The organism is Lactobacillus helveticus, assembly GCF_046109915.1.
GTDB classification, from domain to species: Bacteria; Bacillota; Bacilli; order Lactobacillales; family Lactobacillaceae; genus Lactobacillus; species Lactobacillus helveticus.
This window is the reverse complement of record NZ_CP151471.1, coordinates 2017412-2075082: the sequence shown is the minus strand read 5'-3', so window position 1 is coordinate 2075082 and position 57671 is coordinate 2017412. Positions and strand designations below refer to the sequence as shown.

Annotated in this window: 52 protein-coding genes, 1 other RNA gene, 7 pseudogenes and 1 other annotated feature (2 of these 61 running past the window's edge); of the genes and pseudogenes, 14 read left to right on the top strand and 46 right to left on the bottom strand. The window is 36.1% G+C overall.

Annotated features, from left to right (window positions below; genetic code table 11):
- On the bottom strand, positions 1-439 hold the 5' portion of the coding sequence (locus AADV52_RS10575) for a site-specific integrase (RefSeq protein ID WP_080588384.1). It extends 170 nt beyond the left edge of the window; only the first 439 of its 609 coding nucleotides appear in the window; its start codon is at positions 437-439; the stop codon falls past the left edge of the window.
- A 78-nt stretch (positions 440-517) separates the two neighbouring features.
- Between AADV52_RS10575 and AADV52_RS10570 the strand changes: the two are divergent.
- Positions 518-1569, top strand: a pseudogene (locus tag AADV52_RS10570) (IS30 family transposase).
- Here AADV52_RS10570 and AADV52_RS10565 read toward each other — a convergent pair.
- The 11 genes from AADV52_RS10565 to AADV52_RS10515 all read right to left on the bottom strand — a co-directional run bounded on the left by AADV52_RS10565 (position 1566) and on the right by AADV52_RS10515 (position 14125).
- Positions 1566-1904, bottom strand: a complete 339-nt coding sequence (locus AADV52_RS10565) for a hypothetical protein (protein ID WP_014918310.1) — start codon at positions 1902-1904, stop codon at positions 1566-1568. The pseudogene AADV52_RS10570 and the gene AADV52_RS10565 sit on opposite strands and share 4 nt — an antisense overlap.
- 69 nt (positions 1905-1973) lie before the next feature.
- Positions 1974-2831 (bottom strand): IS982-like element ISLhe7 family transposase, encoded by an 858-nt coding sequence (locus tag AADV52_RS10560; RefSeq protein WP_107775415.1) that lies wholly within the window; start codon positions 2829-2831, stop codon positions 1974-1976.
- Positions 2832-3147: 316 nt separating this feature from the next.
- Entirely contained in the window at positions 3148-8151 is a 5004-nt protein-coding gene (locus tag AADV52_RS10555) for a S8 family serine peptidase (protein ID WP_014918309.1), read from the bottom strand.
- A gap of 220 nt (positions 8152-8371) precedes the next feature.
- The gene (locus AADV52_RS10550) at positions 8372-10126 is read right to left on the bottom strand and encodes a glycoside hydrolase family 3 protein (protein WP_014918308.1); all 1755 of its coding nucleotides are present in this window, start codon (positions 10124-10126) and stop codon (positions 8372-8374) included.
- A gap of 208 nt (positions 10127-10334) precedes the next feature.
- Positions 10335-11123, bottom strand: coding sequence for an Abi family protein (locus AADV52_RS10545; protein ID WP_227028478.1), 789 nt, complete (start codon positions 11121-11123; stop codon positions 10335-10337).
- Between the two features lie 413 nt (positions 11124-11536).
- Positions 11537-11686 (bottom strand): hypothetical protein, encoded by a 150-nt coding sequence (locus tag AADV52_RS10540; protein WP_157951893.1) that lies wholly within the window; start codon positions 11684-11686, stop codon positions 11537-11539.
- Between the two features lie 119 nt (positions 11687-11805).
- Positions 11806-11949, bottom strand: a complete 144-nt coding sequence (locus AADV52_RS10535) for a hypothetical protein (RefSeq protein ID WP_014918303.1) — start codon at positions 11947-11949, stop codon at positions 11806-11808.
- 25 nt (positions 11950-11974) lie between these two features.
- Positions 11975-12475, bottom strand: coding sequence for an Abi family protein (locus AADV52_RS10530; RefSeq protein WP_051001674.1), 501 nt, complete (start codon positions 12473-12475; stop codon positions 11975-11977).
- Positions 12448-12954: an Abi family protein gene (locus AADV52_RS10525; protein WP_157951896.1), complete on the bottom strand. Its 507-nt coding sequence runs from the start codon at positions 12952-12954 to the stop codon at positions 12448-12450. Before AADV52_RS10525 ends, AADV52_RS10530 begins: the two co-directional genes overlap by 28 nt.
- Before the next feature lie 284 nt (positions 12955-13238).
- A complete protein-coding gene (locus AADV52_RS10520; RefSeq protein WP_051001673.1) occupies positions 13239-13541 on the bottom strand; it encodes a hypothetical protein in 303 nt (100 codons plus the stop codon).
- Positions 13542-13579: 38 nt separating this feature from the next.
- Positions 13580-14125, bottom strand: coding sequence for a LysR family transcriptional regulator (locus AADV52_RS10515; RefSeq protein WP_051001672.1), 546 nt, complete (start codon positions 14123-14125; stop codon positions 13580-13582).
- A 123-nt stretch (positions 14126-14248) separates the two neighbouring features.
- On the opposite strand from AADV52_RS10515, the gene AADV52_RS10510 reads away from it, so the two are divergent.
- The gene (locus AADV52_RS10510; protein ID WP_014918300.1) at positions 14249-15784 is read left to right on the top strand and encodes an FAD-dependent oxidoreductase; all 1536 of its coding nucleotides are present in this window, start codon (positions 14249-14251) and stop codon (positions 15782-15784) included.
- 104 nt (positions 15785-15888) lie between these two features.
- Positions 15889-16687, top strand: a pseudogene (locus tag AADV52_RS10505) (IS982 family transposase).
- 418 nt (positions 16688-17105) lie between these two features.
- Here AADV52_RS10505 and AADV52_RS10500 read toward each other — a convergent pair.
- Positions 17106-17540, bottom strand: a complete 435-nt coding sequence (locus AADV52_RS10500; protein WP_014918298.1) for a hypothetical protein — start codon at positions 17538-17540, stop codon at positions 17106-17108.
- A 754-nt stretch (positions 17541-18294) separates the two neighbouring features.
- Positions 18295-18825 (bottom strand): hypothetical protein, encoded by a 531-nt coding sequence (locus AADV52_RS10495; protein ID WP_041808644.1) that lies wholly within the window; start codon positions 18823-18825, stop codon positions 18295-18297.
- A 297-nt stretch (positions 18826-19122) separates the two neighbouring features.
- Between AADV52_RS10495 and AADV52_RS10490 the strand changes: the two genes are divergently transcribed.
- Complete coding sequence (locus AADV52_RS10490) at positions 19123-19215, top strand: putative holin-like toxin (RefSeq protein ID WP_023061469.1); 93 nt, start codon at positions 19123-19125, stop codon at positions 19213-19215.
- A 227-nt stretch (positions 19216-19442) separates the two neighbouring features.
- On the opposite strand, the gene AADV52_RS10485 is transcribed toward AADV52_RS10490, so the two are convergent.
- On the bottom strand, positions 19443-20849 hold the full coding sequence (locus AADV52_RS10485) for an ISLre2 family transposase (RefSeq protein ID WP_126096224.1): 1407 nt from the start codon (positions 20847-20849) through the stop codon (positions 19443-19445).
- Between the two features lie 383 nt (positions 20850-21232).
- Between AADV52_RS10485 and AADV52_RS10480 the strand changes: the two genes are divergently transcribed.
- Positions 21233-22411, top strand: coding sequence for an IS256 family transposase (locus AADV52_RS10480; protein WP_040457022.1), 1179 nt, complete (start codon positions 21233-21235; stop codon positions 22409-22411).
- 46 nt (positions 22412-22457) lie between these two features.
- Here the strand turns inward: AADV52_RS10480 and AADV52_RS10475 are convergent, their stop codons facing one another.
- Both AADV52_RS10475 and AADV52_RS10470 read right to left on the bottom strand, forming a co-directional pair.
- The gene (locus AADV52_RS10475; protein WP_014918293.1) at positions 22458-22637 is read right to left on the bottom strand and encodes a hypothetical protein; all 180 of its coding nucleotides are present in this window, start codon (positions 22635-22637) and stop codon (positions 22458-22460) included.
- Between the two features lie 143 nt (positions 22638-22780).
- Positions 22781-24730, bottom strand: coding sequence for a sucrose-specific PTS transporter subunit IIBC (locus AADV52_RS10470; protein ID WP_014918292.1), 1950 nt, complete (start codon positions 24728-24730; stop codon positions 22781-22783).
- 221 nt (positions 24731-24951) lie between these two features.
- Between AADV52_RS10470 and AADV52_RS10465 the strand changes: the two genes are divergently transcribed.
- Positions 24952-26409 (top strand): sucrose-6-phosphate hydrolase, encoded by a 1458-nt coding sequence (locus AADV52_RS10465; RefSeq protein ID WP_014918291.1) that lies wholly within the window; start codon positions 24952-24954, stop codon positions 26407-26409.
- A gap of 12 nt (positions 26410-26421) precedes the next feature.
- Positions 26422-27408, top strand: coding sequence for a LacI family DNA-binding transcriptional regulator (locus AADV52_RS10460; protein ID WP_014563070.1), 987 nt, complete (start codon positions 26422-26424; stop codon positions 27406-27408).
- 34 nt (positions 27409-27442) lie between these two features.
- Here the strand turns inward: AADV52_RS10460 and AADV52_RS10455 are convergent, their stop codons facing one another.
- The 3 genes from AADV52_RS10455 to AADV52_RS10445 all read right to left on the bottom strand — a co-directional run bounded on the left by AADV52_RS10455 (position 27443) and on the right by AADV52_RS10445 (position 29431).
- Positions 27443-28189, bottom strand: a complete 747-nt coding sequence (locus tag AADV52_RS10455; protein WP_014918290.1) for a LiaF transmembrane domain-containing protein — start codon at positions 28187-28189, stop codon at positions 27443-27445.
- Positions 28189-28644 (bottom strand): LytTR family DNA-binding domain-containing protein, encoded by a 456-nt coding sequence (locus AADV52_RS10450; RefSeq protein ID WP_014918289.1) that lies wholly within the window; start codon positions 28642-28644, stop codon positions 28189-28191. Before AADV52_RS10450 ends, AADV52_RS10455 begins: the two co-directional genes overlap by 1 nt.
- A 139-nt stretch (positions 28645-28783) precedes the next feature.
- Positions 28784-29431: a redox-sensing transcriptional repressor Rex gene (locus AADV52_RS10445; RefSeq protein ID WP_003625963.1), complete on the bottom strand. Its 648-nt coding sequence runs from the start codon at positions 29429-29431 to the stop codon at positions 28784-28786.
- A 173-nt stretch (positions 29432-29604) separates the two neighbouring features.
- Here AADV52_RS10445 and AADV52_RS10440 point away from each other — a divergent pair, with 173 nt between their 5' ends.
- Positions 29605-31518 carry an ABC-F family ATP-binding cassette domain-containing protein gene (locus tag AADV52_RS10440; RefSeq protein ID WP_014918288.1) on the top strand — a complete coding sequence of 638 codons (1914 nt, stop codon included), beginning with the start codon at positions 29605-29607 and terminating at the stop codon, positions 31516-31518.
- A gap of 259 nt (positions 31519-31777) precedes the next feature.
- Positions 31778-32980, top strand: coding sequence for an IS110 family transposase (locus AADV52_RS10435; protein WP_107775409.1), 1203 nt, complete (start codon positions 31778-31780; stop codon positions 32978-32980).
- A gap of 139 nt (positions 32981-33119) precedes the next feature.
- On the opposite strand, the gene AADV52_RS10430 is transcribed toward AADV52_RS10435, so the two are convergent.
- Positions 33120-34397 (bottom strand): ISL3 family transposase, encoded by a 1278-nt coding sequence (locus tag AADV52_RS10430; RefSeq protein WP_126096225.1) that lies wholly within the window; start codon positions 34395-34397, stop codon positions 33120-33122.
- A gap of 314 nt (positions 34398-34711) precedes the next feature.
- Between AADV52_RS10430 and AADV52_RS10425 the strand changes: the two are divergent.
- From AADV52_RS10425 to AADV52_RS10405, 5 genes and pseudogenes are all read left to right on the top strand, one after another.
- A pseudogene (locus AADV52_RS10425) lies at positions 34712-35247 on the top strand (thiamine pyrophosphate-binding protein); the annotation flags it as partial.
- A pseudogene (locus AADV52_RS10420) lies at positions 35230-36418 on the top strand (CoA transferase). The pseudogenes AADV52_RS10425 and AADV52_RS10420, both read left to right, overlap by 18 nt.
- Before the next feature lie 73 nt (positions 36419-36491).
- Positions 36492-37679: pseudogene (locus AADV52_RS10415) on the top strand (CoA transferase).
- Between the two features lie 146 nt (positions 37680-37825).
- A complete protein-coding gene (locus AADV52_RS10410; protein ID WP_126096222.1) occupies positions 37826-39232 on the top strand; it encodes an ISLre2 family transposase in 1407 nt (468 codons plus the stop codon).
- A gap of 296 nt (positions 39233-39528) precedes the next feature.
- Positions 39529-40032 (top strand): type III toxin-antitoxin system ToxN/AbiQ family toxin, encoded by a 504-nt coding sequence (locus tag AADV52_RS10405; RefSeq protein ID WP_014918282.1) that lies wholly within the window; start codon positions 39529-39531, stop codon positions 40030-40032.
- Between the two features lie 62 nt (positions 40033-40094).
- Here AADV52_RS10405 and AADV52_RS10400 read toward each other — a convergent pair whose 3' ends face one another.
- The 25 genes and pseudogenes from AADV52_RS10400 to phoU form a co-directional block, all read right to left on the bottom strand.
- A complete protein-coding gene (locus AADV52_RS10400; protein WP_014918281.1) occupies positions 40095-40805 on the bottom strand; it encodes a GntR family transcriptional regulator in 711 nt (236 codons plus the stop codon).
- Positions 40798-41769 carry a Gfo/Idh/MocA family protein gene (locus AADV52_RS10395; protein WP_014918280.1) on the bottom strand — a complete coding sequence of 324 codons (972 nt, stop codon included), beginning with the start codon at positions 41767-41769 and terminating at the stop codon, positions 40798-40800. Before AADV52_RS10395 ends, AADV52_RS10400 begins: the two co-directional genes overlap by 8 nt.
- Positions 41770-41778: 9 nt before the next feature.
- Positions 41779-42492 carry a deoxyribose-phosphate aldolase gene (gene deoC, locus AADV52_RS10390; RefSeq protein WP_014918279.1) on the bottom strand — a complete coding sequence of 238 codons (714 nt, stop codon included), beginning with the start codon at positions 42490-42492 and terminating at the stop codon, positions 41779-41781.
- A gap of 141 nt (positions 42493-42633) precedes the next feature.
- On the bottom strand, positions 42634-43683 hold the full coding sequence (gene tsaD, locus AADV52_RS10385; protein WP_014918278.1) for a tRNA (adenosine(37)-N6)-threonylcarbamoyltransferase complex transferase subunit TsaD: 1050 nt from the start codon (positions 43681-43683) through the stop codon (positions 42634-42636).
- Entirely contained in the window at positions 43680-44252 is a 573-nt protein-coding gene (gene rimI, locus AADV52_RS10380) for a ribosomal protein S18-alanine N-acetyltransferase (protein ID WP_014918277.1), read from the bottom strand. Before rimI ends, tsaD begins: the two co-directional genes overlap by 4 nt.
- Positions 44236-44970, bottom strand: coding sequence for a tRNA (adenosine(37)-N6)-threonylcarbamoyltransferase complex dimerization subunit type 1 TsaB (gene tsaB, locus AADV52_RS10375; protein WP_014918276.1), 735 nt, complete (start codon positions 44968-44970; stop codon positions 44236-44238). The genes rimI and tsaB overlap by 17 nt, the downstream gene beginning before the upstream one ends.
- Before the next feature lie 26 nt (positions 44971-44996).
- Complete coding sequence (locus AADV52_RS10370) at positions 44997-45515, bottom strand: folate family ECF transporter S component (protein ID WP_014918275.1); 519 nt, start codon at positions 45513-45515, stop codon at positions 44997-44999.
- Positions 45516-45572: 57 nt separating this feature from the next.
- Positions 45573-46307, bottom strand: coding sequence for an acyl-[acyl-carrier-protein] thioesterase (locus AADV52_RS10365; protein WP_014918274.1), 735 nt, complete (start codon positions 46305-46307; stop codon positions 45573-45575).
- Positions 46308-46309: 2 nt separating this feature from the next.
- Positions 46310-47164 (bottom strand): 16S rRNA (cytidine(1402)-2'-O)-methyltransferase, encoded by an 855-nt coding sequence (gene rsmI / locus AADV52_RS10360; protein ID WP_014918273.1) that lies wholly within the window; start codon positions 47162-47164, stop codon positions 46310-46312.
- A gap of 1 nt (position 47165) precedes the next feature.
- Positions 47166-47516, bottom strand: a complete 351-nt coding sequence (gene yabA, locus AADV52_RS10355) for a DNA replication initiation control protein YabA (RefSeq protein WP_014918272.1) — start codon at positions 47514-47516, stop codon at positions 47166-47168.
- A gap of 10 nt (positions 47517-47526) precedes the next feature.
- Complete coding sequence (locus AADV52_RS10350) at positions 47527-48384, bottom strand: DNA polymerase III subunit delta (RefSeq protein ID WP_014918271.1); 858 nt, start codon at positions 48382-48384, stop codon at positions 47527-47529.
- A complete protein-coding gene (locus AADV52_RS10345) occupies positions 48385-48705 on the bottom strand; it encodes a cyclic-di-AMP receptor (RefSeq protein ID WP_014918270.1) in 321 nt (106 codons plus the stop codon).
- Between the two features lie 11 nt (positions 48706-48716).
- Positions 48717-49355, bottom strand: coding sequence for a dTMP kinase (gene tmk / locus AADV52_RS10340; RefSeq protein WP_107775330.1), 639 nt, complete (start codon positions 49353-49355; stop codon positions 48717-48719).
- A gap of 103 nt (positions 49356-49458) precedes the next feature.
- A complete protein-coding gene (locus AADV52_RS10335) occupies positions 49459-49698 on the bottom strand; it encodes a YaaL family protein (protein ID WP_014918269.1) in 240 nt (79 codons plus the stop codon).
- Positions 49698-50297, bottom strand: a complete 600-nt coding sequence (recR, locus tag AADV52_RS10330; protein WP_014918268.1) for a recombination mediator RecR — start codon at positions 50295-50297, stop codon at positions 49698-49700. The genes AADV52_RS10335 and recR overlap by 1 nt, the downstream gene beginning before the upstream one ends.
- Positions 50298-50633 carry a YbaB/EbfC family nucleoid-associated protein gene (locus tag AADV52_RS10325; protein ID WP_014918267.1) on the bottom strand — a complete coding sequence of 112 codons (336 nt, stop codon included), beginning with the start codon at positions 50631-50633 and terminating at the stop codon, positions 50298-50300.
- 13 nt (positions 50634-50646) lie between these two features.
- On the bottom strand, positions 50647-52434 hold the full coding sequence (gene dnaX, locus AADV52_RS10320) for a DNA polymerase III subunit gamma/tau (protein ID WP_014918266.1): 1788 nt from the start codon (positions 52432-52434) through the stop codon (positions 50647-50649).
- 56 nt (positions 52435-52490) lie between these two features.
- Positions 52491-52584, bottom strand: an RNA gene (ffs, locus tag AADV52_RS10315) — signal recognition particle sRNA small type.
- A 45-nt stretch (positions 52585-52629) separates the two neighbouring features.
- The gene (gene tadA, locus AADV52_RS10310) at positions 52630-53136 is read right to left on the bottom strand and encodes a tRNA adenosine(34) deaminase TadA (protein ID WP_014918265.1); all 507 of its coding nucleotides are present in this window, start codon (positions 53134-53136) and stop codon (positions 52630-52632) included.
- Positions 53126-53755: a class I SAM-dependent methyltransferase gene (locus AADV52_RS10305; protein WP_014918264.1), complete on the bottom strand. Its 630-nt coding sequence runs from the start codon at positions 53753-53755 to the stop codon at positions 53126-53128. The genes tadA and AADV52_RS10305 overlap by 11 nt, the downstream gene beginning before the upstream one ends.
- A 40-nt stretch (positions 53756-53795) precedes the next feature.
- Positions 53796-54603 (bottom strand): annotated as a pseudogene (locus tag AADV52_RS10300) (ion transporter).
- Between the two features lie 75 nt (positions 54604-54678).
- Positions 54679-55041 carry a 50S ribosomal protein L7/L12 gene (gene rplL / locus AADV52_RS10295; protein ID WP_014918263.1) on the bottom strand — a complete coding sequence of 121 codons (363 nt, stop codon included), beginning with the start codon at positions 55039-55041 and terminating at the stop codon, positions 54679-54681.
- 50 nt (positions 55042-55091) lie between these two features.
- Positions 55092-55604 (bottom strand): 50S ribosomal protein L10, encoded by a 513-nt coding sequence (rplJ, locus tag AADV52_RS10290; protein WP_014918262.1) that lies wholly within the window; start codon positions 55602-55604, stop codon positions 55092-55094.
- Between the two features lie 42 nt (positions 55605-55646).
- Positions 55647-55768: a sequence feature (ribosomal protein L10 leader region), on the bottom strand.
- 96 nt (positions 55769-55864) lie between these two features.
- Positions 55865-57040: pseudogene (locus AADV52_RS10285) on the bottom strand (AEC family transporter).
- A gap of 158 nt (positions 57041-57198) precedes the next feature.
- On the bottom strand, positions 57199-57671 hold the 3' portion of the coding sequence (gene phoU, locus AADV52_RS10280; protein ID WP_003625900.1) for a phosphate signaling complex protein PhoU. It continues 205 nt past the right edge of the window; 473 of the gene's 678 nt are visible here — the last part of the coding sequence; its start codon lies beyond the right edge, outside the window; its stop codon occupies positions 57199-57201.

Genomic DNA, 57671 nt, shown 5'->3' with positions numbered 1-57671 from the left:
AACCGTGTATTTTGATACGTCTTAGCCCGTTCTTATCGCAGATTCTTTTATTCCACACCGCTACAAGATTTGGACGCACAACCTCATTATCGAAGTTTTGAAATACTACTTGCTCTTTATCAAAAGGATTAAAGCCTAGCCGTAGCAAGTCCTGTCTTTGCTGAAAACGCCACTCTTTTAATAATTGCATCGTTCTAGCATCCATAGAAATTGCTCTGTTTCTTTTGGTTTTCGTGGTATTGTTGACCACTACTCTATGCTTGTTACCAATAGAAACCGTTTTGTTAATGCTAATAGTATTACTAGTAAAGTCAATATCTGACCATTTAAGCGCTAATGCTTCACCTTTGCGCATTCCACTATAGGCAAGCAAGCGAAAGAATGTATATATCTTAATATTCTCATTTTTAGACGCTGATTGTAAAATTAAATTGAACACTTGATAAAAAATAAAAAGTCCATTCGGACCTGTTTGATAGAATGTAGTTACCACACAACATTTAGAAACGAGGTCAAAATGGACTCTTTACATTCTACCATGAATCAGCACATTAAAGGCAAGCATTTATCATTCGAGGAAAGAGTTATTATTCAATTGCGTTTGAAAGATGGCTATTCTTTGCGTGCCATCGCCCGTGAATTAAACTGTTCTCCTTCTACTATCAGCTATGAGGTTAAGCGCGGTACTGTAGAACTGTATCATGGCAAAGTCAAAAGATATAAGGCTACTCAAGGGCATGATGCATATCAAGCTCATCGTAAAAATTGTGGGCGCAAATCAGACTTTCTCAGGAAAACTCAATTCATGCGCTATGTCCACACAAGCATTTCTTTAAAGACGGCTGGTCGCTTGATGTGTGCAGTAATCGTGCCACTGCTGTTGGCGCATTTAGCAGCAGAGATGTTGTCTGTACTAAGACTCTTTACAATTATGTCGACCAAGGTCTATTAGATATACATAATTACGACTTGCCAGAGAAGCTTAAACGCAATACCAAGCTTCATCGTATTCGCAAAAATAAGAAAAAACTTGGCAGAAGCATTGAAGAACGTCCTAAAGAGATCAATAAACGTAATGAATTCGGTCATTGGGAATGCGATTTAGTTCTCGGACATAAGAGCAAAGATGATGAGGTGCTGCTAGCCTTATCTGAGCGTATGAGTCGTGAGTTTTTAATTCTTCGTATTCCTGACAAGACTTCTGTCAGTGTCATGCAGGCCTTTAAAGAACTCCAAAGGCAATACAGCGAACATTGGAATGATATTTTTAAAACCATTACCACTGATAATGGCTCAGAGTTTGCAGATCTTTCCAACCTAGAAAAAGCATCCAATACACTGGTTTACTATGCCCATCCTTACACTTCTTGTGATAAGGGAACAGTTGAAAGACACAATGGTCTTATTCGCAGATTCATTCCTAAAGGAGAAGCAATAGCTAACTATTCTTTACAAGACATCATTAATATTGAAACCTGGTGCAATTCTTTGCCAAGAAAGATACTGGCCTATCATACACCAGATGAAATCTTTGAAAGAGAATTAGATCTAATCTATCAAGCAGCTTAACTAAAAGTGTTCAATTTATTATTGCAATTTGCGACAAAATCTTTTAATTGTTCTCTAGGATTTGCTGTAAACTCATTAAAATCCATTTGGGCATTTTTTAGATATTGATCAATTATCTTTTCATTGTTTTTCTTAATTTCAGCAATAACTTTGCTATTTTTAGAAATATCTTGGTTTACATATTTTTCCCAGTGATTGGGATCAATAAATTTGGGACTTAAATTTTGATATTTAGCATTTGTACGAGGACGTTTAGTTTTAATGGGAAAGGCTTGATTAGTTTTAAAGGCTATTGTTTCAATAGTACGCATCATATGATCACGAGATAAATTCATAAGTATTATCGATAAAATTGCCGCTTTATCTTGTGCATCTATACTTTTATCATTAAAATACGCGTGGTGCTAGTTAAATCGTTCTAGACAATATGCCATATTATAAGCTAACACTGCAACCTCTAGGCGTTCTTGAAAACCCGCTAGACTTCTAGCGCGATTATTTTCGGCATTGTAATAACTAAGCAAAGCAAAGTCACTCTCAATTGTCCGTCTGACCGCCATTAGTTGATGATTGTTATGTTTTTTAGCACCTTGCATATTTTTACGATACGGTGTCCAAAGCACATAGCCCATGTGTTTTAGTTTAGCGGCTAAATCCTTACCTAAATAACCTTCATCGCCTAAAAGATAATGATTAGTAGGATGGGTATTATTCATCAATTCTACTGTTTCTTTAGCATCATGCACCGATGCTTTAGTGACTGCGTAATCAAGCAGATAGCCATCATCGCTCACTATTGCGTGAACCTTGAACCCATAATAGTAGACTTTTTTAGTCGCCTTATAACCAATATCGGCAATATCATGAAAGATTTTGACGCGATAATTACGAACAGGTTGGCAGACCGAAACTGGGAAACTATCAATAATCAGAATTTTACCTGAAAGATCCACTTCTTGGTTCAAAGTATGACGAATCAGATAGATTAAAAGCAAAAGTTGACGAGCTCGGCGATTAAATCGGGAATGGGATAATCCTACAAAGAACCTGCAAAATCTTCTTTGTGATTCAATCCCTAATTCCGCTTGCCAGATAAGCATAGCTAAGATGGAACTATCAGATAGCTTGATCTGATCTGTATTTCTGCGATGCTTAAGGGAGTTCGGAGCATACAGCTTATACCAAGAACGACAAATATTGTTTAAACGAGTAAAACTAACTTGTAAATGATGAGAAAAACGCTTAAGCTTAAGACAGTTCAATCTAGTCAGACTCTTTTCTATTATTACTATTTACAAGTCGAGTCTAACAAGATTGGACTTTTTATTTAACTAAAACGATTTAACTAGCACCACGCGTATTTAAATTACATTTCTCTTTTAAGATCTGTACTACTTCTTTAACCTGATATACTAAAAGCGTCTTTCTTGGATGAAGTTTATGTAAATATATCGGTACACCTCACAATTATACTTGATTTCGTTTTAAAAGGGAATACATGTTCTAAAACAATTAATAGAAAAGAGAAATGTTGATTTTGACATTTCTCTTTTCTATTACTATAGTATTTCTTATTTTCTACAAAGTATTTGCAACTTTTACAAAATGACCATTAACTTTATAGTAAGCCTTACCTTTGATATGGAATTTTTCTGCATTATTTTCTGCTAAAATCGTTTGGCCTTTCTTTAAAACTTTACTCTTCTTTACACGCTTACCATTTTCATCGTAAACAAATCCATTGTGTGTAAGCTTCAAAGCTTTAGGCTTTTGAAGTTTAGTGTTTGTCACCTTCACAAATTCACCATTAGCTAACTTGTAGAAGGTCTTGCCATTGATTACATACTTATCGGCGTTGTTCAAAGCACTGATCCATCTGCCCTTTCTTAACAAGACAGGTTTGCCATTTCTTTTAACAACTTTACCGTTCTTATCATAAAGGTGTGCATTATGCTTTAACTGCAATCTCTTACCGGCTTGTAAAATCGTATTAGCTACCTTCACAAACTGATTATCGCTGACACGATAGTATTGCACGCCATTGATTACAACAGTTTTGCCATTGTCTAATGCAGTGATTCTTTGGCCTTTCTTAAGCAAGCTACTCTTATTAGTATCAGTACTTAAAACGACTTGACCATCTTTGTTGTAGATATAAGCATCGTGTAATAAGTTGAATGACTTACCAGTTAAAGTTTCACCCTTAGGTTGAACCGTAGAAACATCAGTAACTGGGTTTTCTACAGTGGTAGTACTTGATGGATTCTCTAAAGTATCTGAAGTATTTGAACTGTTTGAAGTATCTGAAGTATCAGTATTTGGTACTTCTTCTGGAGCGACATAATTTGGATCAAAGTGAACAGTTAATTTCTTTTCTACCTTGTTTCCAACTTGGTCTACAACATAAACTGTGAAGACATGAGTAGTTGGTTGATCATTATTGTCATTTAAGTTTTCAACCTCTTCAAAATCATGAGCTCCATATGGATTAGTAAACTCAGTATCCGTATTCAATCCTGCAACCTGATTATAACCAGAGTTTAGGAATTCTCGATAAATATTATTACCATTAACGAATAACCTATATCCATCAAGATTATCATTTACCTTTCCGGACAGAGTGAATTTTGGATTATTAGTCCAAAGCTCTAATTCATCCCCATTAACCTGATTTACTTCCAAGCTAGGAGCAACAGTATCAAGAATAAGATTCAAGGTACCATGAACTCTTTGTCCATCTTTAGTTTTGTAAATATATGCAATTGGACGTTGACCTGTTCTGTTAGCTGTTACCGTAAAGCTAAACTTACCGTCGTTGCCTAACTTAACTTGGTTTTCAGGAGCATTTTCATTTGAGTTATCGCCTAATACAGTTAGAGATGCTACATTGTCATCAACTTTACCGGTAACCGTAAACTTCTGAGTTGAAGGATCATAGTATCCATGAGTAACGGCATTCTGACCAAAACGAGTAGTATCGTTGTCATTCATATAATCAAAATGAATATCTGGATTAGGATCCGTTCTGGTTGTCAGAGCTGATGGTGCGTGTCCTGGGTATGCACCTGGGCAAAATGAATCTAACTTTGCAGCTTCATCTTTAGCTTCTACTCCCAAGGCATTTCTATCTGTATAAACTGGGCGATTAGCTGCATCAGCAAAGTAGAAAACCCCTAGGTGGTTACTACTTGATACACCATCTCTAGATGTTTCTTGTTTATCATTAAAGGATGGTCCATCCACTTCAGTCCAACCTGTTAGTAATGCTCTCCTATAAACACCAGTTGTAGCATCTTTATTGATTGAAGTATGAACATGGAACGTTGCAATTCCGTCTTTTACTTCACCGGTATAAACTTTCCCAGTAAAGTAATCCATTGCATAGGCCTTTACATTTTTACCTTTGGTTACAACAGCTTGAACAACTGTATCATTTGGATTATTAGTTTTAACTGAACTAATAGTTACACCAAAGTTTCCATCAAATGTATCAGTCTTTTGCCAATTAAAGAATGCTTTAGCCGTTACAGTTGAAAGATCCTTAAGAACATGTTGACCTTCAGGATCAGTACTAAACACAAACTTAGTTGTATTTACACTGACTGGAACTTGATATTTGCCATCTTGTACTTGGACCAACTTGCCATTTAAGTAGAAGTCATGGTTAGCTCCACCAACTAATGTGTAAGTCTTAGTAGCTGCATCATAGTTTGGTGATTTTTGATCAAAGGCTAAACCATTGACAGCATTCCAAACACTTACACCAGTCTCACTATCATGGTCACCGGCAACATTAACAGTAGCCAATGAAGTATTATCAGCGACATCACTCAAGGCTACGGTCACCTTGTTTGCAGCAGCTGTTAATGCAGAAAGTGCATCTTGACCTAACACAAAGCTAAAATGTCCCTTAGTCTTTTCTGCATTATCGAAGCCTGATCCACCATCACTCAACTTATAGCCAAAGACCTTATCATTAACTGTTACCGTTGCATATGAATAATTCGTAAATCCTGCACCAGCATCTTGGTATTCACCTGACAAGGTATGTGAGGCAGCATCATATTTCACATTTGATAATGTTGGCGCAACTGTATCAACTACTACTGGGAAATCAGCTGTTTGAACTTGATGTGGTCCTTTGTTCCAAAGAGTAGCAACTAAATGGTAGGTGTAATTGCCATCTTTGGCAGTTTCCATTTTACCTGTTTTGCTGTTATAAACTTTACCATCCCATTCAAGAGCGTCAGGATTATCCCTCATTGAAACTGATAAACTAGTATCTTTAGTTACACCATCTTCATCGTAAGATTTATCTACGCCTTGAACGTCAGAAACCACTCTAACCACGTTACCTTGTGCATCAAGGATTTCCACCTTAAGATCTTTAACATTTTGCTTCAAGTAAACATATGGCTTCAGCAAATCGCTCTTTTGATTATCATTTGGTGAAAAAGCAACTTTACCACTTTCATATAATTTGGCTACTTCTTGCCAATTGTAGTTTCCATCAACATTTACAAGTTCCTTCAATGATTCTTGATCCGCGATACCACGAGGATAGTTTTGTTCATTAACTAAACGATTACCCTGGATATCTGGATGCTCCTCATTTGCATTTTGATCAAAGACGTTTTCACTAGTTAAGTCCCCATAATAAGCTAAGTAAGGAACAGAAACCGTAGATGCATTATTGGCATTAGTAAAGCGTAAAAACCCTTCAACTAATTGGTTCTTCTTTAAGCCGGTCAAGTCTAATGAATAGCTAACTTGACGTTCTTCTTTAGGAGCTAAAGTAAAGCTATGTTCACCATTTACTCTAGCACCAGCTAATTGAACATCATGAAAAACGCCGGTGGTTGTATCTCTTTGTTCAGTGTAACCTCCACCATAATCATCGAAAGTATAAGTTTGGCTTTGGTCAGTTAAATTATGGAAGGTTAACGTAAATTTAGTACTTTCACCAACTTGATGAAGTGATACTGAACTAGTGCCGTCATCAGTAGTTACATAAACTGGAGTAGCCGTAGCAGCACCAACATCAATTTGACCTGCACCTTGACGTCTTGGTGAAACAGGTGTTGTATAGCCTAATTGTGTTTGTGGTTTAGCCGTATTCATCAGCATTGCTTTAGCAGCAGCTACTAATTGTGCACCCTTCAATTCAGGATTAGTTTGCTTCAATCGTTGAATTACTAAGGCAGCACTAGCTGCGGCAAATGGACCAGCCATTGAAGTACCACTCATTGTTTGGTACTGATCATGATTAACGGTAGAAACTACTTGATATCCAGGTGCTGATAAATCTGGCTTTAAAGTATAGCCTTGAGCTGGGCCCCATGATGAGAAGTAGGCCATATCGCTTAAATCACCAGTATCTGATGTTTCTGCAGCAACAGTTAATGCGTTCTTTGACACACCAGGATTTGCTACAGTACTTGAATTAAGAGGTTCATAGTTACCAGCTTGGCTACCAGATTGATATCCTTGATCTTTAACTTTACTTGGATTATCAACTGAAGCTGAATTACCGTTATTAGATGCTGAAATTGATACAAATACACCGTGATCAATTGCATATTGAACAGCTTTTTGCTCAATATTGGTCAATTGTTGATCGGCAACACCTTGTCCTAATGACATTTGGATGACATCCGCACCTAAATTGGTAGCATCGTAGATTGCTTTTGCCACATCATCAGTTTTTTCATCTGAAAATTGTCCAAAAACTCTCAGCTGCATCAATTGAGCTTCAGGAGCAACACCAACGACATATTCTTTATTTCCATCTGGCTTACCATCAGCTGCAATGATTCCTGAAACGTGTTGACCGTGTGGAGAATCATTAGCATTGATGTCATCCGAAGTAATATAGTCATTATCACGATCGGCATAATTATAAACATATGGGAACTTTTCATTCACATATTTACCATAGCCTTGCTTGGCGATCTTAGCTTGCATATCATCCTTGGACAGCTTAGGATCTTCTGGCATGGTTTGAAAATCTTTATGAGTTGGATCTGCACCGGAATCGATGACTGCAACAACTGTTCCTTGTCCCCTATATCCTTGATCCCATGCAGACTGCACATTTCCTTTAACATGATCAGCTTGATTAGCAGGTTGTTGTTCCTGGTTTGGATCTACACTATTTGTTGTTGTACTTGTAGTTTGTGCATTAGAAGTCTGTGAGGTCTTAGAATTCGCAGTCGTGGAATCACCAGAAACCACAGTTGAATTTTGTGTCTGGTCCGTTGCATTAGTCTGTGTCTTGGCAGAATCAGAATTTGAAACAGCTGCGTTAGCAGTACTGTTTTGGTCTTGTTTTTGATCTTGTTGTACTACTTTAACTTGAACATCTGAAGCACCAGGATCATTAGTTGCTGCTTCAGCAGTATTTTGACTAAGAAAAACAGTGGAGCCTGAAGCAAGAGCAATAATTGCTGCAGCCACCCATTTTTTACGAACATTAATGATTGTTCTAGCCCTTTTTTGTGTTTCAATATCTTCTAATCTCCCTTTTGCCTTAAAGACAAATGAAAAATTTCTATTGCCATTTGGCGCAGTAGAATTTCTCATACTTACATCTCCTTATCTTTATAAAATATATATTTTTATTACTCGTTATTCATTAACAATAAATTAAAAATATATTATCAACATTTTTACGATTTTTCAATATATTTTTCAAATTTAATTAATATTTTTAATTTAAGTCTTAGAATGTTTAATTTTATGCAAAAAATAGCATCCCTAGAACTCAATCTAGGAATGCTATTTTTTAATTCAAAAGCTTAAACTATTTTGCTTTAACAGTTACTGTTTGAGCTTCATAATCTTTATTATTCTGAGCAACAACCTTGATTTGCTGATCTTTATCAAGAACTCTTACAGTTGATGAGAAGTTACCATCCTTACCTACAACAGCTGAACCAACAGCATTATTAGTTGCGGCGTTAAGGAATGACATTATCAATGATCCTTCTTCACCAGCATCAGGAATCTTACCAGAGATAGTTGCAATTCTATGGTCGGAATTGTAAGTTACTGCGTTCAAAGTAAATTTCTTCAAAACTGGGAATGCAACCTTATCTGATTGAACGTGAACATTTACACTGACATATCCTTTGCCAACTAAAGCAAAGTTTTGTGGATCTTCCTTAACTGACAAAGTAATCTTGAAGTTGCCACTCTTACCAACCTTAATCTTCTTTACAACTTTCTTAGTATCAGTATTCTTAAGGCTAAGGTGAGTCCCCTTCTTAGCTGTGCCAGCTATTACAGCAGCTTTATCTTTTCTGTTGTAAGCAACATCTTTAAGAGTAAAGGTTCTCTTGTTTTGCTTCTTAAGACTTAATGATGAAGGCTTCAACAAGTGAAGTTTATTCTTCATGTTCAAAATTCTTCTTACGGAATTATTGATTTGAGTCTTAGAAATTTCACCCTTCTTAACGGCAGCTGCAATTTCTGGAATACCAGTAGCATAGTCAGTCGTCATGATCATGTCATTACCGGCCTTAACTGCTAAAACATCAACTGGAGCATTGCCATGTTGCTTAGCAAAATCTTTAATCGCACCCATTTCAAGGGCATCAGTAACAATCACGCCCTTGAAATTACAATCTTTTCTCAACAAGGTGTTTATCTTTTTAGAAAGTGAAGCAGGATACTCTGGGTCAATATCGTCATAAATTACGTGAGTAACCATGACTGAATCAGCACCAGCCTTAATACCAGCTTTGAATGACAACATATCTTTGCTTTCAATATCAGCTTTTGATTTATCAGTGTGTGCAAAACCGGTGTGAGTATCAGCAGCATCGCCGTAGCCTGGGAAGTGCTTCAAAGTTGCCGCAATTAAATTATCATGTTGCCAAGCAGGAATTACTTGACTAATATAATTTGCTTCACCTTGATAACTTTGCTTGCCCATTACGCCACCAAAACCACGTTGATAAATAAATGATTTTGGATTGTCACTATAGTCAGCATCTGGAGCATAATTCCAGTTGACGCCTAAGCTACGCAATAAGGTTGCAGTATAATGAGCATACTTGGTTACAGCTTTCATACCACTGCCCTTTTGAGTCTTTTCCGCATTTTCATATTGATCACGTGGGAACTTAAATTGATCACCATTTTGTGGAATCAAACCACTGTGAGTCAATCTAGAAACAAGGCCACCTTCTTGGTCGATTCCGATTAAAAGAGGAATTCTCTCTGCATTTTGGTAGCTTGCCATCTTAGTCTTAAATTGGTTGGTCGTATAATTTTGCAAGTCAGCATCATATACAATGAAACCACCTAAGTTATATTTATAGGCATCATGTTCAGCAACACCGGGTTGTTGCGGTGTTCTTGAAACATACATTTGACCAATCTTTTGCTTGAGACTAGCCTTCTTAATGTAATTATTGATTTGTTTTTCTGTCACTCTAGTAACACGAGTTTTATGACCTTTTGCGGCGTCAACTTGAGAGGTAATTCCGCCCAAGCAGCCTGCAAGAGTCATACCTGCGACCGTAGAAATAACGGCTTTTTTAAATAAATTCATCTTGCTCTCCTTTACTACTTATCAATCAGGCACTTTCATTATTTTAAGAATAATCGGGTTTGAAAATGATGTAAGCGCTTTTTTATATATTATTAGTGTACAAGCTTTTAGTAAGGTTGTAAAGTGGTTTAGACCAGATAAATTGTGTTTATTTGAAACAAAAAAAGAGGACTTGGTCCTCTTCCATTGTTTTGTCTAGTATTTTCAACTATAACCAATACTCATATGTTTCGGGGAAGTGCATATGACTTAAAATACTTGAGAATGTAGCAGGGGTAAATTGCTCTTTACTTTTCTTCAATAAATTCTTCATAGCATTTGCTATACTTACATATTCCGACTGATCCAATACTAGTTTAAGACTCAACAACAACTCAAAAACACCAGGCTGATCATTAAGTCTTATACCTGATTGCCTCAAGATATTTCGTACAGAACTTAGATTAGGGCCACGATTTATCACCTTAGAATAAGTTTTTTCATTATGTGCGACAGCATTTCTAAACATATTGCTTGCATGATTTATATGTTCAATAACTCCAGGCATAATAGCTTTACTACGAGATAAATTATTAGTTTTTTTATACTTTAAAGTAAAATCACGAGCTATTTTTATTTTTAAGTCATTTTTGCAATTAAGATAAAAGTAATTTAGATCCCCAAAAGTCATAAATTCTGTTAAAACCCACAACGGAATGCAAGTATGAGAATTAATATAATGTTTTATCGCATTACTTCCTCTTTTTCGGCTTTCTTGTTCTATCTTTGTAGTCAGAGAACCTATAGTTTTTAAGATTTGAACGGTATTAGTACTATCATGATTAAAATTATTAATGTCCAAATAAGAATATGCTGCAGGGTACATTTCTGAGAATCTATATGCTATTTCTGCACTTAAAGTAGTCTCATAAGAAAGAAGTCCATTATACAAAATGGCTCTTAACTTTTTATCAAAATCATATAAAGAAACTATATCTTCAATTTTAGTTCCAGAGATATATTGATGTGGAGTAATTATAGCGCCTCAATCAGTTTTTTCTAGAAAAAGTTCTTTATACCCATTAATCAAAGTATAATAACCTATTTTACTCAATACAGTTTTAGCATATTCTTCATCTTCAAATAGCATTTCTTTTTCTCGGAGTATATCTATTTGCTAATCTAATGTTTTAAATGGTCTACCGGTTAATTCCAATTATTAACTCCAAAAACAAAAACCTTGATAATAATATTCAACTAGAATATTATACCAAGGTTTTGTTTAGTTTAGAACCTACTCCTAGTGCCTCTAAACTTGATCTGTTACAAATATTATTATACGCAGGTTTAAACATGTTTGCAACAAGTTGACAACAATAGGTAAGTGTCAATATTAGTTTCTAATATAATTTTTGATTTGCAAAATTATATTTATGCTTGCCGCTCTTGTACGGGAACATATATCAATTTCTCATCTTTTTCCAAATGCCAAGCAGAAGGGTTAACTGCATCTTCAATTTTTCCTTTAATTTCAAACCAATCTGCAATATCATATGATGCTTCTTCAATAACTTCATCCAATGTATCGCCTTCAACAATCATTCCTTAAACATTTGGTGAAGTTACAACATAATAATGGCCATCATCGTTATATTCTTTTACAATTGCAGGATATAGAGCTTTATTTTTCATTTAATCCCCTACCTAAAGGCTGTAGCATCTATCTTATCTAAATAGTCTTTCTCTTCTTTAGTAATATGACCATATTTGTATAAACCATTAGTTACTTGAGATTTGGTAAACTTCAGGTCTTTTTCATCAATGAATTTATCAAGCGAAAGCAAGATTCACATCTCCTAGTATAAATTTTCAATATTCAATTAAAGAATGGTTCACGTCTTGCGCATCTACTATAAACAATTTATTTATAACAGATTTATTTTGAAAGCCATAATACATTGGTGTAGTACAATCATCCAATAATTTATTTACAGCGATTTTTAAATCCAAGTAGTGATAATTATTATTAATTTTCGCCATTAGCTTTACGATAATACAAAGTTGAAATGCTAATCGATTAGTGTAAATACCTGAATCCGATTTTACTAGTATATCTCCCAGACTATTATTGCTTTTATATTTTGCAGGGACTTTAGCTCTTGTTCTAAGTTTAAAATCTGCCAGAATTCCATTATGACAGCAAATATTTCTAATTAAGTTTATACTTTCTAGCCAACTAACTAGTTCATCTGTTTTGCAATCAAAATAATCAGAGATTTCACGTTGATTACTCTTATTCATCAATTTATATAAATGTATACTTGTTCCTAAAGTCAATTCATTCATAACAAGCCAAATAGGTGGATATATTCTATCAGTATTACGTAGATAATCTTGTACATCTTTGGAATAAGATTTTTTATACTGTACTGTAAAGTTTCCAAAAAATTAGTTTGCTCTCTTTGAATAACAAACTTATTCATATATTTTCCACGTAAAAATTTATTTTTAATATTTCGCTGACACCATAGTCTAAAGTCTAAGTATCCATATGCACCGTATTTTTTACCAAGTACACTGGCAATTTTAGTATTTAAAGTCGTTTCAATATCTTCAATTGCATGCAATACTGCCTGTTTCAAATGCTTATCACGATAATATTTAGCTACCAACTTATCAAATGAAAGGTCCTCATACCTATTTTTAGGCCTATTAAAATACGGGACAGAATAATTCTTCAAACTATAATATCCAATCGTACTAATCGTTGTTAATTGTTTATGTAATCGGTCAATTTCTAGAGCACTAGTATTATGTATTGACAAAGAAATACCAGTTACATTTCTCATTTTAAATAATGCTAACTGGTCAATGTATCTAAGGGGGATATTGTGTTCTCTCATAATTTTTGCATAAAAAAACCTTCGCGATAGGACGTATCCATTAAGCGAAAGGATTGATATTTCTACACTTAGTGTAAAGTAATACGTCACTAAAAGCAACTAAATTTATTCAATTAACTAAGATCGTAAATGATTCTAACAACTATATATGAAATCAGTAACATAATTATACCTTATCCCATCCAATAAAGGAATATATGTTCTTAATCGAATTTCACAAAAATACAACATCACATACCTTTTAACTTTCGCTTCAACAATTCAGCAAAAGAAGAAACAATTGATTTTTTATTTCCATTAAGGAATGCAACTCCATAGTTTAAATTAACCTCATATTTGATTCTAATAGGAACTACATATTGATTTTTAGGACCACAAATAAAGTTAGGACAAAGGATAATACCTATTCCCGACTCCGCCATCATATTTGCGGTACCTACATTATTGACATACGCAATCTTTTTATTTTTATGTTCCTTTCTAATAATTTCTTGCAGACGTAGTTGTTCTGGTGGACACCAATTGTTATCCAATAAGATTATGTTTTCTCCCTTTAAATCATCTAAAGAAATTATTTTTTAGATGATAAAGGATTATTTAGAGGAACTACTGACACAAAATAGCCAAGCATAACTGAAACATAGTTTAGATTGTAATTATTATCAAGATCATCCCTAGTAGTAAGAACAAGATCACAGTCTCCATTTACTAGCTGACGCTTTAATTGAGTATGATCATAATTCTGAAGAAAAATCTGGATGTGAGAATATTTATCATGAAATTCCATAATAAATTGAGGAATAAAAATCGTCTCATAAGGTGAACCGGTTAATCCTATCGTAAGCATCGTTTGACCACTGTCGGTAAATCGTACTTCTTGTACAGATTTATGATAAGTATTCAGCATGGGCTTGATATTTTCATAAAATTCTTTTCCTTTAGCAGTAATAGTGACACCACTTCTAGAACGTTTAAATAATTGCACACCAAGTTCATTCTCAACAGAAGTAATAGCTTGTGACACTGCTGGTTGAGAAACATTTTTCCGGTATGCAGTTTTTCTAAAATTAAGAGTTTCAGCTAAATCAACGAATATCGCTAAATGATCTAAATTCATCTTTATTCTCCTGAAAAGAAAAGCTTATTAGTAATAAGATACTTGATAAGAATAGCTTATTTACCATGTTATTATAATACATGTAAGCGCTGTTATATTAACAGACTAATGGAGGTTCTAGTTATGACAGAATATAAGAACGTTGACGGTTATGATATTGATAATATTAAACCAGTTAAAACTGTAGAAACCGATGTCTTAGTTGTTGGTGGTGGTAATGCTGGTATGATGGCAGCCGCTGCTGCTAAAGAAAAAGGTGCAAACGTAATTTTAATTGAAAAAGAAAAGACAATTAACCTAATGCGTGTTGGCATTGCTAGTGTGGGTAGCAATGCTCAAAAACGTGCAGGCACTGAAATAAATAAAAGGGATTTAGTCGAATCTCTTGCAGCCTTTGCTCAACACAATGTTGATGAACGTTTGTTAAACACTTGGGCAGATCATAGTGCTGAAAGTGTTAATTGGCTTGAAGACAACATTTTAAAGCCTAATGGAGCACATTTAAAATCAGAACCCGATGCAATGGTAACTAGCAAAGCATATCAAGGCTTTCCAACTGAAAATGACCCAACTATTGATGATAAATCATTTGTTTCTTATGGTAAGTGGTTTGTCAAATATCAAGAAGATCACGGCATTGACATGCGCTATCAAACTTCCTTGGTAAAGCTAATTAAGAAAGATGATACAGTTACCGGAGCTATCGTTAAGGATCTTGTTAAAGATGAATTCTACGAAATTGATGCATCTAAAGGTGTCATTATTGCAACCGGTGGTTATTCAGCAAATAAGAAGTTACTTCAAAAATGGGATCCATTAGCATTAAAGAAAAATGTCTATAATGATTCACCACGTTCTAACGGAGCAGGTATTACTTCAGCCTTAAATGTTAGTGCTATGCGTGATGAAGAACCTGCAGAAACTATCTTCGATCGTGGATTAGTACCTGTTGGCACCAAGACTGAAGATATGTATTATCAAACTCCAACTTATGATCATTGGCTCTGGATTGGTTCTTATCCATTCTTAAAAGTAAACTTACGTGGAGAAAGATTCTCAAATGAATCAGTTCCTTATCAATTCATCGTTAATGCAGCAAGCAAAGAACCAGGCTACTTATATGCCATGATTTGGGATGATAATTATGGTAATCATCTTGAAAATATGCATATGCTAGGTTGCGCACGTTACGGCTTCCCTGGTTATATGAAAGATAAAGAAGCATTTATTAAAGACACCGAAATGCATATTAAAGATGGCTTAGTTGTGAAAGCTAATACTATTAAAGAATTAGCTGAAAAGCTTCATATTCCATATGATGTATTAAAGAAATCAATTGATAACAATAATAAATCCGTTGTTGCAGATACTGACAATGAATTTGGTAAAGAGCCATACAGAATTACTCCAATTGATAAGGCTCCATATTATGGTTGTATTTTGGGTGGACGTATTCTTTGTACTTTTGATGGTTTAAGAATCAATACTAAGATGGAAGTACTTGATAAAGACTATTACCCTATCAAACACTTATATGCTGGTGGTAATGACGCAGGTGGCTTCTTCTGGGGATCATACAATGATCGCGTACCAGGCTTGGCAGCTAGTCATGCTCAAACATTTGGACGCTTAGCCGGCATTAATGCTGCAGAAAATTAGATATAAGATTACGCGTGGTGCTAGTTAAATCGTTTTAGTTAATAAAAAAGTCCAATCGGACTAGACTCAAGTTGTAGTATTCAATAGAAAAGAGTCTGATCTGATTGAACTGCCTTAAGCTTAAGCGTTTTAGTCATCCTAACGCAAGTTGGTTTTAAAGATTTAGTCAAAATTTGCCGGTACTGGTATCGTTTATCTGCTCCGGCTGAATTTAGTCAACGGCGAAACATCAACCAGGTAAAAGCTACGGACAGTTTAATCTTGGCTTTGCTTATCTGGCAGGCCAAGACTGGAATCGAATCACAAAGAAGGTTCTGCGAATGCTTCGGCTGTCTATCGCATTCGCGTTTTAACCGCCGTTCTCGACAGCTGCTCCAGTTGATTTATCAGATACGCCAAAAAATGAATCAAAAAGTTGATTTAAGCGGACAATTCTTGATTATTGACAGTTTTCCCGTTCCAGTTTGTCAGCCGGTTCGCAATTATCGCGTAAGGATTTTTCGCGGTTCTGCGAATATTGGCTATAAGGCAGCCAAAAAGATCTACTATTATGGTTTCAAAGTTCATGCGATTGTCAGCGACGACGGCTATGTTCTTGATTATGCCGTAACCCGCGCCTCAGTCCATGATGCCAAGGAAACGGTGGAACTAATGAAAAATACTCATCCAGCCAATCGCTATCTGCTTGGCGATGAGGGCTATTTAGGCAAACGATTGCATGATCAATTAAAGCAAATGGACGCCATATCGGAAAAACATGGCTGGCGTCAAAAAGCACAATGATCGTCAATTGATGGCTATTCGCAGAACAATCGAGCGTGCAGTTTAACTGGCTTTCAAGCACGATTAGAAATTGCTATTCTGACTTATAATCTAGCTTATTGTCTAGAACGATTTAACTAGCACCACGCGTATTATGCATATAACGGCTTTAATCTTGATTATCAAGTTGACCAGTTACACAAAATGCTAAATAGCAAAACGAGCAAACACTACCCTATAACAAATCAAAGACCATTAATTGAGCAACGATTAAAAGAGGGTTTCACCCTGTATGACTTTGAAAAGGCTATTGATTATCTTATTCAGCATCAACAAGAAATATCGTTAAATGATTTAATCGTTCACTTGCCCGACTATCTAAATAAAATTAATTCGAATTAGTTTAATTTAAAAAAGCGACTGTATCAACTTACAGCCGTTTTTGTTTTGTCTTATTGATGCTGACATTGCAATTCTAAGAGCATGTACATAGCTGAAAGCCAACAACGGGAAAACGGAACAACGGGCAACTAGCCATTAGAAAACCCTTAGTTAACCCCTAGCGACTTTCGCATATTGCTTTTTTGGCTCGCACCAATGGACTGAACTTTTGGTTTTGAATCCAATAATTGAAACGTTGGGTAAATTCAGCAAGTGCTTCTTGTTTCAAAGTTCCGAACCGTGAACGAGAATATCCAACTTTTTTCGCTACTTCAAGGTTGGTCATGTCATTTAGATAGCAATCTACCAAGATTGTTTTATATGGTTTCTTAGTTTTATTCTGACAATCGCTAAAAGCTTTACCAGTGCAATATACCAACATGTCCGCACGTCTTATTTTTAGTAGATACCTGTTATCCAACATTTCAAAACTAGATATATTTTCGGGAAGCAATTCGGTATTAGTGCGTCCGGCTATGGACATTAAGACATCGAAATACTTATCAAAGAAATCTTTTGTAGTAATTTGTAGTATTTCAGCATTTTCAGCCATGATAGCCCTCCTACAGTGCGTTTAAATATTTAGAGTTTAAAATACCCTATCAAAACCCTACGGCAAAGCGAGGCAAGCTCTTTTTTATTGCATGACGAAATGGACAATTCAACCTTACAAAACCTTACATAAATTCACGCATCTACGCTAGTAAAACTCCACCTATATCCAAAAAATCCGCAGCTCTTTCAGCCTCAAAAAACCTCAGTTTCACTCTGATTATCATTTTAAGGCAATATAAAAGCTTTTATTAGCCCCTTAGTATGGGATTTACACGTGTTCAAGATTTAAATTCAGCATAGCAAAGAATAGACGGCAAGTTTTAAGAATAAACAAAAAGCATCCCTAAAAGGGATGCCGTTTTATTTATTGAGTGTCTATCTGTTGTCGATGACGCTCACATCTCTAGCCCGTGCTTATTTTAACATAAAAAATGAGCTATCCCGTAAGATAGCCCGTTCGATAATGAATAATGATATAGAATACAGCGTTAATTATATCACGTGATTAATAATTAAAAACCTTTGATTAACTCGCTTGCTCCAACTAAAAAATATTGCTCCTAATATTGCTCCTAAAAACAATAATTCTAGTTAAATTTAAAACATCACAACAAGCACAAAGCCTATTATATCAAGATTCTTATTAATTAAATTTATCCTAAAATAGCCAACTCACTTTTTACAAAAGAGTGCTAATTTTATCGATTATGATTGTAAACGGAGTTTTTCTACCTATAAGGTACACTAATTATTTAAAAAACTGCCGACAACAGCCCTTCAATAATGCCAGAGGTTAATCCCATTGCATAATATTGCTTGTATGCATCCCAAAAATTGCGGCATTCTTCTCTATCTTTACCATCAATGAAATAATATTTACCATTTTTCTTATTTCTGAAAGTTTTAAACGAGGCATAAAAGATTGCCAAAAATGCCATCAAAACAAAGAGAATAATCGGGAAGAAGTAACCAATGATATTTTGAAAATTATATGCCATCCCTGCTGCAATTACGACTAACAGATAGATTACGGTAACTAGTGGATTGCAAATTAGACGTGGCGGCTTTACTTTCATGGATAATAAGATTGAAAAAAGCAGCGGCAAAATCAGAACGATTAATAAAGTCAGTGCATACCCATTGTTAATATCTTTTAATTGACCAGAAAATACATGGTCTAATTTGCCCCAAAACATGCACAATAAACCGACTACCCAATAGACAGCGGTCATGATCCAAGTAATTTTTAATGTTTCATTTTTCTTCTTTTTCATTCTTATCATCCCCTTTAGTTAGCCAAAATTATAGCACGCTGTTAAGGTGAAAAACTAGCACCGATAATCAAAATTGAATTAACTCACAGCTTTACTTTATTTCAGTGTAAAAATCCAATTAGTTAGAATCTTTTGGTTAAATTAGCAAGAGATTGAAGTTAATTGGATTCTTTTTTTATCTTGTTCGTCTTCCTTGAGAAGACTTATTTAGATATAATTATTTCCGCAGAAAGTTTTATGAGCGGTGGTTGTTTTACCTCCCGGAGGTGAGGCCTATGGTCAATACACTAGAGAAAGGGTTCAACCATGTCGGTTTACGATTGCATTTCTTTGATGCTTTTGTTTGGGATGTTTGTGTTGGCTTTGCTGACTTACATCGATCATCACGACAAAAAATAAAAACGCCGCTCAATTTGATAACTTTGGAAGAGTTATTGAGTAGCGTTCATAGCAAAAAATAATCTTAGCCACCGCTCTTAAAGCGGGCTGCACGGGGGACCTTCGGGTCTCCTTTTTCTTTACTTAAATTATAGCATATTTTACTAGTTATTATTAATTCCACCTAATCTGGGTAAGTGTCAATATTTTTGCGGTAGGCTATTAGCCATTAGTCTGACCTTAATTTCTTAAATATTTATTTGATTTATTTTTCTGCTAAAATCGTTTAAATAGCTATGTCCTGCTGTTAAGCTTTCAATGGCGCCGTGATGAATGCCCAGATGAGCTTCATGCGTCTTTCTTAGGCTGGCACGAACTGCACCTTTCAATTCTTCCTGATCAACAATATCGAGCTGCCCACCTGCAAATTCACTGCTAAGCCAGTATTCCAGCTCTTTGTTTTTAATGCAAGTCAGCACACGCAGAATTCCTTCGGCACCATCTTCTGACCAGTATTTTCCTTGCCCTTTGACGCGATAAGTATACTTGCGGTGATTGCTCTCACAGCAGCCAATTGCCTTAATTACTGACAAATGACGCATTTTGAATGGCTTAATATCCACCCAGCGACGATGAAGATAGCTGCGCAGGCGCCTTAAATTCTCATGATTTTCTGGCGTATTCAGCTCATCAATCAGATTGCTTTCAATCGTGTCTAAAATCACGTCAGTCAAGTGACGGTCATATTTAAACTCAACTGCACTGATCAATTTGCTTGGCATAGCCGGCATAAAGCCTAAACGGTCCTTGATCTTTTTATTCAAGTGAAAGACATCCAAGAAGTGTTCGTGCTGCCGGCAATAGCCAACTATTTCATCAAAGTCTTTCTTGGCATAGCCAGCACCGCCATCGGCATTACTGATAATTAAAGTATCGCTTAAGTCATAGGTATTGGCTAAATAAGCTTTAATTTTTTGCAAAGCATCCAAGCGGCTTAAAGAAACAAACTCTTTGGCCTGTACTCTCTTTCTGCGTGTCTTGCTTAAATTAATAATATCCTCGCAGACTTGATAGCGATGAAATTCCAGTCGCTTCTTGGTGCCTTTAATCACAACGCCATCGCCTTCAAGATAAAGCACTGGCACCTTTTTCTTTTGAGCAATACCATCGTATCTTTCCTCAGACTGCTGCTGTGCTTTAATCTGTTTGCCTGCTTGCACAATCAGCTTGCCAACTTGACTATGGCTAATATTGAAACAGGAGAGAGTATTAACAGCTAAAGCAGTATTGCGGTAAGTTGCCACGGCGCTAACCTGCAAAATATCCTTCACTGCCAAAACACTGTAACGCTTATATTTGTCATAGCCCATCAGCTTATCCAGTGGATATTTAGCCTTTTTGCCAGGACAAGCATATCTTCTGCGCCAATAGCTGATTTCACCAAAGGCAGTCACAACTGAACGCTTATTTTTCTTCTCGATCTGATAGCCTTGCTTTTTAGTCTCTTCAACTAGACCAGCATCAACTTCTTCTAGTGCTGCTGTCATCAATTCTCTAATCAGATCAAAGAAATAGCACATTAATGCCTTTTCACGGGCAATAACATTATTTTCAGACTTAATAATTTTTACGATATCAGCTATAATAGATTCCATAAAAGACCAGCTTCTAATGTGTTTTTTTCGTTAACATCAGACTACTGGTCTTTTTGCTTGAGCTCAAGTCCAATTTCAAAGGATTTGAGCTTTTTTAATTAATTATTCAACTTACCGCAAAAAATTATACACTTAGCCTAATCTAGCATATTTATATATGACCGCAGAATTTTTATGTACAAAATCTTCAAAAGAAGCAATTTGCTCATTGCTAAACCCCTCATTATAAAGCCACTTATAACTAGGAAGTTGAGACCGTAAAATAGTTTGTGTAAGGATGAATGATTCCTTAAATTAATTTCTGAAAACATTAGAAAAAGGAGTTCCTTTCTCGTATGATTGGATTGAACAAAAAAACAACATACAGAAAGAAGAACTCCTTCATGAATGATTTTACCAAAAATATGGCTCAAGCACTATTCAATCAAGACAAAGTTAATGATTTTTTGCGCAAGGAAATTCAAACTGCAGTTAATCAATTGCTTGAAGCTGAATTGACTGCCTTTTTAGGCTATGATCCTTATGCAAAAAGCGGATGGAACTCTGGCAATTCCAGAAACGGCATCTATTATCGCAAGGTTGATACGCAGTTTGGCCAGATCGAAATTCAGGTTCCCAGAGACAGAAACGGCGAATTTCATCAGCACACTCTGCCTGACTACAAGCAGCACTCGGACGTCCTGGAAAGCATGATTATCAAGCTTTATGCCAAAGGCGTCACTACCAGAGAAATAGCCGATCTGATTGAAAAGATGTACGGCAGCCATTACAGTCCGGCTCAGGTATCAAATATTTCCAAGCAAATGATTCCAAAGGTTGAAGCCTATCACAAACGCAAGCTTAGCGACAGGTTCTTTTGCGTTTATCTTGACGCAACGTATCTTCCGCTGTGCCGAGAAACGTTTGAGCGTGAAGCCGTCTATATTGCCATCGGCATCAGGCCCAATGGCCATAAAGAAGTAATCGACTACTGCATAGCACCCAGCGAAAACGTCGAAGTTTGGACTGAAATGCTTCAAAACATGAGATCGCGGGGTTTGAAGCAAGTCGAGCTTTTCTTGTCTGACGGTGTTGTCGGCATGAAAACAGCTCTGGCAAAGACTTATCCCAAAGCACATTTTCAGCGCTGCCTGGTTCATGTCATGCGCAATATTTGCAATAAAGTGCGTGTTGACGATCGTGAGACAATCATGAACGATTTCAAGCAGATTCATAGGCAGCCTAACAAGACAGCCGCTGTACAAACTCTTCATGCATTCTATGACAAATGGAACAAGGCATACAATCATGTCATTAGGAATCTAAAAGACATTGAGCCTGATCTATTGGTCTTTTACAACTATCCCAAACAGATCAGACCCTCAATCTATTCCACCAACATGATTGAATCCTTTAACAATGTCGTTAAACGCAAGGCAAAGCCCAAAGCAGAGTTTCCAAGCGAGCAGTCGCTTGATACTTTCATTGGCATTCAGGCAATAAGCTACAATGATCGCTACTTCAACCGAATCCATAAAGGCTTCGGCCAAGTGCAGGATACATTGGAATCCTACTTTGACTAAGAAAAAATTAAAAAATCAATTTACGAGAAAGATCTATTTACACAAACTATTTGACAGTTTCAGGAAGTTTAATTCTAGCCTCCCTAAAGCCATTTTCTACCGGTTGTTCGAAATTAATTAAAACAGTATTATCTGGTTTAATTTTCGAATGAGTAATTATTGTTTCATCAGGCAATTCAATGTATGGATATAGCATCTTCTCATCTTTTCCTGTAAGTAAAACCATTATTTTTCTCCTTTCATTTTACTTATAATTATTAACTACGCAAAAAGACACCAAGAAATAATCTTTCTTAGTGTCTTCTTTATTTTATCTATCGTTTTAACTTTTTTGTTTTCTAGAGAAGAGTAAGTTATGTAAATTAATGATTAATTATGAGCTGTAACAGCGATCAACTTATCACCGTGCTTGTCGCCAGCGTCGGTAATGCGTTGAACGTTTGCGTAGTTAGCAGTGTTAGTAATGACTACCATAACAGTAGTGTCGTAGCCTGCCTTCTTCACAGCATCAAGGTCAACGCTGCCAAGCTTATCGCCTTTTTCAACTCTTTGACCTTGTTTTACAAAGCTTTCAAAGTGTTCACCCTTAAGGTTTACAGTATCAAGACCGATGTGAATCAAGACTTCTGCACCGTTATCTGACTTAATACCATATGCGTGCTTAGTTTCATAAGCAATAGTTACAGTACCAGTAACTGGTGAGTAAATTGTGCCATCACTAGGGATAACAGCGGCACCGTCACCCATTAACTTAGCTGAGAATACTTGGTCATTAACCTTAGTTAAACTTTCAGGAGTACCATTAACTGGTGAAACAATAATTTCATCCTTTAATGATAATTCTTCTTTACCAAGCTTTTCTGCCTTTTGGTTTTCTTCAGCGTAATCAGCAACATCGTTTACTGGAACGTCTTGTTCAGCAACTTCTTCCTTCAAGTGACCCTTACCGTAAACGTAAGTTAAGATGAAGGCAACTGCGAAACTGATTAACACAGAAACAATCCACATTGGAATGGTCTTTGGATAAATTGAAAGGAATCCAAGGAAACCAGCTGAACCAAGTGCAGCAGCAGTAACATGTGTAAAGCCTGCAAATGCGGCAGCAACACCTGAACCAATCAAAGCACAGAAGAATGGGAACTTATACTTCAAGTTAACACCAAACAATGCTGGTTCAGTAATACCAAGAAGTGCAGATACACCTGATGAACTTGCCAAACCTTTCATCTTCTTGTTCTTAGTTAAGAAGTAAATTGCGAAGGTTGCGGCACCTTGAGCAACGTTAGCCATACATGCAGTAATAAAGATAAAGTCACCAGAACTTGCTGGATTCTTAGCAAATGCTGCCAAAAGTTGAGTTTCAACAGCTGGGAAACTTTGGTGAAGACCAGTAGTAACAATTGCTGAATAAGTCAAACCAAAGACACCCATACCCAAGGCACCAGTAGTATCGTAAAGTAATACAATACCGTTAGTAATTGCATCTGACACACCCTTGAAGACTGGTCCAATAATTACAAAAGTAAGGAAACCAGTAATCATAATTGAAAGAAGAGGTGTGAAGGTAAAGTCAACTGCAGATGAAAGCCATTTGTGTAATCTCTTTTCCAAAAGTGACAATACCCAAACTGATACTAAAACTGGAATAACCTGATATTGGTAGTTAGTTTGTGCAACATGTAAACCAAAAATATCCCAGAACTTAGTAGCACCACCCAAGTTAGGTGTGGTCATAATCATACCGATTGTAGCACCTAAGAATTGGTTAGCTCCGAACCGTTTGGCCGCCGACATACCTACCAGAATTGGCATGAAGATAAATGGAGCGGCTGACATAACTTGAATCATGTTTGAAAGGCCGGCAATATTAGGAGCCATTTGAACAACTGACTTAGAACCAAATAATCCTGGTGAAGTCAAGAAGTTGTTCAAAGCCATCAACAAACCACCAGCAACTAAGGCTGGAATGATTGGAACGAAGATGTCAGACAAAAGTTTAATGAAGTCCATTACTGGGTTCTTCTTTTGACCTTCTGCAGCAACCTTCTTCAAATCGTCAGTTGATAATTCTTTCAAACCAGTGATCTTAATGAATTCATCGTAAACATCATTAACATCCCCTGGCCCAATAATTACCTGATATTGACCATTGGTCTTAAAAGTACCTTTAACATCTGGATCATTGTCCAATGCCTTTTGGTCAACCTTTGAGTCATCTTTTAAAACTAAACGCAAACGAGTAGCACAGTGTGCACCAGCAATAATATTATCGCGGCCCACATCTTTAATTATTCGTTCAGCCACCTTTTTGTGGTCCATATTTGTTTCCTTCATGTAAACGTTTTATTCTCGATTCACTAACTATGATAACGAATTCATGAAATATGTCAATCGTTTGACATAAATTTCTTTATTTATTTTACAGACTTATGCATTAATAAGCCAATTTTACTTATATAAAATATGATAAACGTTTGACACATTTTTCATTATCTACTAAAATACAAATTAAAGATAACGCTTACACGGAGGTAGAAATTATGAAATGGACAAGAGAAAAACGTTATTTACCTTATAGTAAATGGGATGCTGAAACCTTGCGCGACTTGCAGGCAGAGGCCGCAAATTCTGCTTATCAAATGCATTACCATTTGCATCCTATCTCAGGTTTAGTTAATGATCCAAATGGATTTTCTTACTTTAATGGTGAATATCACCTATTTTACCAATCATATCCATTTGGTGCCGTTCACGGTCTTAAATCCTGGGTACATTTCAAGTCAAACGATTTAGTTCACTGGATCAATCTTGGTTTAGCTGTTAAACCTGACAGCAAGGCTGATTCTCAGGGTGCCTACTCAGGTTCTGCTCGTGAAATCGACGGCAAATTATTCTTAATGTACACAGGTAATCACCGTGATAAAAATTGGGTTCGTACCCCTTACCAAATTGGTGCTTGGATGGATAAAGATGGCGTAGTCAAAGATAAAACTGTTTTATTCAAGAATCCTGATCACATCACTGAACATTTTCGTGATCCTCAAATTCTTAAAGAAAATGACACCTACTATGCAATTTTAGGTGCACAAGACAAGGCTGAAAAGCACGGTCATATTGATGTTTGGAAATCCAAGGATCTCAAGAACTGGGAAGAATTAGGCTTCTTAAACTTATCAGATCATGATTTAGGCTACATGATTGAATGTCCTAACATCGTGCGTGTCGGTGGTAAGGTCGTAGTAATTTTCTGTCCTCAAGGCTTGGATAAAAAGATTGCCGACTACGATGACATTTACCCTAACATGTATGTGATTGCCGATGATATCGATTTTGAAAACCATCGTTTAATCAACCCAGGTCCTTTACAAAATCTCGACGAAGGATTCGATGTTTATGCTACTCAAGCATTTAATGCTCCTGATGGTACTGCAGATGAAGTAAGCTGGGTTGGTTTGCCTGATACTACCTATCCAACTGATGATGAAAATTGGGCTAACTGCTTAAGTCAAGTTAAGAAATTAAGTATCCACGATGGCAAATTGTTCCAACAACCTGTTGAAACTATCAAGTCATTACGTCGTCACGCAGAAAAAGTTAGTGGTAAGACAATTAAAGAAAATACCACTGGCCAATATGAATTAAAATTAAATATTTCAGCTAACCAAACTGGCAGTTTACATCTTGCTGCTAACGATGATTTAAGCGAAAGTCTGCAAATCAAGTTTGATACTAAAACCGGGAAATTAACTTTAAATCGCTCCAAGGCTGGTAAACAAGTAGCAGTTGACTATGGAACTACTAGATCTACAAGTTTTACTCCACATGAAGACTTAAAACTTGATATTTTTGTCGACCACTCATTAGTAGAAATTTTCGTCAATGATGGTGAACATGTTTTAACTGGCAGATTCTTTACTGATCCAGCTAACCAACGAATTGAATTTGATCAAGATACAAATTATCAAGGAACTTTCTACAATATGGAACCGATTCTTTAATAAGATGATATTATGGCAGTAAAATTGACAGATGTTGCACAAAAAGCTGGTGTTTCAGTAACAACTGTCTCTCGAGTAATTAACAATCATGGCTATCTGAGCGACAAAACTAAACATAAAGTTTTTGCAGCCATGAAAGAATTAAATTATCAACCTAATTCCCTAGCTCGATCACTTCAAGGCAAAAAAATGAAATTAATTGGATTGATTTTCCCAGAAATAACCAATCCTTTTTTTGCGGAGCTAATTCAAGATATCGAAAGCATTTTATTCGAAAAGGGATATAAGGTAATTCTTTGCAACGCTCAAAGAGATAAAGAAAAAGAACGTGCTTATCTAAAGATGCTCTTAGCCAACCAAGTTGATGGTATTATTGCTGGAGCTCATAATTTAGGAATTGAAGAATACCAAGAATTAGGATTGCCTATTGTTTCTTTTGACCGTAAATTATCAGAAAACGTACCTATCGTTAGTTGTGATAATTATCAAGGAATTAAATTAGCAGTACATGATTTAATTCAAAGCGGTTGTCATAAAATTTTCTTTTTAGGAAACAAGCAATTAAAAGGCAACCCTACAGATCAACGATTAAAAGCTTATTTAAATGAAGCTGAAAATTTGGATTTCACTCCTCACATTTGTTCAGTAGCATTTTCTGATTCTACATTGTTGAAAAATATCACTATTCACGAGATGCTACAAAATGATCATCCTGATGGCGTTGTCTGCACCGATGATTTGACTGCGATCTTGGTTTTGCAAGAAGCACGAAAGTTAGGATTAAAAGTACCTGAAGATTTAAAAGTAATTGGTTTTGATGGTACTAAGCAAATTCAAACTTACCATTCTGAATTATCAACAATTGCTCAACCTATCAACGATATGGCAATTTTGTTAGTTAAACTCTTACTTCAACGAATTAGCGATCCTAATAAAGAGCTAAATAAAAAGCAGTACATCTTACCTGTTAAACTAATTAAAAGCTTAACAACCGCATGAAAATAAGGCTTGGAGATTTCCAAGCCTTATTTTTTTAGACATATTCTATTTTAATATCACTCATATTTGAACGTCCCTGAATAATTAAAGTGGGTCCTCCGCCATTAGATGTACCATCAATTTCAAAATCACCTGACATAAAAGTAGATGCCATATTGCTTTCTACCTGCCATGATAATGGTAAGTAAATCGTCAAATCTGTCATTGTTAAATTAACGTTCATTGTGACTGTTTCATTTGCTGCTTGAGCATCATCCAAATACAAGTTAACATCACTCATTTTGGCATTCACATCAATCGTTTCAAGTTCTTTTGAATGAATATAACGAGAAGTATCTGACATAGTTTGATCAACCACTACATGAGCGCCCTGTTCCTTGCTTACCGTATCAGTAAAGATATGATCTGTAATAGCTTCTCTTTTGTTCCTAAAGTTTTTAATTTTCTTATTTGCATAAACCACCGTATGAAATCGATTACGAAAGATAATCCCCAATCCAATTGAAATCAGTACGGCTGCCAGCAAAATAGTCCAAGGCACTAACCTGGTAATATGCAGTGGCTCAGCAAAAATCATTAAAATGAAAGCAATAGAAAAGACACTTTCAGTGATTCGGCGATTAATTAAACCATCTAATAAACTAATTGCAAAAATCACCGTACCAACTGCAGCCCAAAAGCCAAGCTTGTAAGTCCAAATCCCCATTTGATTCAAAACCACAAACAATGCACAGGCAATAAAGAAGATACCCCAAAAAGCTCGTCCTAATTTACCTCTCATTAAAAATTCCTTCTTTCCTCTAAACGATTACGCAAATCACGATAATAATGCCGTGAGATGTAAACCGTTTTGTATGATTCTTCAAATTTAATCTGACAGTTAGAAATTGAACGAGTAATAGCATATATTTTATCTAAATTCAAAATAGTAGATTTAGCTACTCTCATGAAATTACCGCCTAATATATCTTCTAACTCATACAATTTATACTTAACCTGATAAGCATTCTTAGCAGTATGAGCCATAACGATTTTACTGTCAGTTTCAAAGAAAAGGATGTCGCTTAAATTCAAATAATAAGAAACATTGTCTTTGATAGCTTCGATCTGCTCTAAATTTGGCGTTTGCTTTTGCAAAGCATGATACAATTGCTCAATTTCCGGTGTCAGTGCAGATGCATTGATTACCAATTCTGTTTCTTTTTGATTAGGATCAATATTTAATTTTACCTTCAAGCTTCATCCCTCCCTTCAACGTAATTACATTAAACTAAGAATCTTGTACAAAAACCAGCCATTTAAACTAAGTGGTCAATTTTCACGACTAAGAGGTAAAAAAAGACTACCTTTCATTCAGAAAAGTAGTCTTTTACAATTATAATTCGTCATTCTTTTGTTTTTCAGAATCTAAGAAGTAAATCAAAGTTTGCAATTCTGTTGCTAAGTCAACATTTTGTACTCTTACGCTAGCTGGAGCTGACAATCTAATTGGCGTGAAGTTCATAATACCCTTAACTCCTGCATCTACCATTTCATCAGTAGTCTTTTGAGCAGCTGTTGAAGGAACCGTCAAAATAGCAATCGAAATCTGCTGATCACTCAATTGCTGCTTTAAGTCTTTCATATCATAAACAGGAACGCCACTTAAAATGCGACCCGTAATTTCCTTATTAATATCAAAAGCGCAAGAAATTCGAATATTGTTGCTACGTTTAAAGTTGTAATTAAGTAACGCTCTTCCTAAGTTACCAACACCAACTAAAGCAACATTGGTTAATGTATCTTGATTCAAAATCTTTTTGAAAAAGCTAAGCAAATTCTTTACATCATAGCCATATCCGCGTTTACCTAAAGCACCGAAGTATGAAAAATCTCTTCTAATTGAAGCACTATCAACTTGAACTGCTTCAGATAATTCAGTAGAAGAAACTTTATCTTTGCCTTCTTCATTCAAAATAATCAAATAACGATAATATAAAGGTAATCTTTTTGCTGTTGCTTTTGGAATTTTTATTCTATCCATAATAGAAGCCCCCAACTGTATTTCATGTTTGTGAATGCACAATCAAGCATATCTATCATACCTGTTAACATGGCATTTGTCCAAATATATTTTTCACAAAGATTATTTTTCACATATATTTACTATTCGATCAATTTCTGCCATATGGTAGAATAATGATTAGGTGAAAAATTATGATTATTGCACAAGGACACGATTTAGAACAACAATTTGGTGCCAACACTCTATTTAAAAATGTTACTTTTTCAATCGATTCTAATGCCCGAATCGGTTTAGTTGGTCCCAACGGGGTTGGTAAAACTACCCTATTAAAGATTATGACAGGCGAGCAAGAACCCACACACGGTGAATTTACTGTTAATAAGGGCATAGATGTAGGTTATATTGCTCAGGAAAATGCATTAAATGAAGACAAAACCATTTGGGATGAAATGGAATCCGTTTTTGCACCTTTAATAAAGGAAGCAAAAAGTTTAACTCATATGCAGGAACAACTTGCAGAGCATCCTGAAGATCAGGAACTGCTTAAGCAATATGATCAAAAACAATTTACTTTTGAACAAAAAGGTGGTTATACCTACCAATCAGATATTAAGAGCATCCTGAATGGATTTAAGTTTCCAGAAGATACCTGGCAAAAGAAGATTGGTAGCCTTTCTGGTGGTGAAAAGACTAGATTGGCTTTTGTTAAATTGCTTTTGCGTAAGCCGGCACTGCTTTTACTAGACGAACCTACTAACTATCTTGACTTGGATACGCTTGATTGGTTGGAAGGCTTTTTGAAGAACTACAGCGGCGCAATTTTGGTTGTATCCCACGATCAATACTTCTTAGATCATTTAGCAACTCAAATCTTCGAATTGCAATTTGGTAAATTAACTCCATTTAAAGGCAATTATTCTGCTTATGTAATGCAACGTGAGCAACGTGATAAAGATCAAGAAGCAGCTTATGAAAAGCAACAAGCTGAAATCAAAAAAGACGAAGAATTTATCCAAAAGAATTTGGTAAGAGCTACTACCACCAAACGTGCTCAGAGTCGGCGGAAAAAACTAGAAAAAATTGAGCGCATTAAGCCACCAAAGCATAAGAGCAAGGTTCGCATTCATTTTAATAGCGAGCGCCCTTCTGGTAAGGAAGTTTTAATCCTAAATGATTTAACTATTGGCTATCCTGATAAAACAATGGTCAGTGACATTTCCTTCCAAATTAATAAAGGTGATCGTGTAGCTATTATTGGACCAAACGGTATTGGTAAATCCACATTGCTTAAAACTATTATGAAGCAATTGCAACCTAAGGGTGGTTCTATTAAATATGGTGCATCCCTAGATATCGGCTATTATGATCAAGAATTACAAAGACTTGATCCATCTAAAACTGTTTTGGACACTGTCTGGGACCGTCACAAAACAATGCCAGAACGCGATGTTCGTTCAATCTTAGCTAGTTTCCTATTTACTGCTAAGGATATTGACAAGACCGTCGGGCAACTATCAGGTGGACAAAAAGCCAGATTAACTTTAACAGTCCTTTCTCTTGAACATGATAACTTCTTATTAATGGATGAACCTACTAACCACTTGGACATTGAAGCAAAAGAAGTTCTTGAAAAAGCACTGAAAGACTTCGATGGCACTTTGCTCTTCGTTTCCCACGATCGTTACTTCATTAATCAATTAGCTAACAAAATTGTTTCTGTCAGAGATGGACACGCCAAGATATATAATGGTAATTATTCTTACTATCTTGACGAAAAAGCTAAACAAGAAGCCGCTGTTTCTTCTTCATCAGAAGTTCAGCCTGCTAAACAAGTTAGCCAGCAAAAGCTTTCTTATCAGGAACAAAAGCAACGTGATTCACAAAAGAGAAAATTGCAGCGTGCAATTGACCAAGCTGAACAAAAAATTGAAGAACTTGAAGAGCAAGAACAAAACATTCAAAATGAAATGGCAAATCCAGACATTGCCTCTAATTTTGATAAATTAGGGCCATTGCAAGAACAATTATCTGATGTTCAAAAACAACTAGATGATGCCAATAATGCTTGGGAAAAAGCAATTGAAGAAATGGATAATTTTGAATAAAAAGTGGCTCTTTGTCAAACACCCTAAAGTATAAAGGTAGATAGAAACATGACGATGTTTTTATCTACCTTTTTTCTTATACTTAGATTGAGGTTGAGGTCGACAACAGAATGGAATATTGAATTCGACTGTCAAACGGGCCCATAAATATTTATTTTCAATCGAACTAGATTAAGGGTGTGGATCTCAGAGATCGTGTAATCAAGAAATGGAGCTGAAAATGAATATTTGCCTCAATCGATTAAAATGGGGTGATTAGGTGAATATTATTGGTATTGATGTTAGTCAAGGTGAAAGTCATGCAACTTTGATAACAGAAGAAGCGGAAAAAGTAGCTTTTAAGTTTAAGCATAATAAGAGCGGCTTTCAAATATTAAGTTCGTATATTAAATTCAATACGATAATAATATTTGAAACTACAGGTGTTTACTCAGCTCAACTTACTACTTATCTGAAAAGAAAAAAGGTTAAGTTTTATGAACTAAATCCTTTAGAAGCAAAATTAAGGATTGCTTCATTGAGAAGAAATAAAACTGACAAAAATGATTCGTTTAAGTTAGCTTTATTGGGTAAAACACAGTTGGCAGAAATAAAGAATCATTGTAATAAACAATCTTCTTCACCGTATGAATCTTTACGAATTTTATCTTTGAGATATAAGCAATTAATTAAATGTAGAACCAGAATACTTAATTTTCTTCGCTCTAGTTTAGAGCTTACTTTTCCAGAGTTAAATCAAATTTTCAAAAATGCTTATGCGGTTTTAGCTCTTCAAATATTTAGAATGTATTGTCATCCTGATTTTTTAGTGGGGTTAACTCTTAAAGAAATGACTGATAGAGTTTATAAATCTGTAAGCAGACGAATACACAAAAATGTAATTCAAAATTATTGTGCTCAAGTTTGGTTGGCAGCTAAAGACTCTTATCCTGCCGTTCCAGCAGACTCTTTAGAGATTGAAATTATTTCAGAATACTGTGACGAAATAGAAAGTTACAATAAAAAAATAGCCTATCTTCAGAGCAAATTAATTAAGACAGCTGTTTCTTTGAATAATTTTAAAGTTATTTCCAGTATTCCAGGAGCCGGTCAATTAAACAGTGCGCTGTTACTTGGATTTACTGGTGATCTTGCCCGCTTTGATAATTATAAGCAACTCAATGCTTTCCTAGGACTAGATCTAAACAGATATCAGTCTGGTAAATACGGTAAGGGTGATACTATTAACCGTAGAGGCAGTAGTCAAGGCAGAGCTGTTGAAACAGATATGATTCGAAGTATGTTAAGAAATCAGGGTAAAATTAAAAATCATTTAATCGATTACTATTACAAATTAAAAAAGCCACCTTTTAACAAGCATGACAAGGTAGCTTTAATAGCATGTGCTAATCATTTGAATCGTACTATTATAAATTTGGTTCACACGCATCAACTTTATAATTATTCTAAGGCAATACATTAATAAATGCTTAGCACGTAATAAGTTAAAAACTGCCAAAAGACTAGACTTTTGGGGTTATGTTTAGTATACTCTTTTTTTCTATGTAGTAATGCTTGACATTCTATAAGAAATCCTGTTGATAGAGAGTAAATGAATAGAATCAAGCGGACATTAAAAGGCTGTTTGGTTCTTTTTCTTTAAACAAGTTTTCCTCTAAACGAATTCTGGTTAAAAGATTGATAAAGTTAGAATAGCCGAAGGCTGTTCGCTCATTTTGTTTGATTTTGCGATTGAAGCCTTCAAGGCAGCCATTGGAGTAAGTCAAAGCTGCTCCGTTGAGTACCGCTTTTAGATTATGTTTGAAGGTTAGCAGCGTTTTATGCATTAAAGCTCCAATGGAATCTTTGCTGGCAATTAATGATTCAATTTTCTGAGTATCGCCGTCTTCAATCGCCTTAATAAAGCTCTGCATCAGATTATATGAGTTTTCTAATGTAGTGTTGGCACCGATACCCTCCATCACTACTTGCACTTGAGTTAGGCAATCTTTATAATGCCAATTATAGCGAGGATGAATCTTTTCGAGTTCATCATACTTTTTTAAATATAGTTTCCAGGGAGATTTGAGCAGCTGATACTCTCTGGATTTCTTGTCAAAGGTCTTCATGGTTCGAACTCTTAATGAATTGAATGATCGAGTGAGCATCTGAATCATGTGGAAGCGATCAATGACAATCTGTGCATTAGGAAAACAGGCTCTAACGATATCTTGATAGTAAAAATTAAGATCCATCGTGACCGTTTTAACGTTGGCTCTAGCTTGGGGTGAGAAACGACCAAAATATTTAAGCAGGGTCTTCTTATAGCGTGTTCTAAGAATCTGAACGACTTGATGATTGTCACCATTTAAACAGATAAAGTGCAGCTGACGATCAACGCCCTTGAACTCATCAAAAGCTAAATGAGCTGGCAAGTATTCATAGCTGTCAAGAAAATGATGCGAACAGCTGCCTAGAACTCTTTGGACGGTATTGACAGAGACATTGTTTTCTCTAGCAATGCTGGTCATGGAACTGTCTTCAGTCAAAGCAGATAATACCTTCAGTTTGGATGCATTAGAAATAGAGCAGTATTTGTTTACTAATTCTGATTGAGCCATTGACCAGCGATTGCAATCGCGACATTTAACTCGCTGTTTAGCTAGTCTGATAATTACAGGATGACTAGCATTAGCTGTCAAATAGTGAATATTAGTAATCAAATGACCATTATGCAGGAGAGCCAAGGAGCCACAGCAAGGGCAAGCGGGTTGAATTAATTCGGCTTCATAGATTTTATGCTTCTTCATTTGAACCATCTTGTAGAAAAAGCTCTTAAAAACAATATTTTTATCTTTAATATCAAGCGCAAATTTAATACAATTATTTAAAGAGGACATAGTACACACCTTTACTTATAAAATGTTTAGTGGAATAGATTTTTTATTACAGAGGACTATGTCCTCCTTTTTTATTGCAATAAAAAACCTGTTAACAGCTTATCATATTGATAAGCAATCAACAGGAAAAATTATAGAGCCTAAAAAGTATGAAAAACTTCCACAATATAGTGGAAGTTTTTTGTATTTACAGACAGATAAAATAACGGATTTTATTATTCAATATCCTTATATATTATTTTTAAGAGGTGTATCTTAAAACTGAAATGCATATCCGTTTGCATTTTTAGGGTTTTTGGAAAGAAGGTTTTCCTGTGACTGATAATACATCACTTACTGGCGCAGCACTATTAATCGATGCTTTACAAACAAACGGTTTAAACAATATGTATGGTGTTGTTGCTAGTTTAGCTGAATTAAAGGCATGAAATATTATGGTTTTAGCCGTGAAGACGCTGCCGTTGACGCAGCTGCTGCAGGTTGCTTAACTGGTAACCCTGGTGTAGCTTTAACTGTATCAGCACCTGGATTCTTAAATGGTTTAACAGCTTTAGCACAAGCAACTAAGAACTGTTTCCCATTAATCATGATCTCAGGATCATCAGATCGTCATATTATTGACCTTGATCGTGGAGATTATGAAGGTTTGGATCAATATAATGTTGCCAAACCATTCTGTAAGGCAGCTTACCGTGTTGACCGCGCTCAAGATATGGGCTTAGCCATTGCACGTGCAGTTAGAACTGCACTTAGTGGCCGTCCAAGCGGTGTTTACTTAGACCTTCCTGCCGCAACTGTTACTGACACTGTTGCACAAAAGTCAGATGCAAACATCTACAAAGTTGTTGACTGGACACAAGTTCAATCAGGTCCATCATGTACTCAACTTTTAGCATGGCTTGGTGCCGATGTTATTAAGATTGAACGTATTAACACTGGTGACCCAACTAGAAATGAATTGCTTGATATTCAAGACTCATGGAGCCTTTACTACTTGCAATTAAATGCCAACAAGAAGTCTTTGACTTTAAACATCAAGACTGATGAAGGTAAAAGATTATGTACGACTTAATCAAGAAAGCCGATGTCTTCGTTGAAAACATCGCTCCTGGTTCTGCCGAACGTAATGGCTTTGGTTGGGAAAAATTGCACGCAATGAATCCTAAGTTGATTTATGCTTCATTAAAGGGATTCAACGAAGGTTCACGTTTTGAAGATGTTAAGGCCTTTGAACCAGTTGCTCAATCTGCTGGTGGTGCTGCTTCTGCTACTGGTTGGAACGAAGGCAAAGCTAACGTTCCTACTCAATCAACTGCTTTAGGTGATTCAAACTCAGGTATGCACCTTACTATCGGTATTTTAGCTGCTCTCTTGCAACGTGAACACACTGGTGAAGGTGCTTTTGTATATCAATCAATGCAAGATGCCGTATTGAACCTTTGCCGTATCAAGTTATCGGTTGGACTTACAAGGCTAAAGGTTGGGAAACTGATCCTAACGCTTATGTTTACATCGTTATTCAAAACAGCGACAAGAGCTGGGCAGCAATTGCCAACACCATGGGTCACCCAGAATGGATTACTGATCCTCGCTTTGATGGCTGGCAAAACCGCCAATTACACAAGGAAGAAATTTATCCATTAATTGAAAGCTACACTAAGCAATACGACAAGTATGAATTAACTAAGAAGCTTGGTGCTGCTGGTGTTCCAGTAGGTCCTGTTCTTGACTGGCACGAAATTGAAAACGACCCAGACTTGAACAAAGATGGTACTATCGTAACTATCGACCAAGGTGGCAACCGTGGTAAATTTAAGACCATTGGTTTAACATTTAGCCTTGCTAACTACAAGCCTGATTACAAGCGTGCACCAGACCTTGGTGAAAACAACAAAGAAATCTTAGCTTCACTTGGTTATGATCCAGATCAAATTGAGAAATTGACTGAAGAAGGCGTAATTTCTAAGGCTCAAGGTCCTAAGAACCCACGCGTTCAAGTAATCAAGGGTAATGAAGAATAATACTATTATTTCTATTCAAAAAGCTGTTCAGGTTTGAATAGCTTTTTGTTTTTTAAAAGAAAGTGTACTAATGATGACAGAACCTAAATACGACGAATTAGAGGAAAACAATCCTCATCTAGATAAAGATAAGCCCTACCCTTTAAGCGGATTGCTAGTAGTAGACTTCACCCACGTTTTATCCGGTCCTACCTGTACCAGAATGTTAGCAGATGCTGGTGCACGTGTGATTCATATTGAAAGAAAAACTGGGGATGATACCCGTCACATGGGACCATACATCGAAGATGGCTCCAGTGAATACTTTAGAATTTGTAATGCCGGTAAGGAATCAATTGCCCTAGACTTAAAAGATCCTAAAGATCATGCCTTGGTTGAAAAGATGATTGCTAAAGCTGACGTGGTAGTTGAAAACTTCCGTCCAGGTCTAATGAAGCGCTTAGGATTTGGTCCAGATGAAATGGTTAAGAAGTATCCTAAATTGATCTTTGCCTCAATTTCTGGCTTCGGTCAATATGGTCCTTGGTCTAAGCAAGCCGCTTACGACACTATTGTTCAAGCCGTTTCTGGATTAATGGATGCCACAGGTACTCCTGATGGCAAACCAACTAGAGTTGGTACTTCTGTATCTGATGTGGTTGCCAGCATTATGGGCTACAGTGCTATTATGATTGCACTCGTTGCTCGTGAAAGAACTGGTAAAGGAACTACGGTAGATGTTTCCATGCTTGATTCAACCTTCTCACTGATGGTTCAGGATTTGATGTTGGCATTAGGGCCACATGAGGTTCCTCACCGTATCGGTAACCGTCACCCAGATATGTATCCATTCGATACTTTTGACTGTAAAGATCAACCAATCGCTATCTGTTGTGGGAACGATCACCTTTGGAGCTTATTGTCAATGCATTAGGCCATCCAGAATGGATTGACCAAGCTAACTTCAATACCAATGACTTGCGTGAAAAGAATTGGCAAGATGTCAAAAACGCAATGCAATCTGTCCTTGAAACTAAAGATGCCGCTAAATGGAACCAAATTTTGCATGATGCAGGCGTTCCTGCTGGCCTAGTTCTAAACGTTGATAAGAACACGCCGCCTTGATCAAATTATTGATCGTGGTATGGTTAAGACTCTGCCAGATGGTAATGAAGTTCTTGGTTCACCAATGAAATACGGTACTTGGAACTCATACGGTTTACAAAAAGATTCACCAAAACTTGATGAAGATGGCGCCAAAATTCGTAAGGAATTTGAATAAGATATTATTTCTAAGTGTATAATTTTTTGCGGTAAGTTGAATAATTAATTAAAAAAGCTCAAATCCTTTGAAATTGGACTTGAGCTAAAACAAAAAGACCAGTAGTCTGATGTTAACGAAAAAAACACATTAGAAGCTGGTCTTTTATGGAATCTATTATAGCTGATATCGTAAAAATTATTAAGTCTGAAAATAATGTTATTGCCCGTGAAAAGGCATTAATGTGCTATTTCTTTGATCTGATTAGAGAATTGATGACAGCAGCACTAGAAGAAGTTGATGCTGGTCTAGTTGAAGAGACTAAAAAGCAAGGCTATCAGATCGAGAAGAAAAATAAGCGTTCAGTTGTGACTGCCTTTGGTGAAATCAGCTATTGGCGCAGAAGACATGTTTGTCCTGGCAAAAAGGCTAAATATCCACTGGATAAGCTGATGGGCTATGACAAATATAAGCGTTACAGTGTTTTGGCAGTGAAGGATATTTTGCAGGTTAGCGCCGTGGCAACTTACCGCAATACTGCTTTAGCTGTTAATACTCTCTCCTGTTTCAATATTAGCCATAGTCAAGTTGGCAAGCTGATTGTGCAAGCAGGCAAACAGATTAAAGCACAGCAGCAGTCTGAGGAAAGATACGATGGTATTGCTCAAAAGAAAAAGGTGCCAGTGCTTTATCTTGAAGGCGATGGCGTTGTGATTAAAGGCACCAAGAAGCGACTGGAATTTCATCGCTATCAAGTCTGCGAGGATATTATTAATTTAAGCAAGACACGCAGAAAGAGAGTACAGGCCAAAGAGTTTGTTTCTTTAAGCCGCTTGGATGCTTTGCAAGAAATTAAAGCTTATTTAGCCAATACCTATGACTTAAGCGATACTTTAATCATCAGTAATGCCGATGGCGGTGCTGGCTATGCCAAGAAAGACTTTGATGAAATAGTTGGCTATTGCCGGCAGCACGAACACTTCTTGGATGTCTTTCACTTGAACAAAAAGATTAAAGATCGTCTAAGCTTCATGCCGGCCATGCAAGGCAAATTGATCAGTGCAGTTGAGTTTAAATATGACCGTCACTTGACTGACGTGATTTTAGACACGATTGAAAGCAATCTGATTGATGAGCTGAATACGCCAGAAAATCATGAGAATTTAAGGCGCCTGCGCAGCTATCTTCATCGTCGCTGGGTGGATATTAAGCCATTCAAAATGCGTCATTTGTCCGTAATTAAGGCAATTGGCTGCTGTGAAAGCAATCACCGTAAATATACTTATCGCGTCAAAGGGCAAGGAAAATACTGGTCAGAAGATGGTGCCGAAGGAATTCTGCGTGTACTGACTTGCATTAAAAACAAAGAGCTGGAATACTGGCTTAGCAGTGAGTTTGCAGGTGGACAGCTCGATATTGGTGATCAGGAAGAATTGAAAGGTGCAGTTCGTGCCAGCCTAAGAAAGACGCATGAAGCTCATCTGGGCATTCATCACGGCGCCATTGAAAGCTTAACAGCAGGACATAGCTATTTAAACGATTTTAGCAGAAAAATAAATCAAATAAATATTTAAGAAATTAAGGTCAGACTAATGGCTAATAGCCTACCGCAAAAATATTGACACTTACATATTATTTGAAATTATTGTCTTCTTATAAAAAATCTTATAAAATAAGTGTGTAAAAGTCGGTGTTTCTCTACCAGATAGTGAGAGTTTTTAAAGTCGGTGATTCTCTACCGGATAGTGAGAGTTTTTAAAGTCGGTGTTTCTCTACCAGATAGTGAGAGTTTTATAAGTTGGTGTTTCCCCACCATAAGTGAGAGTTTAAGCGAGGTGTTAAAAAGCACCTCGCTTTTTTTGGAGGAAAAATGAACGAGCAATTAAAGCTGTACAACATAAATCCATCTTACGTTGATCAACTTCATAATTTGGACTATCGAGTTGAAAAACACCACGGTAAACACAGCAAACCTTACCTTGGTATTATTTTGAAGATTAACAATATTCATTATTTTGTTCCCTTATCTTCTCCCAAACCCAAACATAAGCATATGTATGAAAGTTTGACCTTTGTAAAAATCACAAACAGGTCACAACTTTTATCAGTACTCAATATTAATAATATGATTCCTGTGCCCATTGGTTTTTATCATAAAATCGATATTAATAAAATATCCGATTTAAAATATAGAGATCTATTGAATGCAGAACAAATTGCTTGCAGAAAAAAGGCACGACGAATTATCAAAAATGCAAAATTAATTCATAAGTTCATTTGTTATGAACCTGAAAGACACAAAAATATCAATAAATTTTGTTGCGATTTTAATAAGCTAGAAAAATACTGTCGTAAAATTTCTAAAGAAAATTAAATAAACTAATCAACTAAAAAACTAGTACATCTACCCGCTACTGTGGTATTTGTACTAGTTTTTTACTTTTTCAAATCAATTAAGAAGTAATTTTCATTCCCACGATATGTCGCAATGGAATATTCAATCGGAACCTCATTCTTGGTATAGCCATAAGTATGAAAATAGAAGACAGTATCCTTTTCTGTAATATCTAATAAGTCAGCTGTCATCTCATTGGCTGCCTTAACTTCCAATTTTCGCTTAACATGAACGACTGGTAAATTTCTTTTATCCAACTCCTGATAAAGCGACTGCTTTGCAAAATCAACTTGCTCTAAATCAGCTAAATGCTTTACAGGTAAATAGGTGGTAACTACTACATTAGGACTACCATCAGCCAAATGTAAACGCGTTAACTTATAAACCTCATCTCCGTCTTTTAACTCTAAAGCCTGTCTTACCTCTTCCGTTGGTTCAGCCTTTTTAAAATACAGCACCTGGGTTTGAGCAGTTAATCCCTTTTGCTCCATTTCGCGATCATAGCTTTGAATGACATGAATAAATTCTTGAGCAATCTTAGTTTGCTTAACAATTGTCCCCACATGTTTGCGACGTTCTAAGTAGCCCTGATTAACCAAATCCTGGACCGCATGACTAATCGTTGGGCGCGATACCTGATATTTAGCCGCAAGCTCTATTTCCTTAGGAATCAAGTCACCAGTTTGATAATGACCATCAGTTATCTGCTTGCGTAAGATTTCTTCGATTTCTTGATACTTTGCCTTAGTCATGTGGCAAAAACTCCTGTGCTTTTTCCAAAACACTAATCGCATTCAAACTATGTTCATAAGCCTCATCAGCAGCTTGTTGGTCATGTTCTTTGATCTTTTTAGCAAAGTAATTAAACTCGCTAATCATTCGGTGAACATACTTATTGAAGTTATAATGCTTTGGCTCTTCTTTTTCTATTTGAACATAATAGTCAGGCAAAACATTGAGCGGTCCATCGAAGTAGATTAAGCCCTTCTCACCTTCGATGTATGAACGAGTTGGTCCCACTGCATCCTTGGCTGCAATTAAACTAGCTTGCTTATCATCATAAGTTAAATTCAAGATACCAGACGTATCGGTATCGCGTTGAATTGTTGGCAAGTATGAGATTTGCTTAGGTTGACCAAATAGACTGACACAGAAATTGATGTTGTAGATGTTCATATCCATCAAGGCACCGCCACCCATTTTGCGGTCAAACTTAGGAATATGAACACCTGCCAAGAATTCTGCATAGTGACTAGAAATTTGCGTTAAATTCAAAGCTACTACGTGAACCTTGCCGATCTTTTTCAAGTCTTCCTTTAAGTGGAAGTAGTTCTCAAGGTAAAGAACGGTCATTGCTTCGAAAAGCAAAACGTGGTGTTCGTCCGCAGTCTTTTTAAGTTCTCTTACCTGCTCACTAGTTTCAACCAGTGGCTTTTCACAGATGACATTTTTATCTGCAGTTAAAGCTTGTCTTGCGATTGGAAAATGCAATGAATTAGGCATACCAATATAAACAGTATCAATATCGTTATCTGCAAACATTGCCTCATTATCTGTGTAGACTTTATTTATTTGATATTTTTCGGCTAATTCTTCTGCGACTGACTTTGATCTAGCTAAAGTGGAAATTGCCACTAATTCTACATCTTGCATTTGATCAGAGGCTGACAAAAAGTCATGCACAATTTGGCCACTACCAACGATTCCTAATTTCATTTCTTACTCCTAACGATTAATTTCAATACCATCAACATGATCGTCTTCCATCCGGCGCTTCAAAGCTTCGTAAATCTTCACACCAGCAGAACAACCGATACGATCAGCACCAGCACGAACCATAGCTAAAAAGTCATCGCTGCTGCGAATACCACCAGCAGCTTTAACTTTGACATCATCGCCTACTACTGATTTCATTAACTTTACATCTTCAACTTTAGCACCACCAGTACCAAAGCCAGTTGAGGTCTTAATAAAGTCTGGTTTAACTTCTTTAGCAATTTCAGCTAACTTCTTAATTTCGTCCTTAGTTAAGTAGCAGTTTTCAAAAATTACCTTACATGGAATGTTGTGCTCGTGACAGACAGCAACCATTTCTTGCATTTCACGCTTGATGTAGTAGTAGTTCTTAGCCTTTAACTCGGTAATATTAATGACATAATCAATTTCATTAGCACCATTTTTAATTGCATCTTTGGTATCAAAGACCTTGGATTCGATCGTTTGTTGTCCTAAAGGAAAGGCAATAGCTGCACCCGTATCGATATCAGTACCTTTTAATTGTTCAGCACAAAATTTAGATTGTACTTGGTTAATGGCAACCATCTTAAAATGATATTTTTTAGCTTCATCACAAAGTTTCTTCATATCCTCATGAGTTGCGTCAGCATGTAAATTAGTGTGATCGATTAATCTAGCAAAATCATCTAAAGTGTATTTCATAATTTAAGCCTCTTCTATTATGTAATGACATATTGCTTACATAGATGATATTATAGCTTAGTTAAATAAAGGTCAATACATATGTAATTACATAATAAAAATCCTAGAATAATTTCTAGGATTTTATCTTTCATCTTCTATTTAATTCAACATGCTCTTAGCATATGACAATTCAAGTGATGGATCAGCATTCAAAGTCAAATCTGCAAATTGATTATCATTATAAAGATTATATGCGGCGGCACCAATCATTGCAGCATTATCACCGCAAAGCTTAATGTCTGGCAAAATCACCTTTGGTTGATCTGCCTTAGGCAACTTAGCAATTTCTGCACTCATGCGATCACGCAAAGCATGGTTAGCAGCAACCCCACCACCCATGATAAAGGTCTTAGGCTTGTACTGCTTAATTGCACGAATCGTCTTATGTGCTAAAACGTCAATTACCGCAGCTTGGAAGCTAGCAGCTAAATCGTATTTATTCAACTTCTCATGAATTTGATCAGCATGGTGACAAGTGTTGATAAATGCTGACTTGAGTCCTGAGAATGAGAAGTCATAGTCATCATCTTCCATCATTGCACGTGGGAAATTAAAGGTATCCTTTCCTTCGTGAGCCCAGGCATCAATGGTCTTACCTGCTGGATAATTTACCCCAAGTACACGGCCAATCTTGTCGTATGCTTCACCAGCCGCATCATCACGGGTATCACCGATAATTTCAAAATGAACTGGATCTTTCAACAAGACAATCTCAGTATGTCCACCTGAAACTTGCAATGCCAAAGCAGGATATTCGATCTCATCCTTTAATTGCGCTGCCATGATGTGTCCCATAATATGATCAACACCAATCAAAGGAATACCTGTAGCCATTGAAGCTGCCTTAGCCGCACTGACACCGATCAAAAGCGCACCAACAAGTCCTGGGCCATAGGTAACAGCAATTGCATCAATGTCATTCCAATCACAGTTAGCTTCATTTAAAGCTTCCTTAGTGATTTGGCTAACAACTTCAATATGGTGACGACTGGCAACTTCTGGTACTACACCGCCAAATCTTTGATGACTCTTGATTTGTGTTGCCACAATTAAACTCTCAATTTCACGTCCATTTTTGATAACAGCTGTGGAAGTTTCATCACATGAACTTTCATAAGCTAAAATGCGAACATCTTTTTTCTCACTCAAAACGTAAACTTCTTTCTTCTAATTTGATGTGGCTTTAACCATAAAACCATATTTATTGCATCAGTATGAGTATCTTGATAATAATTTTTACGAATAAAATTGCCCGTAAATCCTAATGAACGGTATAGCCGTTGCGCAATCTCATTATCCGTACGTACTTCTAAAGTCACGCAATCACTGCCATTATCACGAGCACGATTGATCATCATTTCCATTAAATAATGACCAATATGCTGATGTTGATATAGCGGCGAGACGGCAATATTAGTAATATGCGTCTCTTCTGGACTAAATCTTGCACCGATAAATGCCACCAAGTTTGAGGCGTGATAAACCACTAAATATAAAGAATTATTTCTTTTTCTCAATTCGGTCGCAAAAGAAAACTGACTCCAAGGCGTTCTGCCAGAATAAACCTGCTGCTCTAATACTAATAGATCTGGAATATTATCATCATTAGCTTGCATTACTTGCAAAATTTTACCATTTATAACCAATATAAATGGTGTAAAACTCATATCAATTTGATTAACTGATTGATTAAAAAACTGATTAAACTTCTTCAACATAGTGACTATCCGGCTCGAATGGCTTTCCTGTTTTCTTATGCCAATCCACTTCTGCCTGCGTTCTGCGTAGATATCTTGGCAACAACTTATCTGGATCTACTGGTTCAGCATCAACTGCTAATTGACCAATCAAACCAGCGTGAATTACATTTTGTTCATCAGTGCCATATTCATATGGGATATCCAAAGTCTTAATTTTTTCATCCTGCTTCTCAAGACCAGAACCAACAAAAATAATCTTATTGACCTTATTTTGTGCTGCATATTCTTGAATAGCCTTAATCAAAACATCAATATTGTAATGACCATCTGGAATTACATTTTTAGGAATATCACCACTAATGTATCCTGCAGCGAAATAATTATCGTTTCTGGCATCCAAGCCTGTAATTACTAAAGCTGGTTCTTTAACACCTTTAGCTAAAGCTTGCAAAGTAGAAATACCAACTACTTCTTTATTTAAAATGCTTGCAAACATTTTTACAGTAGTAATCCCTATTCTTAAACCAGTGTATGAACCAGGCCCAATTGCTACGGCAAAACGATCTATATCATTTAAAGTTAATTTATTTTCTTTTAAAATCTCTTCAATTAATGGATCAAGGTGTTCGCTATGATTACGTTCATCTCGCTCATTCTTCTCAACAATGACTTGTTGATCTTCATTTAAGGCAACGCTTAAATGATTAGTAGCTGTAGAAACACTTAAGATTTTCATTAATATTATTCTCTTTCTGCTTTAAATTACTTTTTTATTTTAACACGAGAAACAGCTTGCAATACAATGTAGATTACTACCATCTGAACCCAAGGAATAATCATTTCTTTAGGCAAGCGTTGAACTAACGCAGCATTGAAATTCATCCCATACATCAGGTGAAGCCACAGAGTATTCATCCCGATATTCACAATAATTGTCACTAAAATTGTTGAAGCAACAATTCGCCATATTTTGACTGGATGATTATACAAAAATAATGCATAAATTAATGGACCGACCATCGCGGTCAGAGTAAAGCCAATAAAAAATCCCCCTTGATTGCCAAAAATTGCAGAGGAAACCAAATCACTGATTCCGCCACCAACCGTGCCCCATACTGGGCCAAAAAAGTAAGCTAATAATACACTGCCGATAAAGCCTAAGCCTACTTTAACAGTAGTTGGACCAAATGAAAATTGACTTAATATAATCTTCATTGCAACTATCATTCCCAAGAAAATCATCTGTTGCAAATCTGTACGTAAAATTTTTTTTGCATTCATCTATTTCCCCATCCCTCTCATCATAAAAAAAGCATGACTAATTTGTCATGTCTTTTATTATATCTCACGCCACTTCAATTCGCAGACTGCCTGCTCATTTCCATCATCTGTTTCAATTGCGTGATAGGATTGGATAACATCATTTTGTACTAAATTCATGCAAGAGATTATTTCATCACCATAATGTACTTCTTTATCAAACTTGATATCAATAGTTTCCACTACATGATTTTTTAGGAAATCGCGATCTAACATATCAACAAACCAACTAAAGTAATGACTGTTGGTAACATGATGATTAGTATCTAAATCACCATATCGTGCACGATATCTTCTCTTTTTTTCATATTGTTCTTGTGCTCTCAAACGTGGAAAACGAGGCATCTTCTTTAACAACGATACGCCCCAATCTTCCATCATTTGCACATCGGCTGGAACCAAATGACGCTTTTTTAGATCTAACATCACCCATTGACTTTTAACGCTGATCAATGGATTGCCTTCAGGATCACTAATCCCGAAATCACGATATTCAAAGAAACGATTGTATCCACTAGCGTTAGTACTTAGAATAACTTGGTCGCCAGCCTCAGGCATGTGCTTAATATCAAAATGATATTGAGTAACTACCCAACCTAAACCTCTTTTTACTAAATCATCGGTACCAGCATGGCCATTACTTGATTGATGCTCTGAGACCTGCATTAGTAATTCAACCATAGCTGACAATTTTAAACGACGATTTTCATCACAATCTTTAAATTCAATCTGGTAGTTTTCAGTGTATTTCATGACTATCCTTGATGGTATTGATCATATAATTCATTCTTAGAAACATGATGCTCTTTAGCTACTTGCTTAATCGCATCTTTCTTTGACTTACCTTTTTCTACTAAGTTATTAACTAAATCAATTAGTTCTGACCAAGATAATTGCTTGGGAGCCTCAGTATTTGGTGAAATCAAAATCACAAATTCACCACGAGGTGCATTTTGAGCAAAATATTCGGTTACTTCTTCAACAGTGCCACGAATAAATTCCTCATGAATTTTAGTTAATTCTCGTGCTGCCACAATTTGACGATCTTTAGGTAAAACAGTAGCTAAATTTTTTAAAGTTTTAGCTAAACGATGAGGAGCTTCGTAAAAAATAGAAGTAGCCTTAGCTTGGTTCATTTGCTCAAAGTAAGGCTTTTGTTCAGAACTTTTACGTGGTAAAAAACCATAATAAGTAAATGGTTGTGCATCAAAACCAGATGCAATAAGTGCGGTCGCAAAAGCAGATGGACCTGGAAGAGGAACTACTGGAATATCATTCTTAATGCATTCTTGTACCAAGATGTAACCTGGGTCAGAAATAACCGGCATCCCTGCATCACTAATTTCCGCAATTACATTGCCTTCCTGCATTAACTTAATCAATTCAGGTGCGCGTTCTTTAGAATTATATTTATGAAATGAAATCATGCGATTATGAACGCCAATTTTTTCTAGCAGAATTCCACTAGTCCTAGTGTCTTCAGCTGCAATATAATCTGCATCTGTCAGAACTTTTTTAGCTCTAATCGTAATATCTTCTAAATTACCAATAGGTGTAGGAACCAAATATAGTTTACCTTCATCTTTTACATAACTGCTTTGCCGTTTCAATTTATCTGCCATCCTTCTTTATGCCCTTTTTTTCACCGAAATTATCTAAAATATCAAGACAGAACATGCAATCTGCACTAGGATCACGATGTGAGCCATAATACATGTTACAAATATGGTAGCCAGAATCATAGATCTTCTTTAATGATTCCAAGCCACTTTGCGTCTTGGTTTCAGGCGCAGGCTGATTTGCAGTTAATTTATCTAATTTTTCATGAAGCAACTGATTTTCTACTTTTAATTCAGTATTTTCTTTTAAAGTATCTAAAATATCATTTTCAAGACTAGCAATAGTCTTAGTCATATTTTCAGTTGTTTCCTGCAGTCTCTGCAACTTTGAATATGGATCCAATTTAAAACACCTACTTCCAATTTAAAGCAAGATAATCTAAAGAATTACGAAAATTAACATTGCTTAAACGCATCTTATCTATTTCAACCAAATTATCTAGCATTCGCGCAGCTATACTCATCTTAAGTGAATCAGTTAAATCATGTTCTGCCAACAATTTTAACTTAACCAAAATATAGCGTTGTTCAGATACTAATTTAGCACTCTCCGATAATTTATGAGCACTAACTAAGGCAAGACTATTATGTTCTAGCATTTCTTGATAAAAATATTTAATCGATTGATCTAATTTATCAAGATTGCCTAACTCTTCAATTTCATTTTTAGAAAAACCATTCTCTAATAAAAGTGCTGTTTTGCCAGTTGGCTTTTCCCCATTATCAAAGTTAATAATCTGAGTTCTCGAACGAACCGTTGGCAAAATCTGATCACTGTTGTTTGTAATTAAAATTGTAACTACAGGAGCAATCGGCTCTTCCAGCAAATTAAGCAAACCATTAGCTGCTGACAAGGTCATCTTTTGTGCCTCGTTAATAAAGAAAAAGCGCCGACTACTTTCAACCGGACTTTTAGCCAATTCTTCTTTTAAGGGGCGGACTTGATCGATCCCCAAGGTTTGTTTACCTTCGGGTTCAACTAATAGAACATCTGGGTGATTACCCGATAAAATTTGTTTGCAATTTTGACAGGTTCCATCTGGCTTATTTTCACCAGTACAATTAAATAAACAGGCTAGCCAATAAGCTGTATTAAGCGCACGCGTTTCATCGCTATCTACAAACAAATAACTGTGAGCTAATTTCTTTTGCTGGTATGCTCTTTTAAAAAACTCAGCTTGCTTAGTCCCTCTATTAGAAATATCAATCATTTAAAACCGCTTAAACTTATCAACTGGAACAACAAAACAAATTGCACCACCCACAGTAACTTTCAATAGTTGGGTTATTTCATATCCCGTAGAAATCATATGTGGTGTTGCGATTTCTTCTCTTGCCCGTGATTCTTTCTTAATTACTTTTAGTACATCATCGACTTCTTCATCTTTGCATCCCACTAAAAATGTGGTATTACCTTGACTCAAAAATCCACCTGAAGTTGCTAATTTAGTAGCACGAAAATTGCTCTTAACAAATGCTCTTTGCAAATTATTTGAATCTTCTTTTTGTACAATTGCAATTACTAACTTCATCTAATCAGTCCTTAAAATATCTCCGACAATCGTTTCTCTAAAGTGGCAATTACCTGATTTACTACATCTTCAATTGGCTGAGTGGCGTCAATTGTTACAAAACGATCTGGATATAAATCTTTAACTTTTAAAAAGCCATTGTAAACCTTTTTATGAAAAGTTATGTTTTCTTGTTCTAACCGATCTTCTTGGCCTGGACGCAATTTTTGAATTCGACTAAGACCAATTTCAGGCGCAATATCCAAAAAGAAAGTTAAATCCGGATCTAATTTTCCTGTTGCAAAATCATTGATTTGCTTAACTTCTTCAATTCCTAGATCTCGGCCTTCTCCTTGATATGCAAGTGAGCTATCAACAAAACGATCAGAAAAAACAATCTTGCCCTCACTAAGAGCTGGGCGAATTATCTCTTCTACGTGTTGACTTCTCGCAGCTGCATATAAAAGTGCCTCAGTTTTAGCATCCATCTTATCATTTGCTGGATCTAAAATAATATCGCGAATTTTTTCTGCAATTTTTGATCCACCAGGTTCACGGGTCACAAGATATTGTGGCTTAAGTTTTGGCCCAATTTGGTCTAAAACTTCCTTTAAAACTGTACTTTTTCCTGCACCATCAGGACCTTCAAAACTAACAAAATAACCTCTCATAAAATCCTCCATAGGTCTATTTTACAGAAGTTTCACAGAGATTAACAGCCCTAGCAATTTTTAATTTATAAAATAAAAAAAGTCCCATAAAGGGACTTAAATTTTACTGTGTAATCGCATTAGTGATACCACTAAATCTTGTGCCTCGATGACGGGCCTCATTATATAAAAAAGTATACTTTGCTTTTAAAATTCTATCTTGAATATAGTTATCATCTGATAAATCCAAAGTATTTTGATCTAGATCTTGCTCTAAAGCTAATTGATTCTGCAATTTTTCAATTTCAGTTACTAGCTTTTGATCACCTAGCTCTTTAATTTTATTTTTCTTTTTTCTAGCCATTATAATGCCGTTCTTCCTTGCACTGCTCGCTTTAAAGTAATGGAATTAGCATATTCAATATCACTGCCCACAGACAAGCCAGCTGCTAAACGAGTTACCTTAATTCCGGCTGGCTTAATCAACTTGCTAATATACATAGCAGTAGATTCACCTTCTGGAGTTGAGTTAAGAGCTAAAATTACTTCTTTTACATCATCATTTTTTTGTAAACGAGTAATTAATGACTTAATATTAATCTCTTCTGGCCCAATTCCGTCCATTGGTGAAAGGACGCCGTGAAGCACATGATAAAGGCCATCATATTCGCCCATCTCTTCAAAAGCCATCAAATCCTTTGGTTGTTCAACAATCATGATAGTTGTTTGATCACGATTAGGATTGGAACAAATATCACAGACCTCTTTTTCAGTAATATTTCCACAAATAGGACATTGATGAATATCATTCTTCACTTGAATTAAAGCCTTTGAAAAATCTTCAACATCCTTTTCGGGCATATCCATTGTATAAAAAGCCAAACGAGTGGCTGTTTTTTCACCTACTCCAGGCAGCCTCATATAAGCATCAATTAAATGTGCTATTGGTAATGGATATTGCAATTACATCAAACCTTTCGTGTACTTGCCTAAACTTGCTTGAGTTGCCTCATCAATTTGAGATAACCCCTTGTTAACAGCATCAATAACTAAATCTTGAAGCATATCTGGATCATCTGGATCGATAGCTTCTTTATCGATCTTAATATCCTTAAGCTTACGATCACCTGTAAAAGTAGCTACTACAAGATCATCAGCTGACTTGCCAGTAAATTCTTGTGTAGTAATATTTTCTTGTTCTTGGGCCATTTGAGCTTGAAGCTTCTTTGCTTGCTTCATCATTTGTTGCATGTTCATTCCGCCCATGCCCATACCGCCAAAATTAGGTCTTCTACTCATTTTTATTTTCTCCTTAATCTTTAATCGTTACAGCATCCCCAAAGAGATCTTTAGCTTTATTCACTATTTCAGAATTTTCTTTAGATCCCTTACTCTCAATCTGTTGCTTTTTCTTAGCCAGCAACTCTTCCTTGTGACTTTCGACAAATTCTTTCCTGACAGCAAGCCAGTCATCATCTGGGACTAAAACAATCCCATATGAATGCTTAGCAAATTTTTCAATCAGATCTGTTAATTTATCTAGCAAGTCACCATCTGAAGCATTTTCAAACCATAAAGTATATTTACACTTCATTACAACCTGGTCCGGACTTGCAGCCACAGGCTCAAGCACATCTAATAGTGCCTTTTCTGAGACTTCTAACACAGATTGTAAATCTGGCCATACATTCTTGATAGTGGTCAAATCTTCTTTGGTTGCATTTTCAAGAACATGATAAACCTGTTTTCGATTTTCTGCTGTAGTTTTTTTGATTTTTCGTGGTGATTTTTTAACTTCCTTAACAATTGCTTTTTTCGCAATCTTAGGAGCTGTTTTTGGTACAGCCGTATCCAAATGGAATACTTGATCCTTAGCCAGCATTGGCTTATTGGATAGCTTACTAATTTGTTGCGTTAAATCTACTACCTGCTTTTTTAATGCAGCTAATTCTGCCTGCATATCAGTATTAACTTTAGCTGGTGCAGCTTGAACTGGAGCAACTGACGATTGGGCTGCTTGTTCTTCTTGCTTGCTACCTGCTTCTACTAAAAATACTTCAAGCGGAATTTGTTGCTGGTTAGTATAACGTAAATCATTCAACGCTTTATTTGCTAGAGTGATCAACCGATAGAATATCTTTGTAGGTATATCCTTAACTTTTTGGACAAAATCTTCTGATAAAAATGTACCTTGCCTATCGTCTCCAGCCTTGATTAACATCAAACTCTTAGTTGCCATGTCAATCAATTCATCCAAAATATTTTTAGAACTAGCACCTTGTGTTAATTCGGTTTGAGCTAGTTTTAAAGCTGATTCTGGATTTTTTTCTAGCAATGCCAATAATATTTTTTCGATATTTTCCTTAGCAGCAAAACCTGTAATTTCCAAAGCATCTTGGTAATTGACGCTTTCTTTTTCGTAGCTAAGCAGCTGATCCAAGATACTAAGCGCATCCCGCATACCACCATCTGCTACTTGAGCAATCACAGCTAGAGCTTTGTCTTCATACTTAATATTTTCTTGATCAAGAATGTATTTCATTCTCTTTTCAAGATCTTCTTTTGAAATACGTTTAAAGTTGTAACGCTGCGTTCTTGAAATAATGGTAGCTGGAACCTTCTGCAATTCGGTTGTGGCTAAGATGAACACAACGTGCTCTGGTGGCTCTTCTAGTGTCTTAAGCAAAGCATTAAAAGCACCCATTGATAGCATGTGAACTTCATCGATAATGTAGACTTTGTATTTTCCCTCTGTTGGAGCATATTTTACCTTATCGCGAATTTCACGAATTTCATCTACACCATTGTTTGAAGCTGCATCAATTTCCATAATATCAGGCATTGAACCCTTATATGCAGCTATACAATTAGCACATTCATTGCAAGGTTCGCCATCTTGAAGATTAGTACAGTTTAACGCTTTAGCAAAAATTTTAGCACAGGAGGTTTTACCTGTACCGCGAGGTCCCGCAAATAAAAATGCATGGGATACTTTGCCTCTTTTAATCGCATTTTTAAGAGTATCAGTAATTGACTCTTGGCCAATCACACTATCAAAAGTCCGTGGTCGCCATTTACGATATAGCGCTTGATAAGCCATAAATTCTCTTCCCTAGTAAAAAAACTCCTAACTCTTTAAAAGAGTTAAGAGTTTGTAATTGTCTAATAAAAGGCACATGCCTGAACAACCTTAGTGCTGCTACCTTCCGGTCCTGACACGATTCAGAGGTCAAACATTGCCCACAAAGTATGATAACGTATTTCACAACTTTTTTCTAGTTTCTAGCTTAAAAAATTAATTATTTTCTGCTTTTTTAGCTAACTTTTCAGCCTTTTGCTTCTCTCGAATTGCTCTAAAGAAATCTTTTAACATTTGAGCACATTGATCACGATAAAGGCCACGAATACTATGAGGATGGTGGTTAAATTTTTCTACTTCAAATAAATCCACAACCGATCCACAGGCGCCAGCTTTTGGATCAAGTGCACCAAAATATACATCCTTAATTCGTGAATTAATAATGGCGCCAGCACACATTGGACAAGGTTCTAAAGTAACAAATAAGCTGCAATCGATTAAACGCCACATCCCTAAATTATGACATGCTTCTTTAATTGCGATCATTTCAGCATGCTGAGTAGAATCTTCATCTAATTCACGCCTATTATAGCCAGTACCTATCACTTTTCCTTCGGAATCAACCACTACAGCTCCAATAGGAACTTCTCCTTGCTTCTCAGCTTCTTTAGCTTGATCTATGGCTAATTCCATGTATTTCTTTTTATCAGCGCTAGACAGCATTATTATCCCTCTTAACAGACTTCAAAATATAGTATCCCTTGTCTCTAGTAAGAATCTCACAATTACCATACGTAGCAGTCATCAACTTACGGGCACTTGGTTCACCTTGCTTTTTTTTGATTACGACTAAAAGTACACCCTGGTCAACCAAATGGTCGCTTGCACCGGCAATGATTTCACTAACGACTTTTTTACCAGCTCTAATTGGTGGATTAGTTAAAACTAAACCATATTTGTTATCCACCTGTGCATAACAATCAGAGGAATAAATATTTACGTTGGAAATGTGATTTACTTGTGCATTCTGTTTAGCCAAATTCAAACCACGCCCATTGACATCAACCATGTCGACAGTTTGACTAGGCCAAAACTTTGCAGCAAATAATCCGATCGGACCATATCCTGTTCCCACATCTAAAATATTTTCTTGTGGAAAAGTTGCATCCTTCATTGCTTTGATTAAAACGCCAGAACCATAATCCACTCGCATCTTAGAGAAAACGCCAGCATCAGTCGTAAACTTTAAATCTACATTATCCACATGATAATCAATTACATGTTCATCATGCGCAGTCATTGGATCTGTTGCAAAATACATTTGATTTTTTTCTGCACTCATCCTATTTTTCCTTTCTTTTTTCTAGCCAATCTTTAAATTTTTAAACTTCATTTTCATCTCGGCCCTTTTTCAAAGATTGGATTTCCGCTTGCATTTGCTTATTTTGATCGGCTAAATCTTTATTTTGTTTTTCAAGATCATCAAGCTTTCTTAATATCAATTCAATATCATCATGCGTATGCAAAGTATTGGCACCATTGGTTTTACGCATTAAGTAAGAGGTGATTGATGATGTAAGCATACCCACAATTCCAATACCGAGTAGCATCATTACTAACGTAATAAATTTTCCCACAATACTATGAGGCGGAATTGTTTTACCAAAAATCGCGTCATACCCTACCGTTGACGCTGTAGACAAAGCCCACCAAAACGCCGTATCTAATGATACATGTTCCGTAATTGCAAATGCTTCAGCCCCAACTAGTAAAAAAGTGATGGTAAAGAAAACGACATACAGCAAACCATTATTGTGAAAAATTATTTTTAATTTTCCCATTAATCCTGCAAGCCGAATCAATCTTAATAATCTTAAATCCGAAACCAGGCCAGATAGATTAAAAACATTTAAGCCTACAAATAGTAGTCCTATTGGAATAATAGATAACAAATCATAAATATGCTTTTTAAAATAAAGTTTTTTTATCATCAGCCTTATAAAAATGATAGAAATAATCTATAGCAAAAAATATGACGATAGCACAATTTATCCAAAACCATTTACTAGTTGGCTGATTGATGCTGATAACAGCGGCAAAATCTAAAATAATTAAAAAAATAGAAATAATGGATAAAATTGCCATTACCCATTGATACGGAGTTAATTTTTTATCTAAATCGATCATCATAAAATTCATTATACAAAAAAATAAGCTCTTCGCACATAGCAAAGAGCTTATTCTTAATGCCCAGTTGGGCTGTAACTATTTAATAGTTACAGTTGCGCCAACTTCTTCAAGCTTAGCCTTGATGTCGTTAGCTTCGTCTTCTGAAACGCCTTCCTTAACGTTCTTAGGAGCACCGTCAACAAGGTCCTTTGAGTCCTTAAGGCCAAGACCAGTAATGTCACGAACTGCCTTAATAACCTTAACCTTTTCTTGACCTGCTTCAGTCAATTCAACGTCGAATTCTGACTTAGCAGCACCTGCGTCTGCAGCACCTGCAGCAGCAACTGGAGCAGCAGCAGTAACGTCAAATTCGTCTTCAATAGCCTTTACAAGGTCGTTCAATTCAAGAATTGAAGCACCCTTTAATTCTTCAATAATCTTATCAGTATCTAAAGCCATTTAAGTATCCTCCGAAAAATTAGAATCTAGATATTAAATATATTTCTTTATTATTCAGCTGAGTCTTCATCCTTAGATTCAGCAACAGCCTTAACAGCATAAGCGAAGTCGCGGATAGGAGCTTGCAATACAGAAACAAGCATTGAAAGCAAACCTTCGCGGCCTGGGATTGAAGCAAGTTCTTTGATTTCATCCTTAGAAGTCAACTTGCCTTCAAGCATACCACCCTTGATTTCAATAACGTCGAAATCATCTTCGTACTTAGAAACGATACGTGCAGGTTCGGTAATGTCATCAGCGTTATCAGTGTAGATAACAGCAGTTGGGCCTACGAAAGTATCGTCAAGACCTTCAATACCAGCCTTAGCAGCAGCACGTCTTAAGTAGGTGTTCTTGATAACCTTCATCTTAACGTCGTTATCACGAAGTTCCTTACGCATGTTAGTAATTTCTTCAACAGTTAAACCAAGGTAGTTGATTACCAAGATAGCCTTAGCAGCTTTAAGTTCTTCAGCAAATGCATCAACAAGCTTTTCCTTTTCAGCAATAGCAGCTTTACTCAAATTATTTCACCTCCATAATTACATTGATAAATTCTATAAGGCCTTTTAAAGCAAAAACTCCATGCCGAAAGACATGGAGCATAAAAATCTTCATTATCTTCTGGCCTCGGCGGGATTTTGAGGCATCATGCCACCCGAGTCTTAGGTAGAATTTACAGTTCTTTATTATAGCAGGCAAAAGTCTAAATAACAAGTCTAAAATTAAAAATAGGTCAAAAAAATAAGATCAACTGTAGTTGACCTTATCTATTTATTCTTAATTAGTGGAATACACCAGCAAAGATTGGTAAAATCCAAATCCAGAAAATACAACTTACTGCACAGAAGACAGTTGAAACAGCAACAGAGCTGGCACCCTCTTTAACATAGATGTTGTAACGACTTGAAATGATGATTCCTGAAAATGCTGGTGGTAATCCAGTAGCTAAACAAAGCATAGAAATCTTTTGAGTGCACATACCACATAAATATGAAACTAGCACAATAATTCCAGGAGTTAAAAACAAACGGAAGAATGTGTTCCAAATAACTTCTTTATCAATTGAGAATTTAACAGTTGATAATATTAACCCAGCTGCCAAAACAGCAACACCCGCATTGGCTTTAGCAATCAAATCAAAGGTTGGTGTCCATGAAGCAGGAATTTTAATTCCAATTAAAATAAAGATAACAACTAAAAGTGGAGCTGCAGCAACTGGTTTCTTGACAGCGTTGATAACTGACTTTAATGTTGGATTCATTGGCTTAGCATCTTTTTTACCAGCATGATCAGCAAATTCCGCATGTACTAAATCAATTTCACGTTGAATACCAACTTCACTCAAAGCCTTAGCTTCTTCATCACTAACAGGAACGTTATCAGGAACTGAAACTTTCTTGATAGTCTTCTTCGTGGTACCTTTTTGTCCAAGTTTAATTTCTACTTGAGTAGAACCGTCACTCTTTTTAGCAGCTACTTTTTGCTTTAACTTATCTTGACCTTTATTAATTAAAGTCAAGCCTAATGGAATAGTAATCGCGTTAACTACGATTTAAACAATCCCAATAACCAAGTTAGTATTGGTGTTATTACCATAAATTGGATCAAGTACAGCAAAACCCAAAAAACCGATCGTTGGTGAACCAGCAATTAGCGCACAAATGGCAGCTTCTTGTGTTGAACGATGAAACATTAATTTGTCCAAGAAATAACTAACCATAAATAGGCCTGTTACACCTATTATTTAAATTAAAGTTAAAACGATATCTTGAGCAAACATCTCTCTTGTGGCTTTAACAATTGAAATGAACAAGGCAGCCAGCAAAGCAATATTAAGAACTAACTTGTTTAGCCCCTGGCGTTGATCATCATCAAAGAATGTAAATTTGCCGCAAATATAGCCTAATAGCATAATAACAAGGATAGGTACGATGTCATTTACCAAAATTGCAGCCATAATTTCCTCCTGAGATGATATCTCTTCTCCATACTGTGCTAGTTTAAAGCACTTTCTATATATGAATAAACATTTATTATGGACATTTATCTTTAAAAAGTAAATTGATAATGTAAATAATTTAAAAAAGGAGAAAAGCTCACGCTTTTCTCCTTTTTCTAAATGGTTTTTGTTTCACTTGGATTTGTTAATTCTTCCAATTCACCAGTAGTCTTGTATACTACCCAACTGGCTAAATTAACAATATGATCCCCGATTCTCTCTAGCAATCTAGTTACCACAAAATAACTTGATGATGCCACCGCTCTAGAAGGATCATCTTCTATTCCATCGACAATCAATTTTCGTGCTCTAACATAATCGTGATCAATTACGCTATCGCGGCTTGCTACTTCTCTCGCCATTTTTTCATCATCTTGAACATAAGCTGTCAAAACTTGAATCAACATATGACGAACATTATGAGTCATATTAGAAATAATCTCTTCCACTTCCGGAATTCTTGGATTACCCTTTACTCTGATAGTTTCAAGAGCAATACTCATAGCATTTTCACCAATACGCTCTATGTCAGTTGTCGCCTTCAAAATACTGATCACTACTCTAAAATCAGTAGCTACCGGTTGCTGCA

Bases quoted from the DNA above. Each gene is read 5' to 3' on its own strand.
- AADV52_RS10365 (WP_014918274.1), bottom strand. From the start codon at position 46,307: ATGAAATACACTGAAAACTACCAGATTGAATTTAAAGATTGTGATGAA.
- AADV52_RS10440 (WP_014918288.1), top strand. From the start codon at position 29,605: ATGATTATTGCACAAGGACACGATTTAGAACAACAATTTGGTGCCAAC.
- AADV52_RS10485 (WP_126096224.1), bottom strand. From the start codon at position 20,849: ATGGAATCTATTATAGCTGATATCGTAAAAATTATTAAGTCTGAAAAT.
- AADV52_RS10305 (WP_014918264.1), bottom strand. From the start codon at position 53,755: ATGAGTGCAGAAAAAAATCAAATGTATTTTGCAACAGATCCAATGACT.
- AADV52_RS10515 (WP_051001672.1), bottom strand. From the start codon at position 14,125: ATGAATTTAGATCATTTAGCGATATTCGTTGATTTAGCTGAAACTCTT.
- AADV52_RS10335 (WP_014918269.1), bottom strand. From the start codon at position 49,698: ATGGCTAGAAAAAAGAAAAATAAAATTAAAGAGCTAGGTGATCAAAAG.
- AADV52_RS10455 (WP_014918290.1), bottom strand. From the start codon at position 28,189: ATGAGAGGTAAATTAGGACGAGCTTTTTGGGGTATCTTCTTTATTGCC.
- AADV52_RS10510 (WP_014918300.1), top strand. From the start codon at position 14,249: ATGACAGAATATAAGAACGTTGACGGTTATGATATTGATAATATTAAA.
- rplL (WP_014918263.1), bottom strand. From the start codon at position 55,041: ATGGCTTTAGATACTGATAAGATTATTGAAGAATTAAAGGGTGCTTCA.
- AADV52_RS10325 (WP_014918267.1), bottom strand. From the start codon at position 50,633: ATGAGTAGAAGACCTAATTTTGGCGGTATGGGCATGGGCGGAATGAAC.
- AADV52_RS10460 (WP_014563070.1), top strand. From the start codon at position 26,422: ATGGCAGTAAAATTGACAGATGTTGCACAAAAAGCTGGTGTTTCAGTA.
- AADV52_RS10465 (WP_014918291.1), top strand. From the start codon at position 24,952: ATGAAATGGACAAGAGAAAAACGTTATTTACCTTATAGTAAATGGGAT.
- deoC (WP_014918279.1), bottom strand. From the start codon at position 42,492: ATGAAATACACTTTAGATGATTTTGCTAGATTAATCGATCACACTAAT.
- AADV52_RS10410 (WP_126096222.1), top strand. From the start codon at position 37,826: ATGGAATCTATTATAGCTGATATCGTAAAAATTATTAAGTCTGAAAAT.
- AADV52_RS10495 (WP_041808644.1), bottom strand. From the start codon at position 18,825: ATGATAAGAATGAAAAAGAAGAAAAATGAAACATTAAAAATTACTTGG.
- AADV52_RS10395 (WP_014918280.1), bottom strand. From the start codon at position 41,769: ATGAAATTAGGAATCGTTGGTAGTGGCCAAATTGTGCATGACTTTTTG.
- AADV52_RS10470 (WP_014918292.1), bottom strand. From the start codon at position 24,730: ATGGACCACAAAAAGGTGGCTGAACGAATAATTAAAGATGTGGGCCGC.
- AADV52_RS10550 (WP_014918308.1), bottom strand. From the start codon at position 10,126: ATGAATTTATTTAAAAAAGCCGTTATTTCTACGGTCGCAGGTATGACT.
- AADV52_RS10475 (WP_014918293.1), bottom strand. From the start codon at position 22,637: ATGGTTTTACTTACAGGAAAAGATGAGAAGATGCTATATCCATACATT.
- AADV52_RS10555 (WP_014918309.1), bottom strand. From the start codon at position 8,151: ATGAGAAATTCTACTGCGCCAAATGGCAATAGAAATTTTTCATTTGTC.
- AADV52_RS10400 (WP_014918281.1), bottom strand. From the start codon at position 40,805: ATGACTAAGGCAAAGTATCAAGAAATCGAAGAAATCTTACGCAAGCAG.
- tadA (WP_014918265.1), bottom strand. From the start codon at position 53,136: ATGCTGTCTAGCGCTGATAAAAAGAAATACATGGAATTAGCCATAGAT.
- rimI (WP_014918277.1), bottom strand. From the start codon at position 44,252: ATGTTGAAGAAGTTTAATCAGTTTTTTAATCAATCAGTTAATCAAATT.
- AADV52_RS10350 (WP_014918271.1), bottom strand. From the start codon at position 48,384: ATGATTGATATTTCTAATAGAGGGACTAAGCAAGCTGAGTTTTTTAAA.
- AADV52_RS10480 (WP_040457022.1), top strand. From the start codon at position 21,233: ATGAATGATTTTACCAAAAATATGGCTCAAGCACTATTCAATCAAGAC.
- AADV52_RS10565 (WP_014918310.1), bottom strand. From the start codon at position 1,904: ATGAATTTATCTCGTGATCATATGATGCGTACTATTGAAACAATAGCC.
- AADV52_RS10500 (WP_014918298.1), bottom strand. From the start codon at position 17,540: ATGGCTGAAAATGCTGAAATACTACAAATTACTACAAAAGATTTCTTT.
- tmk (WP_107775330.1), bottom strand. From the start codon at position 49,355: ATGAGAGGTTATTTTGTTAGTTTTGAAGGTCCTGATGGTGCAGGAAAA.
- tsaB (WP_014918276.1), bottom strand. From the start codon at position 44,970: ATGAAAATCTTAAGTGTTTCTACAGCTACTAATCATTTAAGCGTTGCC.
- AADV52_RS10430 (WP_126096225.1), bottom strand. From the start codon at position 34,397: ATGTCCTCTTTAAATAATTGTATTAAATTTGCGCTTGATATTAAAGAT.
- AADV52_RS10345 (WP_014918270.1), bottom strand. From the start codon at position 48,705: ATGAAGTTAGTAATTGCAATTGTACAAAAAGAAGATTCAAATAATTTG.
- AADV52_RS10405 (WP_014918282.1), top strand. From the start codon at position 39,529: ATGAACGAGCAATTAAAGCTGTACAACATAAATCCATCTTACGTTGAT.
- dnaX (WP_014918266.1), bottom strand. From the start codon at position 52,434: ATGGCTTATCAAGCGCTATATCGTAAATGGCGACCACGGACTTTTGAT.
- AADV52_RS10445 (WP_003625963.1), bottom strand. From the start codon at position 29,431: ATGGATAGAATAAAAATTCCAAAAGCAACAGCAAAAAGATTACCTTTA.
- AADV52_RS10525 (WP_157951896.1), bottom strand. From the start codon at position 12,954: ATGAGAAATGTAACTGGTATTTCTTTGTCAATACATAATACTAGTGCT.
- AADV52_RS10490 (WP_023061469.1), top strand. From the start codon at position 19,123: ATGTCGGTTTACGATTGCATTTCTTTGATGCTTTTGTTTGGGATGTTT.
- AADV52_RS10370 (WP_014918275.1), bottom strand. From the start codon at position 45,515: ATGAATGCAAAAAAAATTTTACGTACAGATTTGCAACAGATGATTTTC.